This window comes from Pleurocapsa minor HA4230-MV1 (genome assembly GCA_019359095.1).
GTDB classification, from domain to species: Bacteria; Cyanobacteriota; Cyanobacteriia; order Cyanobacteriales; family Xenococcaceae; genus Waterburya; species Waterburya minor.
Genome location: JAHHHZ010000011.1, coordinates 1 through 57,671, shown reverse-complemented (window position 1 = coordinate 57,671; position 57,671 = coordinate 1). Strand labels below are relative to the sequence as shown.

General features: G+C 38.7%; 46 protein-coding genes and 1 tRNA gene (1 of these 47 running past the window's edge). 26 read left to right on the top strand and 21 right to left on the bottom strand.

The window, feature by feature from the left end; translation table 11 throughout:
- The 6 genes from KME09_02675 to KME09_02650 form a co-directional block, all read right to left on the bottom strand.
- Window positions 1-1,025, bottom strand: partial view of a glutathione S-transferase gene (locus KME09_02675; protein ID MBW4532817.1) — the 5' portion only. The gene continues 181 nt to the left of window position 1, outside the view; only the first 1,025 of its 1,206 coding nucleotides appear in the window; it begins with the start codon at window positions 1,023-1,025; the stop codon falls past the left edge of the window.
- 251 nt (window positions 1,026-1,276) lie between these two features.
- Window positions 1,277-1,348: transfer RNA gene (locus KME09_02670), tRNA-Asn, on the bottom strand.
- Window positions 1,349-1,520: 172 nt separating this feature from the next.
- Window positions 1,521-1,853: a hypothetical protein gene (locus KME09_02665; GenBank protein ID MBW4532816.1), complete on the bottom strand. Its 333-nt coding sequence runs from the start codon at window positions 1,851-1,853 to the stop codon at window positions 1,521-1,523.
- A gap of 208 nt (window positions 1,854-2,061) precedes the next feature.
- Window positions 2,062-3,273, bottom strand: a complete 1,212-nt coding sequence (gene hemW, locus KME09_02660; protein ID MBW4532815.1) for a radical SAM family heme chaperone HemW — start codon at window positions 3,271-3,273, stop codon at window positions 2,062-2,064.
- 155 nt (window positions 3,274-3,428) lie between these two features.
- On the bottom strand, window positions 3,429-4,829 hold the full coding sequence (locus KME09_02655; GenBank protein ID MBW4532814.1) for an ABC transporter substrate-binding protein: 1,401 nt from the start codon (window positions 4,827-4,829) through the stop codon (window positions 3,429-3,431).
- Window positions 4,830-5,009: 180 nt separating this feature from the next.
- On the bottom strand, window positions 5,010-5,189 hold the full coding sequence (locus KME09_02650; GenBank protein ID MBW4532813.1) for a hypothetical protein: 180 nt from the start codon (window positions 5,187-5,189) through the stop codon (window positions 5,010-5,012).
- Window positions 5,190-5,471: 282 nt separating this feature from the next.
- Here KME09_02650 and KME09_02645 point away from each other — a divergent pair, with 282 nt between their 5' ends.
- Together KME09_02645 and KME09_02640 are read left to right on the top strand one after the other, a co-directional pair.
- Window positions 5,472-8,042, top strand: a complete 2,571-nt coding sequence (locus KME09_02645; protein MBW4532812.1) for a tetratricopeptide repeat protein — start codon at window positions 5,472-5,474, stop codon at window positions 8,040-8,042.
- 10 nt (window positions 8,043-8,052) lie between these two features.
- Window positions 8,053-8,970: a flippase-like domain-containing protein gene (locus KME09_02640; protein MBW4532811.1), complete on the top strand. Its 918-nt coding sequence runs from the start codon at window positions 8,053-8,055 to the stop codon at window positions 8,968-8,970.
- A gap of 162 nt (window positions 8,971-9,132) precedes the next feature.
- Here the strand turns inward: KME09_02640 and KME09_02635 are convergent, their stop codons facing one another.
- Window positions 9,133-9,474 (bottom strand): hypothetical protein, encoded by a 342-nt coding sequence (locus KME09_02635; GenBank protein ID MBW4532810.1) that lies wholly within the window; start codon window positions 9,472-9,474, stop codon window positions 9,133-9,135.
- Window positions 9,475-10,221: 747 nt separating this feature from the next.
- On the opposite strand from KME09_02635, the gene ltrA reads away from it, so the two are divergent.
- Window positions 10,222-12,045, top strand: coding sequence for a group II intron reverse transcriptase/maturase (gene ltrA / locus KME09_02630; GenBank protein ID MBW4532809.1), 1,824 nt, complete (start codon window positions 10,222-10,224; stop codon window positions 12,043-12,045).
- Window positions 12,046-12,385: 340 nt separating this feature from the next.
- Here ltrA and KME09_02625 read toward each other — a convergent pair whose 3' ends face one another.
- The 3 genes from KME09_02625 to KME09_02615 form a co-directional block, all read right to left on the bottom strand.
- Complete coding sequence (locus tag KME09_02625) at window positions 12,386-13,084, bottom strand: sugar transferase (protein ID MBW4532808.1); 699 nt, start codon at window positions 13,082-13,084, stop codon at window positions 12,386-12,388.
- Between the two features lie 79 nt (window positions 13,085-13,163).
- Window positions 13,164-14,366: a glycosyltransferase family 4 protein gene (locus tag KME09_02620; protein ID MBW4532807.1), complete on the bottom strand. Its 1,203-nt coding sequence runs from the start codon at window positions 14,364-14,366 to the stop codon at window positions 13,164-13,166.
- 47 nt (window positions 14,367-14,413) lie between these two features.
- The gene (locus KME09_02615) at window positions 14,414-15,661 is read right to left on the bottom strand and encodes a glycosyltransferase family 4 protein (protein MBW4532806.1); all 1,248 of its coding nucleotides are present in this window, start codon (window positions 15,659-15,661) and stop codon (window positions 14,414-14,416) included.
- 627 nt (window positions 15,662-16,288) lie between these two features.
- On the opposite strand from KME09_02615, the gene KME09_02610 reads away from it, so the two are divergent.
- The 8 genes from KME09_02610 to KME09_02575 are packed head-to-tail and all read left to right on the top strand — an operon-like array spanning window position 16,289 to window position 25,826.
- Window positions 16,289-18,247 carry a response regulator gene (locus tag KME09_02610; GenBank protein ID MBW4532805.1) on the top strand — a complete coding sequence of 653 codons (1,959 nt, stop codon included), beginning with the start codon at window positions 16,289-16,291 and terminating at the stop codon, window positions 18,245-18,247.
- Entirely contained in the window at window positions 18,244-19,545 is a 1,302-nt protein-coding gene (locus tag KME09_02605; protein ID MBW4532804.1) for an O-antigen ligase domain-containing protein, read from the top strand. Before KME09_02610 ends, KME09_02605 begins: the two co-directional genes overlap by 4 nt.
- A 33-nt stretch (window positions 19,546-19,578) precedes the next feature.
- Complete coding sequence (locus KME09_02600) at window positions 19,579-20,556, top strand: glycosyltransferase family 2 protein (GenBank protein ID MBW4532803.1); 978 nt, start codon at window positions 19,579-19,581, stop codon at window positions 20,554-20,556.
- A 24-nt stretch (window positions 20,557-20,580) separates the two neighbouring features.
- On the top strand, window positions 20,581-21,795 hold the full coding sequence (locus tag KME09_02595; GenBank protein MBW4532802.1) for a glycosyltransferase family 4 protein: 1,215 nt from the start codon (window positions 20,581-20,583) through the stop codon (window positions 21,793-21,795).
- A gap of 9 nt (window positions 21,796-21,804) precedes the next feature.
- Window positions 21,805-22,764: a glycosyltransferase family 2 protein gene (locus KME09_02590; GenBank protein MBW4532801.1), complete on the top strand. Its 960-nt coding sequence runs from the start codon at window positions 21,805-21,807 to the stop codon at window positions 22,762-22,764.
- 20 nt (window positions 22,765-22,784) lie between these two features.
- On the top strand, window positions 22,785-23,603 hold the full coding sequence (locus tag KME09_02585; GenBank protein ID MBW4532800.1) for a hypothetical protein: 819 nt from the start codon (window positions 22,785-22,787) through the stop codon (window positions 23,601-23,603).
- Between the two features lie 52 nt (window positions 23,604-23,655).
- Entirely contained in the window at window positions 23,656-24,573 is a 918-nt protein-coding gene (locus KME09_02580) for a glycosyltransferase (GenBank protein ID MBW4532799.1), read from the top strand.
- Window positions 24,573-25,826 (top strand): lipopolysaccharide biosynthesis protein, encoded by a 1,254-nt coding sequence (locus tag KME09_02575; protein MBW4532798.1) that lies wholly within the window; start codon window positions 24,573-24,575, stop codon window positions 25,824-25,826. Before KME09_02580 ends, KME09_02575 begins: the two co-directional genes overlap by 1 nt.
- 77 nt (window positions 25,827-25,903) lie before the next feature.
- On the opposite strand, the gene KME09_02570 is transcribed toward KME09_02575, so the two are convergent.
- Window positions 25,904-27,088 (bottom strand): DegT/DnrJ/EryC1/StrS family aminotransferase, encoded by a 1,185-nt coding sequence (locus tag KME09_02570; GenBank protein ID MBW4532797.1) that lies wholly within the window; start codon window positions 27,086-27,088, stop codon window positions 25,904-25,906.
- 163 nt (window positions 27,089-27,251) lie between these two features.
- Window positions 27,252-28,043 (bottom strand): phytanoyl-CoA dioxygenase family protein, encoded by a 792-nt coding sequence (locus KME09_02565; GenBank protein MBW4532796.1) that lies wholly within the window; start codon window positions 28,041-28,043, stop codon window positions 27,252-27,254.
- 211 nt (window positions 28,044-28,254) lie between these two features.
- Here KME09_02565 and KME09_02560 point away from each other — a divergent pair, with 211 nt between their 5' ends.
- The 5 genes from KME09_02560 (at window position 28,255) to KME09_02540 (ending at window position 34,518) form a co-directional block, all read left to right on the top strand.
- A complete protein-coding gene (locus KME09_02560) occupies window positions 28,255-28,737 on the top strand; it encodes an ureidoglycolate lyase (protein ID MBW4532795.1) in 483 nt (160 codons plus the stop codon).
- A gap of 46 nt (window positions 28,738-28,783) precedes the next feature.
- Complete coding sequence (locus KME09_02555) at window positions 28,784-29,728, top strand: ABC transporter ATP-binding protein (GenBank protein ID MBW4532794.1); 945 nt, start codon at window positions 28,784-28,786, stop codon at window positions 29,726-29,728.
- 13 nt (window positions 29,729-29,741) lie between these two features.
- Complete coding sequence (locus tag KME09_02550) at window positions 29,742-31,487, top strand: hypothetical protein (GenBank protein ID MBW4532793.1); 1,746 nt, start codon at window positions 29,742-29,744, stop codon at window positions 31,485-31,487.
- Window positions 31,488-31,723: 236 nt separating this feature from the next.
- Window positions 31,724-32,524 (top strand): MgtC/SapB family protein, encoded by an 801-nt coding sequence (locus tag KME09_02545; GenBank protein MBW4532792.1) that lies wholly within the window; start codon window positions 31,724-31,726, stop codon window positions 32,522-32,524.
- 533 nt (window positions 32,525-33,057) lie between these two features.
- Window positions 33,058-34,518, top strand: a complete 1,461-nt coding sequence (locus KME09_02540; protein ID MBW4532791.1) for an ABC transporter substrate-binding protein — start codon at window positions 33,058-33,060, stop codon at window positions 34,516-34,518.
- Here KME09_02540 and KME09_02535 read toward each other — a convergent pair.
- Genes KME09_02535 through KME09_02525 form a run of 3 tightly spaced genes read right to left on the bottom strand, consistent with a single transcriptional unit; the run spans window position 34,466 to window position 38,507 of the window.
- Window positions 34,466-36,055, bottom strand: coding sequence for an anion permease (locus KME09_02535; protein MBW4532790.1), 1,590 nt, complete (start codon window positions 36,053-36,055; stop codon window positions 34,466-34,468). The two genes, KME09_02540 and KME09_02535, sit on opposite strands and share 53 nt — an antisense overlap.
- A gap of 49 nt (window positions 36,056-36,104) precedes the next feature.
- Window positions 36,105-37,328: an NAD(P)-binding domain-containing protein gene (locus tag KME09_02530; protein ID MBW4532789.1), complete on the bottom strand. Its 1,224-nt coding sequence runs from the start codon at window positions 37,326-37,328 to the stop codon at window positions 36,105-36,107.
- 3 nt (window positions 37,329-37,331) lie between these two features.
- Window positions 37,332-38,507: a hypothetical protein gene (locus tag KME09_02525; GenBank protein MBW4532788.1), complete on the bottom strand. Its 1,176-nt coding sequence runs from the start codon at window positions 38,505-38,507 to the stop codon at window positions 37,332-37,334.
- Between the two features lie 391 nt (window positions 38,508-38,898).
- Here KME09_02525 and dmeF point away from each other — a divergent pair, with 391 nt between their 5' ends.
- The 3 genes from dmeF (at window position 38,899) to KME09_02510 (ending at window position 41,799) form a co-directional block, all read left to right on the top strand.
- Entirely contained in the window at window positions 38,899-39,849 is a 951-nt protein-coding gene (dmeF, locus tag KME09_02520; protein MBW4532787.1) for a CDF family Co(II)/Ni(II) efflux transporter DmeF, read from the top strand.
- Between the two features lie 96 nt (window positions 39,850-39,945).
- Window positions 39,946-40,761, top strand: a complete 816-nt coding sequence (locus KME09_02515) for a class I SAM-dependent methyltransferase (GenBank protein MBW4532786.1) — start codon at window positions 39,946-39,948, stop codon at window positions 40,759-40,761.
- 162 nt (window positions 40,762-40,923) lie between these two features.
- On the top strand, window positions 40,924-41,799 hold the full coding sequence (locus KME09_02510; protein MBW4532785.1) for a metallophosphoesterase: 876 nt from the start codon (window positions 40,924-40,926) through the stop codon (window positions 41,797-41,799).
- A gap of 78 nt (window positions 41,800-41,877) precedes the next feature.
- Here KME09_02510 and KME09_02505 read toward each other — a convergent pair whose 3' ends face one another.
- Window positions 41,878-42,450, bottom strand: coding sequence for a Uma2 family endonuclease (locus tag KME09_02505; GenBank protein MBW4532784.1), 573 nt, complete (start codon window positions 42,448-42,450; stop codon window positions 41,878-41,880).
- A gap of 63 nt (window positions 42,451-42,513) precedes the next feature.
- Window positions 42,514-46,371 carry a cobaltochelatase subunit CobN gene (cobN, locus tag KME09_02500; protein ID MBW4532783.1) on the bottom strand — a complete coding sequence of 1,286 codons (3,858 nt, stop codon included), beginning with the start codon at window positions 46,369-46,371 and terminating at the stop codon, window positions 42,514-42,516.
- 110 nt (window positions 46,372-46,481) lie between these two features.
- Here cobN and KME09_02495 point away from each other — a divergent pair, with 110 nt between their 5' ends.
- A complete protein-coding gene (locus KME09_02495; GenBank protein MBW4532782.1) occupies window positions 46,482-48,797 on the top strand; it encodes a GAF domain-containing protein in 2,316 nt (771 codons plus the stop codon).
- 96 nt (window positions 48,798-48,893) lie between these two features.
- On the opposite strand, the gene KME09_02490 is transcribed toward KME09_02495, so the two are convergent.
- On the bottom strand, window positions 48,894-49,625 hold the full coding sequence (locus KME09_02490) for a photosystem II biogenesis protein Psp29 (GenBank protein ID MBW4532781.1): 732 nt from the start codon (window positions 49,623-49,625) through the stop codon (window positions 48,894-48,896).
- 296 nt (window positions 49,626-49,921) lie between these two features.
- On the opposite strand from KME09_02490, the gene KME09_02485 reads away from it, so the two are divergent.
- Complete coding sequence (locus KME09_02485; GenBank protein MBW4532780.1) at window positions 49,922-50,251, top strand: hypothetical protein; 330 nt, start codon at window positions 49,922-49,924, stop codon at window positions 50,249-50,251.
- A gap of 122 nt (window positions 50,252-50,373) precedes the next feature.
- Window positions 50,374-51,282 carry a class I SAM-dependent methyltransferase gene (locus KME09_02480; protein MBW4532779.1) on the top strand — a complete coding sequence of 303 codons (909 nt, stop codon included), beginning with the start codon at window positions 50,374-50,376 and terminating at the stop codon, window positions 51,280-51,282.
- A gap of 167 nt (window positions 51,283-51,449) precedes the next feature.
- Here the strand turns inward: KME09_02480 and KME09_02475 are convergent, their stop codons facing one another.
- Entirely contained in the window at window positions 51,450-52,001 is a 552-nt protein-coding gene (locus KME09_02475; GenBank protein ID MBW4532778.1) for a phycobiliprotein lyase, read from the bottom strand.
- 167 nt (window positions 52,002-52,168) lie between these two features.
- On the opposite strand from KME09_02475, the gene ruvB reads away from it, so the two are divergent.
- From ruvB to KME09_02455, 4 genes are all read left to right on the top strand, one after another.
- On the top strand, window positions 52,169-53,272 hold the full coding sequence (gene ruvB, locus KME09_02470) for a Holliday junction branch migration DNA helicase RuvB (protein ID MBW4532777.1): 1,104 nt from the start codon (window positions 52,169-52,171) through the stop codon (window positions 53,270-53,272).
- 196 nt (window positions 53,273-53,468) lie between these two features.
- On the top strand, window positions 53,469-53,720 hold the full coding sequence (locus KME09_02465) for a DUF4926 domain-containing protein (protein MBW4532776.1): 252 nt from the start codon (window positions 53,469-53,471) through the stop codon (window positions 53,718-53,720).
- Between the two features lie 209 nt (window positions 53,721-53,929).
- Window positions 53,930-54,115 carry a hypothetical protein gene (locus KME09_02460; protein ID MBW4532775.1) on the top strand — a complete coding sequence of 62 codons (186 nt, stop codon included), beginning with the start codon at window positions 53,930-53,932 and terminating at the stop codon, window positions 54,113-54,115.
- A complete protein-coding gene (locus KME09_02455; protein MBW4532774.1) occupies window positions 54,112-54,273 on the top strand; it encodes a hypothetical protein in 162 nt (53 codons plus the stop codon). The genes KME09_02460 and KME09_02455 overlap by 4 nt, the downstream gene beginning before the upstream one ends.
- Before the next feature lie 7 nt (window positions 54,274-54,280).
- On the opposite strand, the gene clpB is transcribed toward KME09_02455, so the two are convergent.
- Together clpB and KME09_02445 are read right to left on the bottom strand one after the other, a co-directional pair.
- Window positions 54,281-57,040 (bottom strand): ATP-dependent chaperone ClpB, encoded by a 2,760-nt coding sequence (gene clpB, locus KME09_02450; GenBank protein ID MBW4532773.1) that lies wholly within the window; start codon window positions 57,038-57,040, stop codon window positions 54,281-54,283.
- A 258-nt stretch (window positions 57,041-57,298) separates the two neighbouring features.
- On the bottom strand, window positions 57,299-57,529 hold the full coding sequence (locus KME09_02445) for a hypothetical protein (GenBank protein ID MBW4532772.1): 231 nt from the start codon (window positions 57,527-57,529) through the stop codon (window positions 57,299-57,301).
- Between the last annotated feature and the right edge of the window lie 142 nt (window positions 57,530-57,671).

Here is a 57,671-nt window from a genome sequence, read left to right as displayed (position 1 = left end):
TCTGAACCTAATGGTGGAGTGATGATTTCTCCCGTCATCATGTTAGTCAAAGCACAGCGTAAAGCTCGATCGAACAATTGCTCATCAGCAGGATTGGCTTTTAGGATATTGGTTTTATGTTTAATTACCCGTTGCAAAGCTTCCTCGCGTGAGTTGGCGGGTTCGGGATAACTGACATCAGGTAATTCAAACCAATCACCGCGATCGACTTTCTCTTGATTAATTAAGGCTTGAGGCTCACCGTTGCCATAACATCCGCCCATTTGTGGGGGTAAGTCATGAACATGGGTGTGGAAATCGCTTTGAGTACCGCGATAGGTTGCTCGTGTTTCCATAGCGTCAAACCATGCTGCTAAACCAGAATTTTCTGACCTTAAAGAATAACCTTTGTAGTAGTAGAGACTGGCGTTCATCCGCTCGACATAGGGAGTAAAGATGACATCAGCAGTACTAAATTCCTCTAAGAAATATGCTCCAGGAGTAGCCGCTAAGGCTTCTTCTACCATCGCTACAACTTCAATAAATTGCTGGCGGTTTTTCTGCTCTTGTCCAGGAAAAAATGCCCGCTCGCACAACCAACCACACCAAGCTCTAAATAATAGTCGTTCTAACCTTCTGCGGGTTAACACCTGCTCGTCTTGCATTCCCCGATACAGAACACCGAAAACCTTTTCTAAAGCCAGAAGAATATCATCGCTCTCGGTAATAATTTGCCCATCCAACTCCACCGCTGGTAGCATTCCCGAAGGAACTTTTTGCTTATACCAGCTCTCTTTTTTGCCATAGCAAAACATGGTTACCTTCTCGATGCGGTAAGGAACTTGCTTTTCTTCTAGCCAGAGCCAAATCTTCTGACAGTAAGGACACCAGGCATGATTATCCCGAAACAGAGTTACCCGCACATCTGCTTCAGTTTGACCAAATAAACGGAGGGTAGCTTGAGAGTTAGTCTTGCCGTTCACAGGATCGATCGCAAAGTTAGTCAGTTCTGCTAATTTTTGCCAAGAAAGGGGTTCAGTTGTCATAAAAATTTTTAATTTTTAATTAATTTATGATCGAGAAAGTAAGTATTTATATTTATATCAAGTTTGTAATGATAGCTTAAAATAAAATTCTCCCTAAATCCCTACAATCCCTAATATCCAAACTATTCAACCGATTAAATATGTTTAGAGTAGATCGATCTGGTCATGGCAAATAGAAGCTAACAGGTTATCTAAGGTAGCAATAATAGCCAGCCTGTACTGTCTGTATTTTATTTACCACTTATTTAAAACTCCCCAGGTAGGATTTGAACCTACGACCAATCGATTAACAGTCGACCGCTCTGCCACTGAGCTACTGAGGATTGCTGCATTAGCACTAAATAATAATAGCGAATGCCTCTGCACTTGGCAAGTATTTCTCGAAAACTAATTTTAACGAGATTTAATTAAGGGAGCGATATCTTAAACTAGCAAGCGCGATCGCCCCTTCCCCAATCGCTGCTATAAGTCATACAGCAACGCGATCGCTGGTAATTATTCCCCCAGTTCGATTACAGTTTTAGAGATCGGCTTTAGTTTTGCTTGGGCATATAAAGAGTAAGAGCCTTGATTAGATTGAGACGGGGAATACTCTTGAGGCAGCTTAATTTTAGGCAATTTGACATCTTGTTGTAGCCATTTTATTTCCCGTTCGATCAGCTCATTTCCTGACTCAAAGAATTGGCGAGACTGATTTAATTCATTAAAATTTAATTCCTTAAAATTGAGAGTAGGTTCGGCGGAAGCTGAATTTGAGGTAATAGTAATAGACATAGCTAGCGCGCTTAAACCAGTTAAAGCTGTTGCCACCATATAGCGATACATCATCTTTGCTCCTACGTCTGACTGATTAAATCCATACTATCGAAATAAAATTCAAAAAAGCTAAGAAGCTCACAGCTATAGTCGTACAAAGTTAGATTAGGACAATTAGGGTGATCGGCTCGAAGGTAGTGGTTAGTAGGTAGTAGGTAGTAGGTAGTAGGTAGTAGGTAAAAAACGTCCTAATATTGTCTAGTATGGCTATAACTAATTTTTAGGCAAATTTTTCAAACAAAGTAGCGAGAATTGTATTAGAAAACAGAAATCCTTCAGGATCGCTAAGGCGTAATTTAGCCGATCGATCATCCCTCGCCGTAATTTCGATCCACCCTTGCTTCAAATAAGGCTTAACGACGGACAAAATTGCCTTTTGAACCTGTGGGCTAAACTGATCTAAATCAACCCCTGACGCTAGACGTAAACCCAACATCAAAGTCTCTAATAAATAGTCTGTAGACGATATTTCTGGCGCGTCAATCACTGCCCCTGCCTCTAACCAAGCATAATATTCTCTACGGGTGCGTGGACGACTGAATCTTTGCCCTGCAACATAGCTAGCTGCACCCATACCAAAACCGTAATAGGGTTTATTCTCCCAATAAACTCGGTTATGGCGACATTGATAATTAGACTGAGCATAATTAGAGATTTCATAATGTTCATATCCCGCAGCAGTAAGGGTTTGCTGGGTTAATCGATACATCTCGGCAGTATCATCATCATTCGGTAAGGGAGTTTCTCCTGGTTGATACTGTTTGCCAAAGGCGGTAACTGATTCTAGGACTAAATCGTAGCAAGATAAATGCTGTGGCGCGATCGCGATCGCCTGTTCTAAAGATGTCTGACAATGTTTTAGAGTTTGTTGAGGTAAACCTGAAATCAGATCTAAACTAAAATTCTTGATACCCAATTGTTGAATTATCTCTACCGCCTGCATCACGTCAGCTAAGGTGTGAGATCTTCCACAGAGTTTTAATAACTCCTCATCAAAGGTTTGGACTCCTAAACTAAAACGATTTACTCCAGCAGCCAAATATCCGAGTAAGCGATCGCGATCGAATGTACCTGGATCGATTTCCATCGAGATTTCAGCATCACTATCAATCCCAAAGCGTAAAGCGATCGCCAAAATTATTTGCTCAAGCTGCGCTGGAGAGAGTAAAGAGGGTGTCCCACCACCAAAAAAGACTGTTTTTACGGGTTGTCGAGCGGTAAAAGTTAACTGAATATCTTTAATTAATGCAGCAAGATAATCTTCAATCATCGCACTAGCAGATCTTCCTTTGTCTCCCACTACCGAAATGGGAAAATCGCAGTAATAACAACGACGACGACAAAAAGGAATATGAATATAGGCAGCAGTGGGCATTGTTTTCGACCAAGTACCCGCCGAATCACCGTTCTTGGAAGATATGGTATTAATCATTACTTAATCAGACAATCAATACCCCAATCTTAACTAACTGATCGGAAACTAACTTTTGATGTATGAATATAAAAAAGTCCTGAGTTTAAAGCGAATTTTAGTTGGATAGAACCCATTACCCATTACCCATTACCCATTACTTTGATCAATTGCAACTATGGCTTCAAAGGTACAAAATCATAACCATAAGAAGAGCGAGCGCCTGGTTGTACTTCCACTAACTGTACCCCCGCATTGCGATCGCCTGATTTGAGAAATTTGATGCTTCCTGATGCTCCTGATGCATTAAAGCCTGACTCTGAAAGAGTTGCTTGGATGCCCGAACGGCTGGGATTTTTAGCTAAAGCCTCTATTAAAGCTTGGGTGGCATCATAAGCCATGGCAGTACGCCAGTTGACATCTCCTCCCCAAAGACTCCGCGCAGCAGCAGAAAATTGAGGATTAGCGCTACCTAAAGCGTGCCAAGGTACGCCTAGAACTAAGCCTTGAGCTTTCTCCCCCACAATCTCTAAAGTTTGGGGTTTATAAAGGCTGTCTCCTCCCAGTAGTGGCAAGTTGCGGTTATTTAACTGCATCAACAAGTAAGCTTTGTCTACAATTGTCGAATCATTAAGCAAAACTAGTGCATCTGCCTTGCGATCTTGGGCTGTTTTGAGAGTTTGGGCTGGATTAAAATTGTTCTCTGAAAGATCTACCTCCATCACCACTTCTCCCCCATTACTAACAATATCCGTCGTAAAAGTTTCCTGGAGAGATCTGCTGTAGGCACTTTGAGAATTATAAATAATGACCGCCTCACGCAGCTTCAGCCGATCTAAAAAATATTTAGCTAAAGCACTACTGGTAAAGCGATCGCTCGGTACGGTACGAAAAATATACTCCCCTGCATCAGAGATAGCGATCGAGGTGCTACTGGGGGAAATTGCTACTAATTTATTTTGCTCATAGATTGGTGCCGTAGCTAAAGTCACCCCACTGGAAAAATGCCCCACTACTCCTAAGATATCCTTGTTCTTAACTAATTCCTGGGCTACTTGCTCGGCAGTTTGAGGATCGTTATTATCATTGACAATTAACACCTTGAGGGGAATATTATTAATCCCTCCTTGCTGATTGATTTCTGATTGTGCTTGAGCCACACCCCGCAGAATTTCCTTAGCGGATGTCTCTTCAGTGCCGATAGGTACGGGGACAGCAATACTATAGGCTTGACTATTGCCAATCCGAGCATTGTTTAGATAAATTAAAGCTTCAGGATCGTTTTGCTGCTTATTTAACGACTGCTGGAATAAAGATTCAGCTTCTGGATAATTCTCTTCGGCGATCGCTTTAGCCGCAGCTTGTTTTTCTGGATTAAGCTCTCGCTGAAACAGAATTTTACCTCCCGTGCTGGGTTCATTAGCAACAGCATTAGTCTCAGCAATTTTTGCTGGATTGCCGTCGGCAATATTTGGAGTCTGTCTTTGGCTAAATAACCACCACAAACCCGCAGAGATTACGCCAGTTGTAATCAAAAGCGACAACAGTAAAATTATATTTTCTTTTTTTTGGCTCATTACAGCAATAAAAATTAGTCAGAGTAATTAAATTAATTTTTGTAAAAGATAACTTACAATTTTTAAGACATCTTCAACCAAATTTACTTGACACATTGCTGTTCGATGATTTGATGCTATCTTTTATTTGCACTGACGTAGGTTAATCAGTTTGCAGTCTGAATAGTCTGATTGATAGTGCTAAGTCCAGAAGTTATCTACAGCGTTTTGAGCAGTGTTCAGCTGCAAATCCAGCTGAGAAATTGGCGCAGGAGCAGCCATATCTGAAGGCAGAAAAATGCGGATACTTACAGCAAATAAAGCTATTAAGAAAATTAAAAGCACCATCAAGGGGGCTACGTATTGTCGAAGAAAGCTCATAAAATAAAGTGTTAAAGCAGAATTTAGCTCTGATTAAAGTTAAAGTTAATTTTTATTTTGGTTCAAAATAAGATTTTAGCGTGAATTAGAATCTTCTGAGATACAATTTTAGTCTGAAGCTTGCTCGTAGTTATATATAAATATTTGTCTTTAAAAACTACAAAACTCTTAGACTAATCAAGAGATTTTCTTTATTTATGCTACCGTTAGCAGTAATTGAAATTCGTTTAATCTTTTAACCAATGTTCGCTAAAATTTAGAAATCTTGCGTCCAGATATGTCATGTCAGACTCAGACTTTACTATTCCTATTTCCCAGTCCCAAAACTCTTCTGCTGAATATTCTACTGAGTATGGCTACAAGGCACTCAAGACAGGAGATTTATTAAATCAAAGATTTGATATTATTCGAGAACTTGGTAGCGGTGGGTTTGCGACAACTTATTTAGCATCAGATCGGCAGTCTGGACAGGCAAAATGTGCCGTTAAACAATTACAGCCAAAATTTAATAGTCCTTCAGTTTGGGCTAGTGCGAAAGAACGCTTGGCAACAGAAGCAATGGTGCTGCAATGGCTAGGTAAACATCCGCAAATTCCTGAATTTATCGGTCATTTTGAAGAAAACCAGCAATTTTATCTAGTTTTGGAGTTTATTGAAGGAGAAGAGTTTGAGCAAGAAGTTCATCGCCAAATGCTCAATGAAACTCAAGCAATTGATTTTTTAGTAGATATTTTAGGCATTCTTAAATCGGTTCATCAACAGGGTATTATTCACCGTGATATTAAGCCATCAAATTTGATTCGACGCCAGTCAGATGGCAGGATGATCCTCATCGACTTTGGGGCAGTTAAAGAAATCGGCACGATGGCTTTCGATTCTAGTAAACAGCAAGTGCAAACTCAAATTATTGGCACTCCTGGATACATGCCTCCCGAACAAAATAATGGTAAACCAATCTACAGCAGCGATATTTATGCTTTAGGCAAAACTGTCATTTTTGGTATGACGGCTAAGTCTCCTACTGAATGGGAAATGGCTGAACCCGATGGGACAGTCTCTTGGAATCAAAAGATCGCCATCAGTGAGGCTTTTCTCAAAATTATCAATCGGATGACGGCAGAGAGTGCTTCCCAACGTTATCACAACGCCAGCGAAATACTACAAGATCTAGAACCGTTGCAAATGATCGGTAAAACCATTGGTGGCAAATACCAAATGGTTAAATACTTAGGAGGTAGTCAATACGTAAATTCCTATGTGGCGAAAAGTTTGGCTCAAAATAGCGATCGCTACTATCTGGAAATCTTAAAAGCACAAAATTCTCAACAAGTTGCCTCCTTGTCAACTATTACCCAAGAAATTATGACTGGGTTCGATAATCTTTCGGCAGTAGATAAAGAACAAAGAACTCCAGCGATAATTGAATATTTTGTCGATGAATCACAAATTTTTATCGTTCAAGAATATATCGAGGGCAAGAATCTAGCACAAACTGTAGAAGATCAGTTGATCCTCTCAGAAGCCGAAGTAATTGAGATTCTAATTAGTACTGCCACCGCTCTAAATCCATTTCATCGACGGCAGATTATTCACGGGAATATCCAACCTTCTAGCCTGATTAAGCGCAGCGATAACGGTAAAATAACTTTAGTTGATTTTAGTCTGGTTAACAAAGCAGTTAATTTAATTCCTAATACTAAGGCGGGATATATTCCCCCAGAACAAATTGTCGATAGAGCAACCAGTGCTAGTGATATCTATGCCTTGGGCATGACGGCAATTTATGTTTTAACTGGAACTGCACCGCAAAAATTAGAGAAAAACCCCCGTACTGGTGAAGTTTTATGGCATCGTAAAGCTAGAATTAGTCCTAACTTTGCCAAAATTCTCGATAAAATGATTTGTCTCGATCAAAGTCAGCGATATCAATCTGTCAATCGAGTTGCCAAAGATCTCCAAAAAATCAAGCACAAGTCTAAGTTTAAAGGTTTCTACAAATATCTTTTAATTGCGCCAGTTCTCATCTTTGGTCTTATGATTGGCGCGGCTCAATGGGCGCAGCGGGTGGCAATTCTCGAATTTTACAAGGCAGATCTTAAATTAGAGTCGAACCAGTACCAAGAAGCCATTAATTACTATGAAAATGGACTAAAAAAATTAGCCAATACCAGAGGACAGGTGAGAAACTTTGAGCAGGTATGGCTGAAGAAAGCGAAGGCTCAAAGACAACTAAATGACTATCAAGGAGCTTTGCAAACCTGTAGCACCGCTTTAAAACGCTATCAAAGTCCTCAGCTTTGGAACTGTAAAGCGTTAACCCTCTATAGCCTGAAAAAATATGATGAAGCGATCGCTGCTTACGACCAATCAATTAAAATTGCTCCAGAAAATATCTGGCTGTGGAATAATCGCGGTGAGGCTTACACTGGAATGAAGGAGTACGATCGTGCCATCGCCGATTTTAACAAGGCGATCGAGCTCGATCCTAATCGCAGTTTTGTACCTTGGAATAACTTGGGGAAAGTATACTATCAACAAAAAAGATATCAACAGGCGATCGAGGCTTACAATGAAGCTTTGGCAATTAAACCCGAATACTTACCTGCTTTAATTGGGTTGGGTAATACGCAAAAAGCGAGTGGATTATACGATCAAGCAGCAAATTCTTATAATCAAGCAATAGAAATTAACCCCGACTACTACGAAGCCTGGTATGGCAAGGGTTCTGTTGCTGAATATCTCATGCAGTATGAAGTTGCCAGAGAATACTATCAAAAAGCAGTAGAGTTAAAGCCAGATTGGGAAGCAGCAACTAGTTCTTTGGCCAGAATTGAGTCTAAGTTGGGTATTTAGTTAACAGTGAATGAAAGAAACACTTGCTCAGATTAAGCCTTATCTACGGTGGTTTATTTTGGGAGGAGTTTTATTCTTTCTGGTTGCAACCGTAAAAGATCGCCTGGTTGAAGTCGCCGCAATTCGGATTGATGCCCATGATTGGTTAATTTTGGCGATCGCCACTCTCACAACGATCATTGCTCATGTTTGGTCTGGTTGGGTCTGGACTTGGATTCTAGCCATCTTTAAGCAACCATTAGGAGTAAAAGAAGGGATCAGAATTTATCTGGTCACCAATATCGCTAAATACTCTCCTGGCAACATTTGGCACTTTTACGGCAGAATTAGCGCCGTAGGCAAAAAAGGTGGCTCTAGAGGTGCAGCAACTCTTAGTGTGTTGTTAGAGCCATTATTAATGGCAGCAGCAGCGTTACTGATTGGCTTAGTTAGCAGTACTTTGGTTGAGACAATTAGCTTTGAGGGTTACTGGCTACAGCTAGCTGGTTTAGTGGCAATCTTGATTGGCATCCAGCCTCGGATTCTCAATTTTCTCTTACATCGTTTAAGTCACCGCAAAAATCAAGCTGATGCTACCGCAGCTGAGGCAATTAAATTAACTAAATATCCCCTAGCACCTTTTTTGGGAGAAATGGGATTTGTGATTTTGCGCGCCATCGGCTTTATTCTGACTTTTGTGGCATTGCAAACTGTCACCTGGCAGCAGATTCCTCAATTATTCACCTCTTTTAGCTTTGCCTGGCTGCTGGGTTTAATCGTTCCAGGCGCACCAGGAGGACTAGGAATATTTGAAGTTACTGCCTTTGGACTGCTAGATGATACTCAATTTCCCAGCGAAATCGCTGCCGTGGCACTTTATCGTCTAATTAGTATTTTGGCAGAAGCGATCGCGGCTTTAGTTTGTTTTCGAGGAAAGACTGGGAAGTAAGAAATAGGAAGTAGCAGGTACGAGGTACGAGGTAGGAGGTAGGAGGTAGGAGGTAGGAAATAGGAAGATAATTATTGTCCTATTTCCCTGATTCCCCAAGTTTCAAATGACAGTTCTTAACAAAACAACATTGGCTTGAGATCATGGTCACCTCATAACCAATTATTTCAAACCTAAAAAATTTTTCAGCCATTCTAAAAAGTTTCCCACATCATTAGTAGAAACTTTAAGCAAGGAAAGTATCCCAACGACGATTAAGATTGTACCAATCAGAAAATTATTTTCATAAAGAGCCAAACCAACGATCGCAATAAAGTAAGGTGAGACAATCCGACTAATTTTTTCTACTGTGGAAACAAGTTCTTTGTCTTCGGTAATTTCTTCCGTCTGCAACAAAGTATCTTGAGGAGAAGTTAAATTAACTGTAGTAGGCGGTGACAGTTTAATGTCTTTTAAATCAGACATAGTAGGCTTTTGAGGTTCACGGGGCGACTTTCCAAACATAAGTGCGATTCGTTTCTCAGAAACTATATTGGTGAATATCAATATGGAGGATTGAGAGCAATTCTAAGAGTAACCCATATTGGGTTGAGGTAGCACTTTAATCCTCTTAGAAGTGACAACTACATAACCATGTTGGTGAGTTAACCCTGCCGAGCTAATCCAGCAAAGACAGTAGGGGTAATAAGAATATCTTATTCTTTTACTTAAATTATACAAGCCCAACCATTTAGACGCAAAATGAAAGCAAAACCCTTACGGTAGCGACTGGTCATCAATCTGTAAAGCAGGGGGACGACGGATTTAAACTACTAGCCTAATGTGGTTTAACGTCTGCAAGCTCTCAAGGTGAACAAGGTCTAAGGAATCGACTGAATTGTCCTAATGGGAAACCAGCGAAAAGGCTTAATGCGCTGGGAGTCCTAAAAAGGCATAAAGAACCGCTATATGCGTTTTTTAACAGGTAAGCTCCTGTTTATGATGAGAGCTTTGCGTTACCTATAACGGGCAAATAGATTCCCACCTAAAAGAGCAAACCAATGGTATGTGGAACGAAATAAATCAATCATTCTTCTCAAGTAAAAGGTCGAAAGCTTGAGTAATCAACCAAGATGTAACATCTAGTCCATGGACTAGGGAATGATTGATAAAGATAGAGTCAGAAGCCAATGACCCTATGTAATATAGGGTATATGCAGACAGACTCACGGTAAAACAGAAGATAGAGACTCAAGTAAAAGTACAAAAGTCATGGACAACGTTGAATATATTCAGCAAGAGTATGAATGGGCAGACCTCCCCTGGAAGAAATTCGAGAAGGTACTGTACAAGCTTCAAAAGCGTATCTATCAAGCGTCAAAACGTGGTGATGTCAAGAATGTTAGACGACTCCAAAAACTACTACTAAAATCCAGATGTGCAAAACTCATCTCGGTACGAAAGGTAACACAAGATAACCAAGGTTCCAAAACGGCAGGTGTGGACGGGGTTAAAAACCTATCCCCAAAAGACCGATTTAAACTGGTTGATAAAATCACCTTGAGAACCAAAGCGTCTCCTGTAAGGAGGGTACTCATACCCAAACCAGGGAAGGACGAGAAAAGACCTTTGGGAATACCTATAATGTACGACCGAGCAGTGCAATGCCTCACAAAAATGGCATTAGAACCAGAATGGGAGGCAAAGTTTGAACCAAACTCATATGGTTTCAGACCTGGACGGTCATGTCAAGATGCTATCAGAGCAATTTTTCTCGCAATCAAGCAAAAATCAAAATTTGTTTTAGATGCGGATATTAGCCAATGCTTTGATAAAATCGACCATCAGAAATTGTTACAAAAACTAAATACCTACCCTTCCTTACGTAGACAAATACGAGCTTGGCTAAAAGCTGGAATATGGCAGGACTTCAAATTTTCTGAAACAACTGAAGGTACACCGCAAGGTGGAGTTATTAGCCCACTTTTAGCTAATATTGCCTTACATGGAATGGAAGAGCGCATAAAGAAATATGCCGAAACTCTAGATATAAAAGATTATCGGGGAAAACAAGTAGGTAAAAGGGACAAAAGATCTTCTTTATCCCTAATTCGCTATGCGGATGACTTCGTAATCCTTCACGAAGACCATTCTGTTGTTCAAAGTTGCAGAGAAATTATCTCTGAATGGTTAAAAGACATAGGACTAGAACTAAAGCCTAGCAAAACTAGGTTAACTCACACCCTACATAATGTAGGTAAAGAAAAAGCTGGTTTTGATTTTCTCGGATTTAACGTTCGACAGTACAAAGTCGGTAAGTATCTAAGTGGAAAAAATCCAAATGGTAAATTGCTAGGATTTAAAACTCTTATTAAACCCAGCAAAAAGAGTATAAAAACACATTACGAAAAACTTGCAGATATTATCAATTCTGGTAAATCACTTAAGCAAGAAAGACTAATAGGAATACTCAACCCCATAATTAGGGGGTGGTGCAACTATTATTCAAAAGTCGTGAGTAGTATAACGTTTGAGAAATTAGACGCATTGACTATATTTAAACTCTGGAAATGGGCTGTAAAGAGACATAGAAACAAAGGAAAGAAATGGCTTAAAAGCAAATATTTCCAAAGCGAGTCTATTTACAACAATAAAGAGAACATATTTAGTAATAAAGACTGGATATTCGCCACGACAAAAGACGGAATAATTAACGATAGGCTTCGTTTTCACAAGGATACGAAGATTACCCGTCACATAATTGTCAAGGGTGAAGCTAGCCCATTTGACGGAAATCTAGTTTATTGGAGTTCTCGCATGGGAAGAAACCCACTCATGCCACTAAGCAAAGCCAAATTACTTAAAATCCAAAAAGGAAAATGTAATTGGTGCGGTTTAACATTCCTAAACGAAGATGTAATTGAAAAAGACCATATAATCCCAAAATCGAAGGGTGGAACGGATTATTACAACAATCTTCAATTGCTACATCGACATTGCCATGATAAAAAGTCAAAAATAGACGGCTCAAACGAAAGACAACCTTCAAAACATCTATCCTCATTGAAGGATGGTATTGGGGTGAAGGAATGTTAATCACGTAAGCCTGAGACGTACTGATGACAACAGCTGTTTTATTGAGGAGCGGTATGAATTGAAAGGTTCACGTACCGTTTTGTAGAGCAGTAGATGGGGCGACCCATCTACTGACTTTAATTTCAACTTAAATCAGCGATAAGTACAATTGCTATTTTAAGATAGCCTGATCTTAAGAGAGTTAATCTGCTATTTATTTAAAGTCATGATCCGTAACTAATAGACAGCAATACTAGACAATGTAAAGACGTTTTTTTACTAACTACACTACCTACTACCCACTACTCCTACCTCCTAGCCGATCACCCTAATTGTCTATCGCTAATATCGAATAATTAATTTAATATGCACCTTCACCACTAATAACTACCGCGACAGTTTTAAGTAAAATTAAAAAATCAAGAGACAAAGACCATTTTTTTACATAAAAGCAATCACACTCACCTAAATGTTCTGAACTAGTTTCCGAGCGACCAGAAACTTGCCAAAAACCAGTGATGCCAGGTAAAACTTCTGTACGGACAAATTGCTTTTCTGGTAATTTAGCCGAATCTCTCAGGGTTAAAGGTCGTGGCCCTACTAAACTCATTTCACCTTTAAGAACGTTGATTAATTGAGGTATTTCATCAATACTATAGCGTCGGAGAAATTTACCAATTCTGGTTATGCGTGGATCTTGCTTAATTTTGAATAACACTCCCCCTTCTATTTCATTATCGTTTTCTAACGATAGTTGAATCTTGGCAGCATTTGCTACCATAGTGCGTAATTTTAGTAATTTAAACGGCTTGCCTCTTAAGCCAATTCTAGTCTGACTAAAAAAAGCCGATCCAGGTGAATCTATTTTGATTAGTATCATCACAATAATCATCGGTATGGCGACAATCAACAAAATTAGACCAGACCAGAAAATATCAAAAGTACGCTTGAGTAAAAAAGTCATGACTTTAGCAGATCGAACGTCATCTTGAGGAATCATAAATTGAATAACCTTTTTGATACTCAAATCAAATCGACCTTTTTTGAGATGATTAAACATTTTTCCTAAGTATTGTCGGCTCAATAATCTGTCGGAATACCTTAATTAACAGTACTTCTCTGATTTTTAGAGATAGTGTTTAACTTTTTAAAGATTGAGCAACTTTTGTTTCGGAGTATTCTGCAGGGGAATCATTAGTTGAGTTTTCCACTTGCCCAATCTCAAATTCTTGAGAATATACCGAAAGATTATCAGCAGTAATTTTTTCCCAGGTATAATTGTGCTGGATATATTTTTGCGCTTTTTGTGCCATTGAGGCCAACTGTTTTGGCTGATTTATCGCTTTTTTGAGAGCAGTAACACAGGAAATAAGACTTCCAGCTTTAAATAAAGTTCCGCGATCGCTGCCGATTAATTGTTTGTGTGGGGGAATGTCACTGGCTACTACGGGAACTCTCTCTCTCATTGCCTCTAACATTGCTAAAGGTAATCCTTCTAAATCAGATGGTAGTACAAAGACTCCTGCACCCCGAACCATTTCTGCTAAACGACTACCCCTTAGTTCTCCTGCAAAAATTATATTTGGGTTATCCTTAGCTAAATCAACTAGTTCTGAAATGTACTCTGTTGTATCACTGTCTCCACCTGCTAAAACAAGTTTCCAGTCTGATTGATTTAATTGCCTAAAGGCTTGTAAAAGTAAATCAGGTCTTTTTTCTGGTACTAGTCGACCCAAAAATAAAAAGTATTTGCTGGGCTTTAAATCACGTGATTTAACAAACTCAAAATCTGGATTGGACTTTGCATATATGCCTGGAGCATTTGGTATGTAAACAGAATCTAGATCGTAGGTTTGTTTAAAATAATCTTGTAATGCTCTGGAAACTACTATGATATTGTGAGCATATTTAGCTGCCATTTTCTCACCCAAGCGAATGACACTACTAGAAGATTTTCCCCACTTTCCTCTTTGCCAATCTAATCCCTGACAGGTAGCAACTATCTTTGCTGAAGATAAAAGTCGCGGGATAAAACTAAATAAAGATGGGCCCAAAGCATGAAAATGAACGACATCATAACCGCGAAATGCACATACTAAAGCTGCTAGACCAGAACTAGTAAAAGCATCTAATCCTCTGATCGGTAGAGAAGGTAAACAAATTACTCTAACTCCTTGATGCTGATAAGTAGAAAGCCAAGACTGCTTAATGTAGCTAGCACGAGCATATAAATCAACAGTATGTCCACGTTCAACTATTTTAGGGTATAGTGCCTGACAATAATGTTCTATCCCACCTTGTTTAGCAGGAAGTCCTTTGACCCCGATGACGGCGATTTTCATGTATTTAAATCAGTAAGTTGTATGTTGACTTTTTGAAAATTACTCAGCTATGAACTGACTAAAGAAAGATGTTGATTAGCGTCCATCCCAACCGAGTTGTTTAACTCCCAACGCTTGAGCATATCTTGGTAGACTTTTCCCACAACTGTCTTGGCACTATATGGTTTAGCTGTCCGTACACAAGCTGCGGATAAATACTGTTCTGGGTTTTGCAGCACTTGTCTTAAAGCATCGGCGATCGCTTTTGGCGTTCTTTCATCACAAACAATGCCACTATCAGCAGTCAAAAAATTCGGTGTCTCTCCTGAATTTGTTGTCACCACTGGCGTTCCACTAGAAAGTGCTTCTAGTACCGTTAAAGGTAAACCTTCATAAACACTGGAAAGAACAAAAACACTACTAACTCTGTGCAGACTAGCAAGTTTTGCTTGAGGCACTGCGCCAAGCAAAGTTATTTTTTTGCCTAAACCAGCATCAGCTATCCTAAAGCGAATCTCTGTTTCCAACTCTCCTGCACCTGCTATCAAGAGATGAGTGTCAGGCTCATTTAAACTAGCAAACGCTTCGATTAGTAGCAGCGGATCTTTCTGAGGATGTAAACGACCTGCAAAAAGTAGGAAGCGGGTATTGTCTACTAGTCCCATTTCCCTAGCCAAGTTGCGACTTTGAACTTGCTTGTCAACTTCAGAATCCAGAGGATAAAAGACTTCTTCATCTACTGTATTTTCCAGATAGCTAATCGATTGAGCTAAGTCTGGATATTTTTGCTGATAAAACTCTGCTGTATCTGTATGACAAGAATAAATATGGTCAAACCGTCTCATCAAATAGCTTTCCAAAGCGAAATACAGGGCGGGAAACTTTTGCCAGAGGATAGCATTGTTACCATCAGTAGAATTCATCTGCTTCTGAATATCGTTGTGGACAAAAAGAATTTTTTCTCCCCGCCATTTGCGACTAGCCAATGCCGTCTCTATCCGATTAAAATGCATAAAATCAGAGCTAAAGTCATGCTTTGATAACGCATATGTGTATTTTAGGGTTGTAGGAACCAGATGTCGGACATCATCGTTCTCGACACGAACTACAGGCATAAATTTTATAGATCTACCTGCAAAATCCTTTTCAGACCATTGCCCAATATCTGAGTTCTTGCCTCCAGTACCAACTAGCCTCACTTCAAACTCTGCTGGAGCATATTTCAAAAAGGAGCAAATAAAAGTCTGAATACCGCCAATACTACTACTCCAAGGATCGAATTGATAAAAAATTGTGAGTGTGGGATTGTTCTTCATATTCAGCTGGGGATCCAAGCTTATGTGTAATCTATAAACATCTCGAAACATTTTGGTTAAGACTTTGCAAGCAGCCTCAGATTTGATGCTTCAAAATATATCTAGAAATTAAATTGACTTTACTAAGTATTTACACTTAGATGTTAATATCTAGCAAATTAGCACATATTAGATTTAATTTACAAGAAAAAATTTGATAAATTTTTTACTTTTTAAAAGTTAATTTTGTTTTTTTAAGGATGATAAAAAGTTATCTGTTCACAGTACTATAAAATAAGTCGATTATTATTAATAGTATTACTCGTTACAGATGGTCTGTTTATACTAATGCTATTTTTCATCTCTAGCAAAATTATTTTTGCTGTAAAGCAGTTGAGCGCAGTTTATCTTGGTAAGATTGAGTAACAAGGCCTTAAATGTCTAGTTTACACTGGTCACGTGCGCTACGTTAATACGGTAGTTCACAAAAGTATGCTTAAAATGTATGTTATTAGGTGAGAAAAAATTATGAATTAAACTATGGTTTTTTGTACTTAAAATAAAATTTGCTGCTTAGATTTTTTAGTAATTGCCTCGAATAAATATCGCTCAAAATGAGATTATATACAGATAAAATAATTATGAATTATGATTCGAATTTTACTAGTAGATGATCAAAAAACTGTTAGAGAATCTATTCGAGCTTGGCTAGAGCCAGTAGAAAACTTTAAGATTGTTGGTACCGCTAGTGATGGTCATAGTGCTATAGAGCAAGTAGAAATATTAAAGCCCGATGTAGTACTAATCGATCTGGAAATGCCTGGACTTGATGGGATTCAAACAACTTCGATAATTTGCCAAAAGTTTATCGAGGTCAAGGTCATTATTTTAAGTATGTATAACGACGACAAATATGTTTCTCGTTCTCTACAAGCAGGGGCAACTGGATATTTATTGAAAAATACTCCAAAAGAAGAATTGATCAAAGCGATATCCTTTGTCAATCTTGGTTACTCGCAATTTGCCCCTGGGCTAATCAACAAAATTGTCAAATCAATTCCACAATCTCAGACTTTAGAAATTCAGCCAAAAAAAGAGAATGGTCACAATTTAGAATATTCTTCTTTAGTAAATTTAGTTAAACCCGATCTTAGCCATTATCAAGATCAGCCCCGAAATAAGCCTAGAGGAAAGAACTTTTATCTTAAAATTTGGCTACTGTGTAATTTAATAATTTGGGGTGGTAGTATAGCCTATTTACAATTTAAAAAACCAACTTACACCAGTAAGTGGGCGATCGCTCTTCCCAGTAGCAATTTATCCACAAGCATCAATCTGCCAGAAGTTGGGCAAGCCTCATCTGAAAGTGGGTCTCCCTTCAATAGCGATTTTGCCGATCCACGAGAAAACTATAAATATTTAGTGGAAACTGATGAGGTTTTAAAAGCCTCAGCTAGCAAAATCAAGGTGCCAAGCAAAAAATTTGGCAATCCCAAAGTCCAGATTATTGAAAACACAACTTTGATTCAACTTCAGATTGAAGGCAATACACCACGAATAGCTCAAGCAAAAGCATTGGCATTGCAAAGCGCTCTTGAGGAAAATTTAAACCGATTGAGGGAAGATGAAAGCGGTAATCAAAGTCAAAATTTAGAAAAAACTCTCAAACAAACGAGACAAAAATTAGAGGCAGCGCGAAAGAAATTAGCCGATTTTCAAACTAGAACTCGACTAAGTTCGGGGGAACAGCCCAATATTTTAGTTAATAACATTGAACAATTACGACTACAAAGCTCGGAAATAACCGCCGAAAAGCAAAAGGTAACAGCTCGTTCCAATGAACTATCGAGTAATTTAGGTTTATCTACCCGCGAAGCTGCTGACGCTTTGATTCTAAATTCAGATCCTCAATTTAAAGAGTATTTAAACAACTATAGCCAGGTCAGTACAGAATTAATCAAGCTAAAAGCGAAATATTTAGACAATTATCCATCGGTTGTGGCTCAACAGGCAGAAAAAAATGACATTGAGGCAGAACTCTATCAGCGAGGTGAGTCACTTTTAGGCAGACCTTTTACTCAAGCTACCCTGAAAACTCTTAATACCAATAGCAACAATTCATCTGAATCTCAGCGAGCTGACTTATTTCAAGAATTGATTTCTTCGCAAGCCGAGGAGAAGGGATTAGAAAATCAAGCTACGGAATTAAACAAACAAATTACTTCTTTAGAAACTAAGCTGGCAACCCTAACTCGATATGGTTCCGAGCTAGAAAAATTGCGTCGGGACGTACAACTCTCAGAGGCTGTATTTTCTTCTACTGCCACCAGAGCAGATCTAAATAAATCGCAGACCTCCGCTGCTTACCCTCCCATGTCCCTCATATCTCAGCCAAGCTTGCCCAAAGAATTAACTTCACCCAATTACAAATATGTACTTTTAGGTTCATTCTTTTCTTCTTTACTGCTAACTACTGGCATTTGCTCGCTTTGGTGGCGCGATCGCCGATTTTATGCTCCTTTGTTTTGGGAGAACAACTCTAACCACAACAACCATAAATCTTTATCTAATTCCCGCAATATTGTTCAAGAGATTCTCAAAAAATGAAAACTATCGCGACCATCGCGCCTCAAAACCTGCCAGAAAAACTGATTTGGTATTACATAATTGGAACATACTTGATCTATTATTTAGGAGGACAATACTTACTCGCGCCTTTGCTTGGATATTTTCTAGTTCTATATCTTTTTTGGCAATGGTGGAATCAGACGACAGCAACTCTTCCAGAAGACAAAATAACGATCCCTTTTACTGTATGGTTGTGGGTTATCGGGATGGTGATGATTCAAATAGCTCTAATTGTCGGACATTTCGATTTTGATCTAGGTTTAGCCAAAATGATCAACTCTTCAGTTAATCGATGCTTCAGAACCTGGCTGCTTTTTCCTTTGTTTATGCTTGTCGGCAGTCTTAAAATTCGCCCTCAGCTAATTTATCGAGCTATTTGTATTTTTTGTGTTCAAGGTCTAGTCATGGTCATGATAGCCAGTCTTGTAAGAATTCCCGATCTAGCTTTCAATTCTCCCCTTCATGTTTTTGGCGGGAGTGAAAATTTTTATCAAGTATATGTTTTTGGCAGCATGATGGATAACGGTACTGAATTTCGTTTGCAATTATTTGCTCCGTGGCCTCCTGCCTTGGGTTTAGTTGCCAATATCTATTTTTTTCTGGCGCTTCAAGAACCAGACCGCAAATGGAGATTGCTAGGGATGAGCGGCGCCGTTGCCATGATAGTGGGTTCTGCTTCCAGGCTGGCAATTGTTTGTTTGCCCATAGCTTGGTTTTTAAGTTGGTTGTTAGCGAATATATCTCGTCCTTTAATTCAGTTGCTGACTGGATTAGTTGCTTTTGGCAGCGGTTTTTTAGCACCAACAATTATTAATGTGATGCAAGCTGCTCAAGATAAGTTTACCAGCAGTAGAGCTGGTTCTTCTGAAGTCCGAGCTGCCTTAGCAAAAATCGCCCTCTATCGTTGGAAGAATGAAGCTTTGATCTGGGGACATGGCACAGTTGGCGATGGCGGACCAACAATAACAGCAAATATAGCAATTGGAACTCATCACACTTGGTTTAGTGTACTTTACAATCATGGATTAGTGGGTTGTTTGGGTTTAGCAATACCTTTAGTTTGGAGTTTAGTAAAGCTAGTTGTCAAAGCCCAAAAGTCTCAAATAGCCCAAGTGGGCTTAAAGATTATTTTGGTTTTGCTCATTTTTACTTCAGGAGAAAATCTTGAAAGTCTCGCTCATCTTTATTGGCCAGGTTTAGTCATTTTAGGAATTGCCTTTCAAGAAAGTTTTTCTTGGCTTCCTTTGTCTAGTAATCGGTTTAGCACATTAAATTAATTAATCTAAAAATTAATATTTAAGGAGTTATTAATGCCTAAAGTTTCAGTTGTTATCCCAGCCTATAATGCAATGGCTTATTTGCCAGAGACGATAGCGAATGTTCTCAAACAAACATATACAGATTTTGAGGTAGTGGTGATTAACGATGGCAGTACTGACAAGATCGAAGAATGGATAACTCAGGAAGTTAGCGATCGCCAAGTCAAATTAATTTCTCAAGCTAATCTGGGGGCTACAGCAGCGCGAAACACTGGAATTAGCGAATCTCAAGGAGAATATCTGGCTTTTCTCGATGCAGACGATCTGTGGGAGTCTACGAAACTAGCCAAACAAGTAGAAGTCTTAGATAGTCATCCTGAAGTAGGGTTGGTTTATACCTGGGTTACTTATATCAATGAGCAAGGAAATAGTACTGGTCGAGTAGTAAATCATCAGCAAGAAGGAGACGTGTGGCAAGAACTGACTAAAGGTAATTTAATTGAATGTGGCAGTGTGCCAATGGTTCGCCGAGAGTGTTTTGAAAAATGTGGAGTATTTGACTGTAATTTAGGTTCTTTTGTGGAAGACTGGGACATATGGCTCAGAATTGCCAATTACTATCAGTTTAAAGTAGTCAAAGAATCTCTAGTTTACTATCGACAAGTCCCTAACAGTGGCTCTAGGAACTGGCAAGCAATGGCTAAAGGCTATCAATTAGTCATTGAAAAAGCTTTTGCCACTGCTGCTTGGGAAGATTTGTTCTTAAGAAACAAAAGCTATGGCACTGCTAATTTAGTCGTGGGATGGAAAGCTTTGCAATGTCAGACAAAAGATTACCAGCAAGCTAGTTACTTCCGTTCACAAGCCCTCAGACATGATCCTTGGTTGTTCTTTTCTAAAGAATATTTTCGTTTAAGTATAGCGATAGCTTTAATGAGTTGGTTTGGTGCTAATGGTTACCAACGATTCTTATCTTTTTTCTATGCTTTACGTCGAGGTACTCGTAACGTATTTTCAGTTTCTCGATAAAATTTCGCCCTCTTAAAGTTAGCAATGACAAATCCTAAAGTTACTATTGTAGTCGGCGGTCGCTGGCACGCGATTGATTTAGCCAGAGAATTGTATCAAGCCGGTTGGTTACACCGCGTGATCACCAACTATCCGAAATTTAAAACCCGTCAATGGGGAGTCCCTGATGACAAGGTGGTGAGTTTGCCTTTAACACTAATACTTAACCGAGCTATCCCCAAAATTGGCGGTGAAAAGGTGATGAAGAAATTTCTCCCCCAAAGCTATCGTTGGTTCGCTCAGGCAGCAGTACTTTATCTAGAGGGAAGTACTTTGATTCATGTCTGGTCTTCTATGGCTGAACCGACCATTAATTGGGCAAAACAAAATGGTATTCCTGTAATTTTGGAGCGTAGTTCGGCTCATATTACAGTACAATCTCAAATTTTGGAAGAAGAATATAAGCAATTAGGATTAAAATTCGTATCAAGTGAAGTTTATCCTGAAATTGTTGCTCAAGAGTTACAAGAATATCAGTTAGCAGACCGCATTGCTGTTCCGAGCCTGTTTGCCAAACGAACTTTTTTGCAGCAGGGTTTTAATAAGACACAACTAATTCACAATCCTTTGGCAACAAGTTTAGAGACTTTTTCGCCAGGAGCAAAAGAAGATGATGTGTTTCGGGCAGTTTACGCCGGCTCGCTAGGAGTACGCAAGGGAATTCATTACCTAGTTAGGGCTTTTATTCAGGCAAATCTTCCTAACAGCGAATTGGTATTACTAGGAAAGGCAATGCCAGAAACTCCCTACTTGTTAAAAGATGCAGACGAGCGAGTCAAATGTCCTGGTCATGTTTCCGAAACGGAATTGGCTCAATATTATCGCAACAGTAGCGTCTTTGTGATGTCTAGTTTAGAAGATGGTTTTGGTATGGTACTAGCACAAGCTTTAGCCTGTGGTTTGCCGATTATCAGTACTAGTAATACAGGAGCAGAAGACCTGTTGAGAATGCAAAGTACAAACCCAATTGATTTAGGCGACCAAATTGCCGAATATCCTAGTGGTTATCTTGTACCACCAAAAGAGTATCAGGCGATCGCGTCTATCTTACGACTACTCGCAACTAATCTTGAAATTCTCAAGCAAAAACAAGAAGCTGCTTTAAATTTCGACTCTGAAGCTTTGAGTTGGTCAGCCTATGCTCAACGCAGTATGACTGCTTATCAACATTTAATAAATAGCCAAACACAATCTAAATAAAAATAAATTATGACTAAAGTTTCCGCGATCATTCCTGCATACAATGCTATGAAGTATTTGCCTGAAAGTCTCGATAGCATTTTGGCACAAACTTATCCAGATTTTGAGGTGATTATTGTTAATGATGGTAGCACCGATAACCTGTGCGAGTGGGCATCACAACTAACAGATCCTAGAGTCAAATTGATTTCTCAGGAAAATCGAGGTCTGGCAGGAGCGCGAAATACAGGCTTAAATCATGCCCAAGGACAATATATTGCCTATCTAGATGCTGATGATCTATGGGATGCTACTAAGCTTGCTAAGCAAGTAGAGGTTTTGGAGCAAAATTCTGAAGTGGGACTAGTTTATACTTGGGTAGAGCGTATCGATCAAAACGGCAAATCTCTTGGAAAACCTTTTAAAATCAATTTACAAGGTGACATTTGGGAAAAACTTACGGAGAAAAATGTAATTGCTCCTAGTAATGCCATGATTCGCCGTTCCTGTTTTGAAAAAGTGGGGATGTTCGATGCAAGTTTGCAAGCCTATGGCGAAGATTGGGATATGTGGTTGAGAATTGCAGCTTCCTATTCTGTTCGAGTCATACCAGAAACTCTCTGTTCTTATCGAGAGTGTCATACGAGTGCCTCTAAAAATTTGCAAGCATTGGCTGAAGGACAAGCAGTAGTAATAGAAAGAACCTTTGCTTCTGTTTCATCGAAATTAATTCCTCTTAAAGGAAAAAGTTATGGTTTTGCTTATCTTCATTTAGCCAGTCAATCACTACAAAGTTATCAGCCCAATTATGCGATCGCATCTAATTATCTCCAACAAGCAGTTACTTATTATCCTCAACTGAAGTTTTCTAAAGAATATTTGCGTCTCAACTTAACAGTTTGGTTAATGAATCGGTTTGGTATTAATGCTTATCACAAATTGCATTATGGATTTCGCGCTTTGCGACGTTATTTAGTCTCTATAGTTTAAATAGTTGTTTTCACCATAAAATGAAAAAAATTATACGTATAAAAAAGTTTCCTGTATTTTTCTCAATCTCGGTCATATTATTATTATGCTGCTATAGCTACAAAACTAATTATCCAGCACAAGCGAGCAACTGCATCTCAACGCTCATTTACGATATGACTCCTCCCCACGAGGGAATGCCACGTGGTGTTCCAACAGATTATGACTGGGCATCTAGTCCTCTGGTAGATACTGAAATGAACACACAAGGCTTTAAAGCTATGACCGCATGGGGACAGCTGTATGAAGATTCCACAGGGAATCCTGCCACTAACAGCCGAGTACAAATTAAAAATATTAAAGCATATATGCTCAGCAAACGAGATGGCAAATGGCATCTTTTGCAAAGCTCAAAAAAGGTTGAGGGTGCTGCATATAGAGAAGATTTTGCAGGTGATGTGAATAAACCTGCGGACATCCGTTATGAACAGGATGGTAGCGTCTCGGTCAAAACAGGTCAGGGATATAACTTCCATTTCTGGCCTCCAAATCATCGAGTGTCAATCAATCGCAAGGATATAGTTGCTATTTTTACCACTGTGCAAGCACGTCTTATAACTGGCAATCCTCAACAACCAGACGATAGATCAAAAGCTCGTTATTTACTTGGTATGGGTGGGGATTACTGGCTAAGCATGAATGCTAAGTGGGATAACTGGACTACAAATGGCGGTATAGGCGTTGGTAAATTGAAGTATGTTACGACTAATTGGCGAAATTTCAATTTAATTACGCTATCCTCCTCTGAAATTCGTCGAAATCCGCCCCCGTTGTGTGATGAAGTCATGAGTTCTGATTAAGAGTGAGTTGTGCGAAAAACATCAATTACTTTTTAGATTTTTTCCATATATTATGCCGATAATTTCTGTTATTATCCCTGCATACAATTCCGAACTTACTATTAAAGAAACAATTGAATCAGTACAAAAGCAAACTTTTACTGATTTTGAGATAATTGTCATTGATGACGGTTCTCAAGATGGTACGATCGAATTGGTTAAAAGTCTTGTCAAATTAGAACCTCGTCTGAAAATTTTCTGCTACGAAAACGCAGGAGTCGCAGTTGCTCGTAATAGAGGAATTGAGCTTGCTCAAGGAGAGTTTATATCTCTATTAGATGCCGACGATCTCTGGACTCCAAATAAGTTAGAATTGCAGCTAAAAGCTTTAAAAGATTATCCTAAAGCAGGAGTTGCCTATAGTTGGACTAACCCTATAGACGAGCAAGGCAAAATTTTGTTTTTAGGCACTCGTCCTGTTTGGGAGGGAAATGTTTATGGAGAACTATTGCAAACCAACTTCTTATCAAACGGCTCGAACATCTTAGTTCGTCGAGAGGCAATAAAATCAATTCATGGCTTTCCCACCGACTTTCCTGTAGCCTCAGATTGGGATTTTTATCTCAAATTAGCCTTTAAATGGTCTTTTGCGGTCGTACCTCAATACCAAATTTTGTATCGTCAACGTTTAAACAGTATGTCTTCTAATATTGAAGCTTTGATGCAAGAAAACTGTGCCGTACTAGAAAGAGCATATCAAATAGCACCCACAGAATTGCAATCTTATCGCAACAAAAGTTTAAAAAATTTATATTTGTATTCTGCTGAATTATATTTGAAACAAAGAAAAGATGTCAAAAGTATAAATCAAGTAGGACGAAATTTATGGATAGCAATTCGTTTTTATCCGTTCACTTTATTTAATAAAAATACTCAAAGAACTTTAATTAAATTTTGCTGGAAAAAATTACTATCAATTAAAAATTACTAATGCTAATTAACAAGCTAAAAAATTCGCTATCAAATCGATTTTTACGTAATGTTGGCTGGTTAGGTGCATCAGAACTAGTCAATCGAGTTTTTAGATTAGGTACAACAGTTACTTTAGCTCGTGTATTTAGTCCTCAAGACTATGGGTTGATGGCTGTAATTTATACTATTTTTGATTTAGTAACTGTATTTATCTTCAAAGGTGGTATTGGAGCTAAAGTTATACAAGCAGAAGAAGAGCAAGTTGCCACTATTGCTAATACTTCTTACTGGCTTAATTGGATAGTATGTATTGCTCTTTTTTTGGTTCAAAGTCTGGCAGCTTGGCCTATAGCTCAATTTTATGATAACAATCAGCTAATTTTGCCTATTTGTGTCATAGCAATTATGTATTTGGCTTATCCTTTCTTTCTAACTAACTGTGCCTTAATTGAGCGAGAAAATAGATTAAAAGTAATTGCTATGTGTACAGCAAGTCAGTCAATTGTCATTAATATTTTTACCATTATTTTCGCCCTTGTAGGCATGAAAATTTGGTCTATTGTCATACCAATGCTAATGGTAGTTCCAGTCTGGTTTATTTTTAGCTGGAAAAATCATAAGTGGCGACCGCCAAAATCTTTTAGTTTAGAAAATTGGCGAATGATAGTTAATTACGGTAAAAATTTAATTGGAGTTGAATTATTAACCAAATTACGCCTTAATTTAGATTATTTAATAGTCGGTAAATTTCTGGGAGTAGAACAACTAGGATTATATTATTTTGCTTTTAATGCAGGTTCAGGAATTACCAATAATATTGTTAATTCTTTGATGACAGCTTTATTTCCTCATCTTTGTAATGCCAGAGGTGATGGCCAAGACTTGAAGGAACGTTATTTTAAAAGCTTAAAGACTATTTCCTTAACTGTGATTCCAATTGTTATTCTTCAATCAGCTTTATCGCCGTTCTATGTACCAATCATCTTTGGTGAAAAATGGGTTAAAGCCATTCCCATTTTAATTTTAATTTGTCTTTCTGTTATACCCATGACTTTTAAGCATGCAGGTTCTTTATTATTAAATTCTATTGATCAAACTCACATATCCCTTTATTTTGACTTAATTTATACAATTATTTTTGCTCTGGCAATTTTTATTTCTGTGCAACAAGGAATATTAACCGTTGCGATTACTGTACTGGCAATTAATCTTTTATTTTCTTTAATTTTTAGTATTTATTCTAGCCAAATGACATTTACTAAAAAAGTTTAAATATTAATTAATAATAAAATTATCTAGATTAACTTTGTATATTGCCTGATCTGTCACAAGTTTTATAGATGCTTTATTTACCCTAATATTTGTTTTACCGCCAAGATAACATCCTCTACATCTTGATCTGTCAACTTAGGTGACAGTGGTAAGCTCACCGTTTGCCTTCCTATACGCATTGCATTTGGATAATCTTCTGGTTTCCAACCAAAGGTTGTTTGATAATAAGGATGTTCAGGAATACTCAAGTAATGTACTCCCAAACCAATATTTTCTGCGGTCATTGCATCGAGAAAGTTGTCGCGGCTAATTCCTGTTTTTGCTTCATCAACAAGAATAGTGAACAAATGGTAACCATGCTTAGTATTTTCTGCTGGAGTTGCGGGCAAACATAGAGGCAAATCACTGAAAGCTTGAATATATCGTTGCCAAATTGCTTCTCGTCTGTGCCAATATTTTTCTACTCTAGCTAGCTGATGAATTCCAATCGCGGCTTGAAGATCCATCATATTGTATTTGTAGCCACACTCTTCTACATAATAGTGTTTGTAGCCATCATCGCCAAATCGCTTCCAGGCATCTTTGCTCATGCCATGTAATGCTAATGTTTTGATCCGAGCAGCAGCAGATTTTTCGCGAGCTAAAATCATTCCGCCTTCCCCTGTGGTAATGTTTTTAGTCACATAAAAACTAAAAGAACCAAAATCACCAAACGTTCCCACTTTGTGGCCTTTATATTCAGTCTCAATAGCATGAGCGCAGTCTTCAATCATTTTAAGATTGTGATCTCTAACTAAAGAACACAGAGCGTCCATGTCGCAAGGTCGACCAGCAAAATGGACAGGAAGTATTACTTTTGTTCGCTCAGTTATTTTAGCTGCCACCTGTTGAGAGTCGATGTTCATGGTGAGTGGATCGACATCAGCTAATACAGGCGTACCTCCAGCATGGAGAATAGCATTGACGGTGGCGCAGAATGTTAAAGGAGTAGTAATAATTTCATCTCCAGGTTTTATTCCCGCAGCTAAAATACTCAAATGTATGGCTGCTGTACAAGAATTAACCGCAACGGCATAATCTGCTTTTTTATAATTTTGAAAATCTTGTTCAAATCTTGCTACTTTTGGGCCTGTACCCAGCCAGCCAGATGTCATACTAGCAACAACTTCTTGAATTTCTGACATTTCAATAGCAGGGGAACCAAAAACTAAAAAGTTTTCTTGAGAGCGAATTGGAGATTTACCTGGAGTGATAGATATCATATATCTTGAGCTAACAAAAATTCTACAAATAAAATACAATACAAATTGTATTTTATAATATTAATTTAACTTAAACTACAAAAAGTAATAATTTATACTTATTTAAAAATATTTAGCCTAAATAACTAAATTATTTAATTATTTAAGCTTTAGTTTTAAAAATTTATTTCTGGCGATTTATTAGTTTAGTTATTATTTTCTGAGGGTTTTGAAAATCGGCAAGATAATATTTCCAACGCGATCTCAAATTATTGCTTCCGCGATAGGAATTAACAAACTCAGGATGAGATTTGCCATTTTGAGCAACTAGAAAATAAGGCGGCTTGATATAAGGATCGTAATGCTCGATAGACATATATTCGACTACATACGCCCATCGATGATCCTGAGTAATGTTAGGAGTTGTGCTGTGGAGTGTAAAAGAGGAAAAAATTACTACATCTCCAGGTTCCGCCGTCACTAAGACAGGGTTTTGAGGTACTTCATCAGAAACAACTTCATATCCCTGGTATTGATAGGAGTAAATCTGCTTGTGTGAACCTGGCTGAAGAAGCAGCCCGCCGTTATTGGCGTTTGATTCGGTTAAAGCAATCCATAATTGATAGTGAGGGTCTTTTAATTTACTATAGTTATTGTCCTGATGCCAAGGAAAAGTAGCTGAACCTGGCCCTTTGGCCACAGCTTGATCCCAGCGAACCCAGATATCTGGGCCAATTATAATTTTTAGAAGGTCGATAATTTTTTGTTGACTAATAAATTGCTGAATTTTCTGGCTCTGAAAAAAAACACTACTTTTAAAAGTCATTGAGCCTTTAGTTAGATCATCATTTTGATATCTTCTTTGAGCATCTTTGATATCTTGGAGTAAAATCTGCATTTCTTCAGCAGAAAAAAGACCTTTACAGACAAAAAAACCGTCTTGGTTAAATGCTGTTTTTATTTCTTTTTCATTCATAGATATAAAATATTGTTTAAAATTTTGAGTTTTACTAAATATGGTCTCTCAAAAATTTTTTGCTTACAAGCTAACTAATTAACTATACTTAAGTTAAATTTAATTATTACAAATAATGACATTATTTATAATAGGATAAAACTTATTACAATTGATAAATTTATCAAATATTTTACTTTTGCTGCTTTCTAACACCTAAATATCATTATTTATGATTAAACAGCTTGCCGCGATCGCTATTAGTAAATCTAACTTTAAACCCTATGGTGAGTTGATTACTCCCGATCCTGATGGCAAGGTTTTCGATCAAAATGACGCAGTCTTAAAGCTACAAAACGGCATTCCTCGCTTTTATATTATGCATTTAAAGCGCAGAGGAAGAACTTTTGCTCAAATCACTCGCCATCATAGCTGTACCCAGTGTTTAGGTTCGTTAAACGGCAAAGATTGGTTTATGGCAGTATGTCCGCCATCAGATGCAGCTGAGCCAGATCTTAATCTTTTAAAGGCGTTTCATATTTCAGGAGATTGTTTTATTAAGCTAGAGGTAGGCACCTGGCACGCGGGCCCATATTTTGATCATGAAGCAATAAACTTTTATAATTTAGAATTGAGTGATACCAACATAGTCGATCACTTCACCTATGATTTTGCCACCAGACAAAACATCGAGTTTGAAATCATTGATACTTAACAGACAATAGCTAACAAACTCGAACAAAGCTAATAAGCCCTAACAGATGAAAGAATTAGCGATCGCCACCTACGGTTTGACTAAAAGATTTGAAGGTTATATTGCAGTTAACGAAATCGATCTACAAATTAAAGCTGGCGAGGTATATGGTTTAATTGGGCCTAATGGTGCAGGCAAGACAACGTTAATGAGAATGCTGGCAACGGCAGAAGAACCCACCAAAGGCGAAATTTATCTCCATGGCGATCGCCTCTTGCGGGATGATTCTAACCCTGTCTTAAAGCAGCGTATTGGTTACCTTCCCGACGATTTCCCTCTCTACGACGATCTAACCGTTTGGGATTATCTAGATTATTTTGCTCGACTATATTTATTAAAACAGCCAAAACGCGATCTTCGTATTTACGAGGTATTGGAATTAGTCCAGTTGGAAAATAAGCGTCAAAGTATTATTTCCACTCTCTCACGAGGTATGAAGCAGCGTTTAAGTCTGGCTAGAACGATTATTCACGAACCAATCTTGTTGCTTTTAGATGAACCCGTTTCTGGTTTAGACCCCATCGCCAGACAGCAGTTTCGGCAGATTATCAAAGTTTTACAGGAAGCGGGAATGACTATTCTGATTTCGTCCCATGTTTTGAGTGATTTAGCCGAACTCTGTACTTCAGTGGGGATAATGGAGTTGGGCTTTTTAGTCGAAAGTACTTCTTTAGCCGAACTATATCAAAGGTTATCTCGTCAACAAATTACTCTAGCTACTTTGGGTAAGATGGAGATATTGCAACAGAAACTGAATCAAAATCCTTTAATCAATACTTGGGAGATGATCGCGGATAATCGTCTTAAGATTGATTTTAAGGGAGGAGAATCAGACTGTGCAGAACTATTGCGATCGCTTGTCCTGGCGGATATTCCCCTAACCGAATTTCATCAAAGCCAAGAAGATCTCGAGTCGATCTTTCTCAAACTAGGACATCAACAGACTTCTTAGATAAACCAAGATTATGAAACAAAACATCAGACTGTTTAGCACCCCAAGTTTTCTCTGGTCAAAGCTTTTAGACAGTAATCCACAGTTGTTTCGCGAGATTCAAGGCAAGCTCAAAACCAGAAATGTAGTAATGGCTGCGGCGATCGCTGTAATCGCTCAGTTCATGGCAGTTGTTTTTCTCTTAGGGCAACTGCCAGATCTGAAACTAGAATGGACTCAATGTGGTCGCTATGGCATGGCTATAGTCTATCAGGAGTATAGCAATCAAGTTTGTTATGCTCAAAATGAGGCTGGCAATTGGGTCATTAATTGGCAGCTATGGTGGCTAGATTTATTTATTATTCTCAGTATTACTAGTATTTTCGCTTTACTGGTAGTTGGTACTTATTTACTGATTGCAGACACGGTTCAGGAAGAATCAAGAGGCACGCTTAACTTTATTCGTCTCACCCCTCAATCGGCTGGCAGTGTTTTACTCGGCAAAATTTTGGGTGTACCAATCTTAGTTTATACGGCGATCGCTCTATTATTACCTTTACATCTAGTGGCAGGATTACAGTCACACATTCCCTTAACTTTAATTCTGGCTTTCGATCTGACAGTCGTGGCTAGCTGTGCTTTTTTTTATTGCCTGGGGTTGCTGTGGAGTTTACTTGATTTTGGCTTATCTGGCTTCAAACCCTGGTTTGCTAGTGGTTTACTCGGATTTTTGCTCATGTTCTCAACCGCAATACTGTTTGGCGAAGACGTGAGATTAGACCATTTTTTAGCCTGGACTTTAATGTTTCATCCAGGCATAGTTTTAACCTATTTAATCGATGCTAGTCATTTGCGCTTCGGCACCATCAATTTCCTGTCTACGGACAATTTAGCAGAATTATCATTTTATGGACAAGCTTTATGGACAAAGACTGCTGTGGGGATCGGCTTGATTTTGGCGAACTTTAGTTTGTGGACATATTGGTGTTGGGCAGTCTTAAAACGTCGCTTTCATAATCCTGAGAAGACTATCCTCAGTAAAGTTCATAGTTATTGGCTGACTGCTTGGTTTGCCCTGATATCTCTGGGTTTTACACTTCAAACCGAGGCTTCTAATCTGACTGGCGATCTGTCTGACGATACCTATCTCATCAGTAACAACTTTATTTTCCTCCAGGTTTGTTTAAGCTTGTTTGGGTTGGGATTAATTTTTGCCTTAAGTCCTCACCGTCAAACTTTATACGATTGGGCGAGGTATCGTCATCAAAATCAAGGTAATTCCCTCTGGAAAGAACTAGTGCTGGGGGAAAACAGCCCTTCAACAATTGCCATGGCAATTAATTTAGCGATCGCCATTACCTTTATTTCCCCTTCAATTTTTCTGCTGCTGCCTCAAAGCCATCAGTATGTTTTTTGGGGATTGGTTCTGAGCGCGACAAATATTTTACTTTATGCTGTCATTGCTCAATTTCTCCTAACCATCAAAACCCGTAAAAGAGCCGTCTGGTCAATAGTTACCGTGGTATCAATGATCATCTTACCGCCAGTATGTTTAGGAATTGCCCAGCTGACAATCACAACAATTCCTCAAGTTTGGCTATTGAGCTTTGTTCCTCTTGCTGCTACAAAATATGTTTCTTTCGGGGGTATAACCTTGGCTATTTTGGGGCAATGGTTAGCTATTTCGGTAATAGGTTTACAGATGACTCGTAAATTAAAGCAAGCAGGAGCATCATCAACCAAAATCCTCATGAGTCGAGTTAATGCCTTGAGTGATTAATTGTTAGTGAATACTCTTATTCGATCAGATCTAGAGCGATCGCTTTTCTAAAAGGCGATCGCTTTTATTTTAATTTTTGATTATTTTTCAATTTTAATCTTCTCTTAAACCACATATGCTTTGATCGATTGGTCTATGTCAGCTAGATCAACTTCAACCAATGACTCTGATTTGAATTGCTTACCAGCTTAGTCCATAGATAATCTCAGATTAGAAATCATTCGTAGCATCTCAATATGACTTTAACTTGGACGACCTTTGCATTTCGTCTGCTGATAGGATTTTTCTTGGCGGTAGGTATTGGAATTGAAAGACAGTGGCTTAAAAAAAGAGCTGTATTAAAAACAAATGTGCTGGTAACTTTGGGTTCGGCAATGTTTACCATGCTCTCGATTATGACTCCTGGTGATGCCAGCCCTACCAGAATTGCAGCCCAAATAGTGTCTGGAGTTGGTTTTTTAGGTGGTGGCGTGATTTTGCGCGATGGAGGAACTGTCAAAGGACTTAATACCGCAGCAACTATCTGGTGTGCTGCGGCAATAGGCGCTTTGGTAGGTTCGGGTTTTTTAGTGCCGGCATATTTATCTACTGTTGCAATAATCGGCGCTAATTTACTCTCAAAACCATTAGAAGAAGTTTTTAAACAGCAGCGAAATAACAATCCTCAATCTTTGTCTCCAGATAACGTAAAACTGATCAATGGAGAAGTGACGATAAATAAAGCTGATTTAGCCCTTAAGCACAATAATCAGCATAATTATGAATATTGCTGTTACCTAATTTGCTTGTCGGCAACTGAAGCCGAAGTTTTTGAGATAATTGGCCAATTTGCCCGAAAACACAATTTAACTTTAATTGGAATACAAAGCAAAAATGCCCTCAATAAAACTCAATCAGGGGAAGTAGAAGTTGAAATTAAATTTAATTTTACAACTCAAGGTAATGAGTTAGGTTTATCTGACTCTCAAGAAATTATTAGACTGCTGAAAACTGAAGCTAAAGTTAATTCAGTTATTTGGGAATTATTATCAATATAAATTTTAAGTTAAGAAATTCTCGACTGTTTAAAGCTATTGTGCTATTATGACGCTTATATTGAGCTTTTATTTTGAGCATTATGCTCTCGATCTTAATAAACTTATGATTTATTTTATAATTTATTACAATTTTAAAATTAGCTCAGTAATTTTAAGTAGGTACTAACAACTTATTAAAATCGAGAAAATTAGGTAAATCAAGCTCGATCATTAATCTTTCAATAGAAATAGTATCTACGTAAAATTACAAAAACAAAATAAACTTAATAAAAATTGCTTTAGGGGAAATTGCGGTTGTTTCTTAAGTACATTTAGGGGTAAATTTAAAAAATTAATCTAGCTGTAATAAACTTTAGATAGTTTCTTAACTAAAAGTAGTGAAGTTAATAAAGTTTACGGTTTAAATTTGTCAACACAAGTTGCATATTATCCTTATCAGACAGCATTTTTAAGCTTAAAAAATAAAGTGTCTATGTAATTGTTTTAAATTTAAAATAGTTGCTTTTTAATGTTCTTCTTGCCATTATCTTATGATGTTTAATCAACCAATAAATATTAATCAACGATACTTTTTGCTTATTTTATATGCTGTTATTTTATGCGTTTTTGGGCCTACAGTTTATTGGATTACCCATCGAGAATCTCCGACTACCGTGCCAGGAGGCAAAAATGCCATTGAGAAAAGAGTTAGTTTAGGCGATAAAATATTAGTTACTGCCCATAGTAATTCAGCAAAGCAAGAAGGAGTTATTGCATTTGATCGAGGAGATTATGTTGCTGCTCAAGAAGATTTTAGCTCGGCTTTAAAAAGCGATCGCAATGATCCCGAAACTCGAATTTATTTGAGTAACACCATAGCAGCAAAAACTAAAAATCCTTATCGAATTGGGGTAAGTGTTCCCATCGGCGGAGATTTGGGAGTAGCCGAAGAGATTTTGCGGGGTGTAGCTCAAAATCAAACGGAAATTAACAATAATGGTGGGATCAACGGTAAACTATTGATGTTGGAGATTGCCAACGATGACAATAGTCCTGAGCTTGCTCGCGAAATTGCCAATGTCTTTGTTAAGGATAAAAAAATCTCAGCTGTGGTCGGACATGTAGGCAGTGATGCTTCCATTGCTGCTGCTCCCATCTACGAAACAGCGGGGGTAGTTATGGTTACCCCAAGCAGTTCGGCAGAGGCTTTATCGACAATCGGCAATCATATTTTCCGTACTATTCCTAGTACCAGAGATTTGGCTGATAGCCTAGCTAATTATGCAGTAAATACGGCGGGTAAGACCAATATTGCTATTTGTGTCGATTCTGATGCAGAGGCTAGTGTTTCGTTTAAAGAGAATTTTACCTGGGCCGTATACGATTACGGTGCGAAGGTCAATTCTGTCAACTGCGATCTTTCTGCTGCCAATTTCAACCCCACTGACATTCCTTCCCAAGCTATTAGTAGTGGTGCAGATGCTTTATTACTGGCACCTTCGGTACGCAAGGTAGACAAGGCACTAGACATAGCAGCAGCCAATGACGATCGTTTAACTCTGTTGGGTAATCATTCTTTGAATACCTATCCAACTCTTAAACAAGGACAAAATGATGTCAATGGTATGGTGTTAACTGTACCTTGGTATCCCCCCCAAGCAAAAAATAGCTTTACCGAAAATGCCGAAAAACTATGGGGAGGTTCCGTTAATTGGCGTACGGCAATGGCTTATGATGCTACCAAAACGATCTCGACGGGGATGGCTTCCAGTCAAAAAAGAGAGCAATTGCAGCAAGTGTTAGCTAATCCCGAATTTACTGCTCAAGGAGCAACTACAGATATTAGCTTTTTACCTTCAGGCGATCGCAATTTAAAAGGAACTATGATTAAAATTCAGCCAGGAAACAAGTCGGGAACAGGTTATGACTTTGTCCCTTTGGACGAAAACGATCTTCTTTCGACTAAATCAAACCCGTCAACTGCCACCACCAGCCCCCAATCACAGTCCAAATAAATAAATAAGCCAGGCTGAGAATAAATCCCAGTCTGCACCAAGTACCAGCATCAACATATCCTGCGCCAAAATAAATTGGCGCAACCGCAGTTCCATAATGAGTTAAGCAACCCGATAGGCTAACTAAAAAAGCCAAAACCAAGGCAGAATAGGTCGGTGACACCCCTAAAGAAATCGCCACAGATAAGAAGGCAGGATAAGTCGTATTAGCAAGGGCTGCTTTACTGGCAAAAAAGTAGCCGCTGTAAAAATAAACTATGATTAAGCAGGCAAAAGCTGCTTGCCACCATAAGTGTTTAATGGCACTGCCAACTTCATTGGTTGCCCAATCAAACAAACCAAACTCGCTTAAGAAAGTCGCCATCATTAACAAAATAGAAAACCAAATAAATATATCCCAGGTTTTTTGTTCCTGGATAATATCTTTCCAAGTTAATACTCCAGCAACTAACAGCAAAACAATTCCCAACAAACCCGTAGTAACGCTTTCTATGCCCCAAAGTTGCTTACCACATCCCCAAAGTAACAGCACCACTAAAAATATTCCCACCATTGACCATTCTTGCTGATTGAGTTTGCCCATGGCACGTAGCTTTGCTTGGGCTAGTTTCGGAGCTTCTGGAGTAGATTTAAGTTCTGGAGGATAAAACCAAAAAACTATCAAAGGCATAACTAACAAGCTAAGGAATCCAGGTACTGAAGCAGCCCAAGCCCAAGTTAGCCAATCTAATTCTACACCTGCAATTTTTTCTGCTAATTCTGCCATTAATGGGTTGGCTACCATCGCTGTTAAAAACAACGAAGTCGTAATTTGAGTTCCTTGAAAAGAAGTTGTCATTAAGAAAGCACCGATTTTACGTTCAGTACCATCTCGAGGATCGCTATCATAAGATGTCGATAAAGATTTTACAATCGGAAAAATCACCCCACCACCTCGAGAATTTCCGCTAGGCATTGCAGTAGATAGGATTACATCCGTCATTAATAGACCGTAACTTACTAGCAAAGTATTTTTGCCAAATAGAGTGATAAATATATAGGCAATGCGTGTGCCTAAACCAGTTTTAATAATTGCTCTGGCAACAAGATAAGAACTAACAGTCAACCATACAGTTTTATCACTAAAGCCACTTAATCCTTGCTCAAGAGTTAAAGTATTGCTAAGAACGCAGAGGGTTAAAGCAATCATTGATACAGCGCCGATAGGCATCGGTTTAGTGATAAAGCTGATGACAGTTGCCAAAAAAATAGCCAACAAATGCCATGCTTGTCGATCTACTCCCGTAGGAGCGGGTAGATACCAAATAATACTGCCAACCAGCAACGGCAAAAACCAAGATTTATTAATCCTTTGTGCAATCTTCGTTAATCCTAGTCGGCGACAAGTCAACCAGATCAGACTAGGTAAAATAAAGATTAAATATTTAACTGGAGAATGCTGCTTAAGTTGGAATGAATAATTGACAACAGACGATTGATGACTACTTATGTTTTTTTTGTTTTTTAAACTCGTTACAATTTTTGTCACTACTTCAATTTTTCAACTCTCTATTTACCTTAGCTGCTCAAATCTGTTAGCTACCATATCATTGACTAAGAGCTAATGGATTAACTTGAAGTAGCTGATTCAATAATGAATTAGGCATTTGATTAGGCATCTGATTTTTCTTAATAATTACACTTTCACGAAGAACTTCTTCTGTTAAGCTACAGCTGCTAGAATCGCTATCTAAGGTAAGAATGTGAGATTTTCCTTTAGAGTTCAAACTATAGATTTGAGCTAACTGCAATAGCCCACTCAAACTTTTAAGAATCGGTGTTTCCAAGTTAGCGATTTCTGCCATTTCGACTGGAGCCGTAATTAAACTGACTTCCCCTAGTTTATGCTGAGCAAAATCTTGAGCCAGAGAAGGAAGATGACTCTGGCTACCTGGAGTTTTAATATAAGCATAAATTTTTGCTTCTGTTGGTAATTCTGCTAAAGGGATGCCATAACAACTAAAAATATGACGCATCTCAGCAATCACAGTCTTAATTAAACTATTGATCGAAGAATTAGCAGTCAACTCAGCAATAACTTTACCTGTCAACGCCGAAAAAACATTGGTAGTCAGATTAATAGCCAATTTATTGCATACCGCAATGCGTATTTCATTAGTGTAGCTAGCTTTGATTCCCGATTGGGAAAATAGATTGCACAGATATTGAATTATTTCTTGCTGTTGATAATTACCATCTTTTTTAGTTGAACCTAAGATTAACTGAGGTATTTTTCTGACAATTATTTTTCCTTCTAAAGTTCTTTGGCAGGGTGCTTTAACTACACAGCCAATAGATCTAAATTGATTTAGGTTTTGATACAATTTGCCATTGGGATCGACAGTATTTAAGTGACGAGAATTTAAGTCATTAAATATATTTTTACTCAGAGAAGTTAGATAGCGATCGCAATTAAACCACCAGTAGGGTATCCCATTTTGAGCATGAATTAATATTGTTTCTGGAGTAGAGTGTGCATGAATATAAGAGATAACTTCGGTTAAGTAATTGCTTTTAAGAGCAACAATAATTATGTCGAACTTTTGCTTTAGATCCGTTGACGTATCGACAAATCTGACTTGAGGATGCAGAGCAGAAATCCACAAACTTTCTCCGTTAGCATAGTATAGGTGCAAACCTTGTTTTTTGATTGTTTGAGTGTAACTACTATTTGGTTTGCCCGCAAAGGTAATTTTCAACCCAGCTTTAACTAAAGCAGCACCCATCAAAGCACCAATAGATCCAACACCAATGATTAAAATATTCTTCATGAGTTAAATTTTTGAAGCTTGTTCCCAATAATTGTTGGCGATCGCCAATGAACCTTGAAAATTGTCAATCTTGATTGACTTATTTTTAGCAATGGTTTGAAACCAATTATTAACTTGTACTTGATTTTTTAAATGGAATAAGGCGATCGCATAAGCAAGAAAAGGATTTACTACCATCAATTCTGTTGTTTCTAGTTCTGCTAAACTTGGTAGATAGGCTTGCTCTGGAGCCGATAATAACTCTAAATATAAAGGAATTAGTTCTTTGATATGCTGCTGAGATTTAATTGGGAAAATATTTAAGCTAACTGCTTCTCCTATAGTTAAAGGATTTATGGCGTTACTATTATTTGCCTTACGTACCATCGGACGATTTTTGTCTCTAAGATCCCAAATCTTTGACTCTATTTTTGACAAGCCAGTTAAATTTATTTTTGATTCTAGACCCAATTTTTTCAGAGTATTCTCAAGCGCGATTTCTGGTTTGTATCTGAGCAATACCAAGTCTAAAATAGCTATTTTTTTGCTATTATTAGATATCCTAGATATTTTAGATATTTCTTTTTTGACTTGATAAAAATTACTAACTAATGCCTTCCAAGCGACCTGATTACAGCTGATAGTTGTTCCTTCCCACTCAGCAGACAAAACAGAAGTTTCAGTAATTTGCGCCTTACTCATGACAAAATCTCGGTTTTCTTGGAATTTCCCTTCTCCTTGAAAAACTTTATCAGTCATAGCTGATAACCAAGACATATATTGAATATGCGGTTCTCGAATGGTAAATAAAAACTTGTCAGGAATCTCTAACCATCTTTGCCAAATGCAAGGTTGAAAAAAACCAGCTAATTCTTTAATAATTACTGTGATTTTTTGTTTAGTTTGCAAGTATTGATTAATTTGTTTAACAATCAAACCACAAGCTGAATCGTAAATATCAGCATCAAAATCTAGCTTTGTAGCTCGAAACCGTCCTCCAGCTTTTTGCAATATTCCACGAAAAGGTTGATGGATAGTTAAATCAGCTAATTGACTCAAAACAATCTCAGCGATTGTTGAACCACTTCTAGCCGTACCATGAATATAAATAATTGAAACCCGATTACTTGTAATAAGTTTCCTTAATTCCAATTCCCGTGACAAACTACTACAGTTCTCAAATGGTCGTGTAGATAACATGTTAATAATTTAATTGGTTAATACTTCTGTAAGCAGCCAAAACTCTTAGCAGACTAATCAAAAGTTTTGCTAATAAGCGAATAGAGATGAGTCTATAGAACCTAGATTAAAATTTGATTAAGCGGTTTAAATCAGATCTTAATCATGGTTTATGAAAACACAATTGAAAAAATATTGCAATAGCCAAAAACTTCAGCAGAAAAATACTTGCTCGGTTTATTTGGAGGCGGTGAAGTAAAAGGATAAGGAAATGGATCAACATCTCCAGCGATCGCCCTAGCAAAATTTAAGTTACTATTAACCGATTTTTTGGCACGAGAAGTTTATATATTAATTCTATAACCTTAATTTTTTTTAAAATTATTTAAGGCAATTAAACAGGAGCGTTCTTATGCACAAGGATACATTGGAACAGTGGCAGCATGACCATGATTTTTCAGTCAATCACGATCGCGCTGAAAAAAATACCACGACAGTAATGTGGCTGACAGCCGTAACGATGGTGTTGGAAATTGGCGCGGGAAGTTTCTTCGGTTCAATGGCTTTGCTTGCTGACGGTTGGCACATGGCAACTCATGTAGCAGCGTTTGGGATTGCCGTGTTTGCTTACCGCTATGCTCGTCGTCATGCTCATAACCCTAGGTATACCTTTGGTACAGGAAAAGTCACTATTCTTGGTGGTTATACCAGTGCTGTTGTTTTAGGGGTAACGGCTTTGACTATTGCCATTGAATCAATAACTCGCTTTGTTCAACCTGTTACTATTCAATTTAATCAAGCGATCGTCATCGCTATTTTAGGTTTACTGGTAAATTTGGTCAGTGCTTGGTTGTTGCAAGACGATCATCACCATGACCATCATCATCATGACCATCATCATGACCACGATCGCAACCTCAAAGCTGCTTATATTCATGTGGTTACAGATGCATTAACTTCTATTTTGGCAATTATTGCTCTATTTGCTGGCAAGTATTTAGGCTGGATTTGGTTAGATGCAGCTATGGGATTAGTCGGTGCGGGAGTTATCTTTAAATGGGCTTACGATTTAGTTAGAGATAGTGGTGCTATTTTGCTCGATGGGTCGATTGATAAGCAGACGAAGTTAGATATCATGACGGCGATCGAAGCTGATGCTGATAATCGAATTACCGATCTGCACGTTTGGTATATCGGGGAAAATCGTTGGTCTGCGACTATTTCTCTAATTACCCATTTTCCGCGATCGCCCGAATATTATAAAAATTTGCTTCAGGGTATACCTTTTCTTACTCATATATTGGTAGAAGTTAATCAATGTCATGGGGAACCTTGTGCCACTTCAAAATCGAATCAGTTATAAACTAATTATAATTATCAAATTTAAAGTGGGAACACTTGGTTAAAGTTATGACACAGTTTCTGATAGTTATTGTTTCAGCTGATATATCCCCTAAAAATGGAAATACCTATGAGTTATGATCCAAATGTTGCAGGCTTAAAAGGAGTATCTGAAACTCTCTTGACAACACTTTATTTAAGAAGTCTAGAAACCAAAAGGCAAGACGGAATTATTAAAGATGATCATTCAGTTGAAATAGTAAAAAGAATTAATTATAATTTTGCCGAAAATAATTCTCAGTTTAGCCAAGCTCTTATTGCAATTAGAACTGAGATTATAGACGAGCTAGTCAAAAATTTTATCAATCAAAATCCTGATGCCACAATTGTCAATCTGGGAACAGGCTTATGTACTAGATTTTTTCGCGTAGATAATGGCTCAATTAATTGGTTTTGTATTGATTTACCAGAAGTCAAACTTGTTTGGGATAATTTAATTAATAAATCCGAACGACTTCACTATTTAAGTTATTCTGCTTTAGACTTTAACTGGATCCAAAATGTCAAAGAAATAGCCTCAGATAAAATACTAATTATTGCTGAAGGGTTGTTGATGTATTTTTCAGAACTGGAAGTAAAACAATTATTTAACGCTATTAAACATAACTTCGTTCAATCAGAAATAATATTTGATTCATTAGGCATATTTTTAGCCCAAAACAGCAGACTTAACTCAGGAAAACTAAACATAGATGCCTCCTACAGGTGGGGTATAAAAAATTTAAAGGAAATAGAAACCTGGGAGGAGGGAATTAAACTGCTCGATCAATGGCATTATCTTGACAAACATAAAAATCGCTTGGGATTAATGGGTTGGCTAAGTTATATTCCCACGATCAGACGTCAAGTAAAAATAGGTCACTTTCAATTGTAAGTCTCGCGCCAAGACACAAAGACGCAAAGAAGCAAAGACGTAAGCAAATTGGACAAGTTTGCTAGCTCTTTCAAAGTTCTTGACGATTTTTCTTTATACTGGCACTTGCAATGATAAAAATATAAATAGCAAAAAAGTGATTTTGGAGGAGCAATAAAAATTTTGAAACGTCGTGACATATTGCGGTTAGCAGGTTTGGGAGGATTAGGTTTAGTTTTAAGCAGTCATAACCTACCTGTTTGGGGAAATACATCTAAGGATGTCCCTCAAGTATCTGATTCTTCATTTCGCTTTGTCGCTTTAGCAGATGTGGGAACGGGAAACCTTGGACAATTAGCGATCGCTGATGTGATGAATAACTATTATCAAAAACATCCTTTCAAGCTAGTATTACTGGCTGGAGATAATATTTACGACAAGGGAGAAATAGAAAGGGTTGGGGCAACCTTCGGTAGACCATATCGTTATCTTCGGCAACAAGAAGTTCCTTTCTATGCTGTTTTAGGCAACCACGACATAATAACTAACAATGGTGTAGATCAAGTCAATTATTCAGCATTTAATATGCAGGGTCGTTACTACACATTTACCCAAGGTATTGTGCAATTTTTTGCTCTTGATACCAATGAAAATGCTGACTGGTCAAATCAGCTTAGTTGGCTTGACCAAGAACTAGCCAAATCGAAGGCTACCTGGAAAATCGTTTTTGGACATCATCCCCTCTATTCCTCTGGTATGCATGGCAGTAGTCCTGAACTAATTGAGCTGCTATCACCTATGTTTGCCAAATATAGCGTTCGACTGTATATCAATGGTCATGACCACAACTATGAGCGTACCGAGCCGATTGAAGGAACAACATATTTAACCTGCGGTGCTGGGGCAACAATCCGTCCTGTAGGAGAGTCTGATTGGACTGCTCATTCAGCAGCAAGATTGAGTTTTGCCACCATCGATGTTAAGCCAAACCATTTAGGAATTCAAGGGATTGGTAAAGATGGAGAAGTATTTGATTTCGGTAAGATAATTAACGCCTAGATTTCTTCTCGAAGACTTGGGGACTTAGGGAATTGGGGACTTAGGGAATTGGGGAATTGGAGACTTAGAGATTTTAATCTAATCCAAATCGACGCGATCGTAGAGTTCATCTAAACTAATCTCAAACTCAAAGGAATTAAAGACAATCTTGGCATTCTGTCCTGCATATTCCGACAATACCCATTGATTAGCATTATTCTTGGTAAATTTCTCCACCTGCATCGCTGTCTGACTGATTAAAATATATTCTTTAAAACTGGGAATAGTGCGATACATCCTAAATTTATCACCGCGATCGTATTTTTCCGTAGAATCTGAGAGAATTTCGGCGATCGCAATAGGATTAGTAATCGTGTCCTGTCTATTTTCAGCAAATATTAAAGGAGTTTCAGCTACCATTACATCGGGATAAGTATACAAAGAGCGATCGGGAATGATCAAACGCAAATCGCTCATAAAAACTCGATATGGCTTCTTGCGTAAATTGTAATTTATGGCGCTAGTTAAATTAATTGCCAGTTGATTATGATTTGGTTTGCCGCCTGCCATTGGTATTATTTGACCATCAAGGTATTCGCTTCTGTATTCAGCAGTAGTTTCTAGTTCTAAATATTCTTCTGGGGAATAATAGGTTTTAGTAGGAACTTGCATGATCTTTGCTTGTTAATTATGGATTTATTATAGACAGGGTAATGTAAGTTTCATTTTTAATAACTAGATTTCTTCAATAACTGCTTCTGATTGATTGGCGATCGCTTTTAGATCATCAATCATTTGTGGATCGACATTTTGCCAGAGTCCTCGTTGATGGGCTTCTAGGAGTCTTTCGGACATATCTCGTAATGCCCAGGGGTTTTTGGTTTGCATAAATTCCTGTACTTGGCGATCAAAGATATAGGCTTGGGCTACTCCTTCATACATATGATCGGCAACGCAATTAGCCGTGGCATCATAGGCAAATAAATAATCTACAGTAGCTGCAATTTCAAATGCGCCTTTGTAACCATGACGCATAACTCCCTTAATCCATTTGGGATTAATTACACGCGATCGATATACTCTAGCGATTTCTTCTGTTAGCTTACGTACTCTGGGATTACTGGGCTGGGAATTATCACCAAAATAGACTTCGGGGTTTTTACCCGTTAAACTACGCACCGCAGCAGTCATACCTCCCTGAAACTGATAGTAATCATCAGAGTCGAGCAAATCATGTTCGCGGTTATCTTGGTTGTGTAAGACGATCTGTAGCTGCTTGAGGCGACTTTTAAACGATTCAGGTGCAGCATGACCTGTTCCAGTACCGTCATAAGCATAGGAACTCCAGTTAAGATAAGCCCTCGCCAGATCTTCATCACTCTGCCAGTTTTGCGCTTCAATTAAACCTTGCATTCCCGCGCCATAAGCCCCTGGTTTGGAACCAAAGATGCGATAGCTAGCCTTTTCTTTTGCTGTCGCCTCGTCTATTCCCTCTGCTTGTAGTTGCTGTTGCTCTAGGCGTACATGGTTGCCCAAAGGATTAATATCTTCCGTTTCGGGTAAATCGGCAACTGCTTGAGTTACTTTATTTAATAGGTCAATCATATTGGGGAAAGAATCACGGAAGAAGCCTGATATTCTAACCGTTACATCCACACGGGGGCGCTGCAAAATTGAGCTAGGTAATATCTCAAAATCCACTACCCGACGAGAGATTCCATCCCAAACTGGTCTAACTCCCATCAACGCCATCACTTGAGCAATATCATCCCCGCCAGTACGCATCGTGGAAGTTCCCCAGATCGAGATCGCTAAAGATTGGGGATATTCGCCATTTTCCTGGGTATAGCGCTCAATTAACACTTCTGCTGCTTTGCTTCCCACTTCCCAGGCAGTTTCCGTCGGAATTCCTCGAATATCTACCGAATAAAAATTGCGTCCTGTGGGTAATACCTCTGGTCTGCCCCTAGTAGGCGCGCCCGATGCCCCACTGGGTATATATTTTCCGTCTAAAGCTCTAAGTAAATTAATAATTTCGCGATCGCTTTTAATTAAATTCGGTAACAGGGTTTGTTGAATCCACTGGAGTTGAATTGAGGTGATAGGTAATGGGTAATAGGTAATGGGTTCACCCTGGATTAAGCGATCAACTAGTTCCATGGCAATTTCTTCGAGAATAGCGATCGCATCTCCCTGATTACGGCATTGTTGGAATTGTTTGAGGTAATCAATCTGCCAATCATTCATCCTCTGTAGGGGCGAACGGCCGTTCGCCCCTACGCCAATATTTGCCCCTACCCATGTTTGATCGGCGATGTTGATTAACGGATCGAAATCCAAACCAAAATCCTGGGCTAAAGCCTGAGTCAGACCAAGACGACCATAACTAGGAGAACGCGCGATCGCAATAATTAAATCCCGTAGTTGTTCCCCATCAGGACATTGACCAAAGATATGTAAACCATCCCGTATTTGAGCTTCTTTTAGTTCACAGAGATAGCCATCGGCAACGGTCAGAAATTGTGCCAGAGTCTTAGTATCAGTAGGCTTAATGCCAAGATCTTCGTCTAGTTTTTCCTGCTGCACTAGTTGCGTAATGCGATCGCTAATGATCTTCAGCCTCGTAGGATCTAAGCTTTGAGCTTCATAATATTCATCAATTAAAGCTTCTAACTTTTCTAAACCACCATAAAGTTCAGCGCGGGTGAGGGGTGGGGTCAGGTGGTCGATAATTACCGCTTGCGATCGCCTTTTTGCCTGGGAACCTTCACCTGGATCGTTAACAATAAAAGGATAGATATTAGGAATCGTTTGCAAAGCGACCTCTGGATAGCAGTTAGCCGAAAGCGCCAAGCTTTTCCCTGGTAGCCATTCTAAATTGCCATGTTTTCCCACATGAACGATCGCCTGTACCCCAAAACTACTACGTAACCAATGATAATAGGCTAAATACTCGTGAGTAGGCTCAAGATCTGGCGCATGATAATTTAAACTCGGATCGCGATCGTAACCTCTTGACGGTTGGATACCGATAAACACATTACCCAATTGAATCCCAGGAATATCAATTTGCAAGGGCGATTCTTGTAAGGGCGAATGGCCATTCGCCCCTACGTTACCCCATCGGTTGGAGATACCTTGCTGCACTGCTTCAGGTAATGTTTCCCAGTACTGTTGATATTCCTCTAGAGATAAACTTTGATAACAAGCTCGATTAATACGGCTTTCTGGATCGTTGGTAATCCCCTTGGTCAGGCGTTGAATCAATTCATCTCCCGTAATGGGTAGATCTATAACGGTATAACCCTCTTGTTGTAAGGCTTCCAGGATTTTAATACAGCTTGCAGGGGTATCTAAACCGACTCCGTTGGCAATTCTCCCGTCTTTATTGGGATAATTAGCGAGAATTAAAGCTACTTTACGCTCTTGTACTGGGGTATTCGCCAGCTTAATCCAATTAGCTGCGGATTCGGCGACAAAATCCAGGCGATCGCTTTTGGGTTGATAGACAACTACATTCGTTTCCAGGCGCTCGTTCCACGTTTGTACCGATTTAAAAGAAATTGCCCTAGTAATAATCCTGCCATCCACTTCAGGTAGTGCTACATTCATCGCTACATCCCTGGGCATTAATCCTTGAGGACTAGTTGACCATTGTGATTCGGTACTGCTACTCAAAATCACCTGAAGCACAGGAACATTTAACTGCTGCCAAAATTCTAACTGAGCCGACTCGCCAATTTTTGCTAAGGAAAAACTAGTAGTATTTAATAATAATTTAACTTTTGTTTCTTTAAGTAAAGCTAACAGTTGTTGCTGTAATTCTACATTTCTTAACGAATCAATAAATATCGGCAGCGGATCTAAATTACGAGTGGCTAAAGATTTACATAAATGATCTATTGGTGTAGTATTTCCTGCTAAATAATGCGATCGATAAAATAATATTCCGCAACAGTTTTGCGCTGATATTTTATTAAGCTCCAAGTTTATTTCTGGACGTAGTTGATGACTAAATGCAACTGAATTACTCAGATAACTTTGCCATTTATATTTACCTAATTCGGGAACAGATTTGGGAGCATTAGGATAGTAATTTGTTTGTAAGCAAATATCACTAATATATTGCAAAGCATTAAGATAGTTTTCTGTTCCTCCTTCAATGAAATACCGCCATAATTGATTGACAACAGTTAGAGAAACGGTAGAATGGCTAATTAAATCTAGATCTGGAGCATTATCTCCAGGTAAAATAAATAAAGCTAGATTGTTTTGTTGGGCAACCTCTTTAATCCTTTCAAATCCATAAGACCAATAAGTACTTCCACCTAGTAAACGCAGGATGACAATCTTTGCTTGGGAAACTACAGTTTCTAGATAGACATCTATACTCAGCTGCTGTTGTAAATTCAATAAGTTAGCAACTCTCAGGTGAGGAAAATTATCATCTAAAAGAGTTTGTGCAGCGGCAAGAGTTTGAATATCTGTATCAGCATAAGTCAAAAAAATAATTGGTGCAGGTGACTGTTCGATAAAAATTACTCCTTCGGTGGTAGGATTCCAGCCTCCAGGAAGGGCAGCGATTTTATGCATAATTTGAGTGGATTTCTAATCTTGAGAAATAATTACAGTTCAGTCAAAACTCATTAAAATGAGCCAAGCTGTATAGAGAAGAAAACTGTCTTGGTTATTAGATTTTAATTGTGTCGAGTTCCCCATCTTCATTAGTCTTTAAAAGAAATGTCGATTGTCATGTTTGGCAACAGCTTGCTGAACTTTGGTTAGATATGGCATCTAAAGAAGAAACTCAATTATTTAAAGAAGATACATTAACCAATCTATTAAAAAATGAAACAAAAAAATATGTTTTAGAACAATCAGAAACAGAGCGATTCTTTCTGTTAATAACACCAAGTTTTAATGCTTTTTTGCATCAAGAAAAAAAATTAGCTGCCACAACATATCAGGTTAGCTTAATTTTCGATCCTACAGTAATAATCGATAAATTAATTCAATTTGCCTACAAACAAAAGTGGAATATTAATGTTATTGAGAGGTTACGTTTAAATCTCATGGCTAAATTAACCCAAAATAGAGATAACTCCGCAGATTTTATCTTGAAAGCAGTTAAATTGCTAACGAACAGTGCAGAACAAACAGAGCGCAATCATAATCAGTACTCTAGTCCGCAAATGGAAAACTTACTTCATTACCAGGTAGAGCAAGAAAAAATCTTTGAACAGATTAAGATTCAAATCGCTCAAAACCTTAATTTACCAGAAATTATCCAAACTGCAATTAATCGTAGCTGCAATTTCTTAAAATCGGATCGGCTTTTAGTCTATCAGCTGGGTGTAACCCTAAAATCCGATCAAACGAACATTAAGCCAATTAAAACAGTAGATACAATTACTTATGAAGCTCGAAGTAGCGAAGACATTATCTCTACCCTGTATTTGCAGGAAGAAGGTTACTGGGGGCAAAACTCAGGCTGTAGAAAGAAATACCGTCAAGGATTTGGCTTGGTGATTAATGATCTTACAGCAGGTTCTAATCTAGATCCTTGTCTTCAGTCTTTGATGACCAAGTTACAGGTAAGAGCCAAAATAGTCACGCCGATTAACGTCAGAGGTAAATTGTGGGGGTTAATTATTGCCCATCAATGTGAGCCTAGAGTGTGGCAACATCAAGATGTACAGTTTCTGCGTCAGACGGCAGAATATTTAGCGCTCGCTATTTTTAACCATCAATCCTATCAACAGCTACAGCAGCAAAAGAAACTGCTGGAAAAACAGGTGGCAACTCAGTCTCAACAGCTAAAGGATGCCTTAATTGCCGCCGAAGCAGCTAGCAAATCGAAACATGATTTTTTGGGTAGCATGAGTCATGAATTACGGACTCCTCTAACCTGTGTGATTGGTTTATCTAGTACCCTGCTGCAATGGTCATCTACCAAACAAAAGATACACCTGTCGCCAGAAAAACAGCAAGAATATCTACATCTGATTCAGCAAAGTGGGAAACATCTGCTTTCTCTCATTAACAATATTTTGGAGTTTTCTGATGTGGAATCGGGTAAACATCTGCTAGAAATCAAGCAGGTATCGCTGCCTGAAGTAGTCAAACATACTCTACATTTATTACAAGAAAGTGCTGAGGCAAAAAATATTAAACTGAGGTCGGAAATTGAGATCGAGCCAGAAAAAACAAGTTTTTTGGCTGATGAAATTAGATTGAAAGAAATCCTCTTCCATATCCTGAGTAATGGGATTAAGTTTACTCCCGAGGGGGGCGAAGTAATACTTAGGGTGTGGCGGGAACAGCACCAGGTGATTTTTCAAATTGAAGATACGGGAATTGGCATTGCTCCAGACGAAATCCCGTTGCTATTCGAGAAATTTAAACAAATTGAAAACGTGCGCCAGCGAGTTCATGGCGGTACAGGTTTGGGACTTGCTTTAAGCAAAAAACTGGTGGAGCTACATGGCGGAACCATTGAGATCGAGTCAGCTTTGGGAGAGGGTTCAGTATTTACGGTTTATCTGCCTGAAAAAGAGCATCCTAGCCATAATTTACATTCTTTAGCAGCAACCACATCTACTCCTAATCATATGGAGGCAGGTTCACAAACAATTGTGCTGGTTACAGAGGATGAGGCTAGCGCGACTTTTATTTGTCAACTGCTAAACACTATCGATTATCAGGTGGTGTGGTTAACGGATTCGGCGATGGCGGTTAGTCAAATTGAATTGCTTCAACCCAGAATTGTCATTATCGATCAAGACTGTTCCATGATGGATGTCGGAAATATTGTCAATGCGATCGCCCATGCCGATCTTGCCGACTATACTAGGGTATCTCTACTTTGCGATCGCTTTGAACATGATGAATGGCAAAAATTTACCAAATGTGGGGTAGATGAATACCTACTCAAATCAATGAATCCGACTCAAATCATCAATAAAATTAATAGCCTGAGCCAAAAAGAGGAGCGTTATAACCAACTCCAAGATGGTTAAGTCCAAAAGTCAATCATCAAGCATTATTAACCCTTAATTCTTAACCACAATCAGAGTATTAACCACTGTTTAACAACCGCAATGTTTGTGATTGGGCTATTCTGCGGTTGCTGATTCAGTTTCAGGATTTTCGGCTTTCGGCTCGGTTTTATCTAGCTTGGCGAGTTTTTCCTGTTCTCTTTTCTCTCTCTGCTTACGACTAGCCTCTAGAACGTCTTCAATCACTTTAAGTAGCTGCTCCATTTTCTCTAGGCTGCCACGATAGATATCGAGATCCTTCTTCATTTTCTCGCTGGATATATGAAGATTTTCAGCGATTTTATCTACAGTCGCGTTACATTTCTCCTGATCTTGGGCTACTGAGCGATCGCATTCTTCTAATAAAGTATAAATACCAATGGCAAATAGGCGACTATACTTAAAATTATCATTACTGGCGATCGCCCTAATTGGTTCAATAATATAACCAGCATCATTTTCGGCGGTGGGGTTGCCAAACCACTCCACTAGATCATCTATTGATTTATCCTTGGTTAAAGATAACAGAGTCCCCGCTTGAGACTTATAATTCTGAGGATCGCCATTGGTAGAAATACAAAGAGCATCAAAAATTTTTACCCGATCTGACTCTGGCTGATAACCCTCCATTAAACGCTCAAAAGAAGTGACAATTCCCAAGTAATAAATCGGATCGGGTTTAAAATCAGAGTTTACTGACAGCAAATGCATCTCTACTAGCAATTCTTCGATCACTCGACGGTAGATAGAGTTGATTGGTCGAGGATAAGCACTATGGAATGCCCTTTTACTATCGGAAACAGTTTTCATAATTTGTTATTAATTTTTCTATCTAACAATATTTTTGATCCTACGAGTCCTGAATGGGTGCAAGCTTAAATTCGCGATCGATTCAGAAAAAACTCTTAGCATATCTTTATATTATGCAATGATTATGTCCCAGAATCCGAGATTGATGATCCCGAAGCTCGGTGTAAAGTGAGAAAATTAAGTGAACGGTACTCTGCCTTGAAAAGGCAGAGCCTGCGTTCACCGCTTTCCGCGGTCAAGAGTAGAGAGTTAAGAGTTTAGGATTTAAACATTAGAGCTTAAAATTAAAATTACTTATGCAGTCATCAACTACAAATCAAAAAACTAGACGGCAGCTTACATCAGATCGCTTACCCTTGGCTGTGTATCGAGAAGTAGCGGCTCATCTGCGCCAGGTAGAGGGAGTAGATACCAGTCTAATTATGCGATCGATTGAGCATGATCCAAAAGCAAAGTTTGACTACTATCAAAGCCAAGTGGCAGCTATAGAAATTAGCTATCTTGAAGAAATTACAGAAACCGACAAGCAAAGAATCTCAGAAATTTTAGACTATTATGCCCAACGTTATTCGTCCTGGGAAAATATTGCAGTTGAGGAAGTTGAAAATTTTGCTCGCCCCAGCTAATAAAATTTTCCTATTTTTCAGGAGGTTAAGTGTATGTACTAAATATTTATTTTATGGTAAATCAGCAGTAACACATATTATCATCCTTAACAAAACAGTTTAAATATACTGAGTTAATTGTGATGAACCTCAAAAAGTGGATCAAAAATAATATTCCTTTCAAATCTATCAAAGAGATTATGCCTTGGTGGTTGAAAGTTGGCTCAAAAATTGTGATTTATAGATTACCTATTGGAGATAAGTTTTGGAAATCAATTGGGTTTTTTCAGCACGACCAAATGGAAGTTCCAGAGTATGCCTATCAATCTTTTCAACAGCATTTTCAGCGAGTTTCTCAGATAAAACATCTTAAACCAGGATTTACGAGCTTAGAATTAGGGCCAGGAAATTCCCTTTTTTCTGCTCTCATTTGCCGTAGTCTTGGTGGAGAGAAAACATATATGGTTGATGTTGATAATTTTGCCATTGAAGATCCTCAATCTTATCAAGAAATGGCTAGCTATTTGAAACAACAAAATTCCCCAATTACCAATATTGAAAGTTCACAATCTTTTTCAGAAATAATGAAAAATTGCGGGGGTGTTTATTTAACATCAGGATTAGAATCGTTAAAAAAAATTGAAGATAATTCCGTAGATTTTATTTGGTCTCATGCAGTTTTAGAGCATATTCGACGTGATGAGTTTCTAAAGATTATGCAAGAAACTCGTCGAGTTATCAATGATGATGGTGTTTGTTCTCATACAGTTGATTTAAAAGATCATTTAGATGGATCGTTAAATAATCTAAGATTTCAAGCTAACTTTTGGGAATCCAATTTTGTTGATAATTCGGGATTCTATACCAACAGAATTAGGTGTGTTGAAATGCTAGATATTTTTAAAGAGGCAGGATTTGAAGTTAGGGCGACTGAGCTAGAAAAATGGCCTAATTTACCCATCCCCCGAACTTCATTAGCAAAGCAATTCCAAAACTTCTCTGACGATGAACTATGTATTTCTGAATTTTCCGTATTACTGATTCCAGTTTAATTAAATTGGTGCTGGCAAAAAATATACAGGAAAAACACAATCCAAATGGAATTATAAATTATAGAGTTAGTTGGTGTTGGTGAATGCTTATAGCTTATAGCTTATAGCTTACAGCTGCGAGCAGTAATCATTTGTATAGCATTACTTAATCAGCAACGCCAGTTAGTTTAATGGGAGTGACTTAACGCCATCTTCTTGACATCTTCTGGAGATACACAACGACGTTCGGAACAGTAAGCCATTAAACTTACGCCATTAAGCATTTGAATCGTGCTGACTCTGACTCGAAAGTCATCCGTCAAAAACCAACAGCGCTCTTGACCCTGATTATTATCGTAGTCGGTGTTAATCGTGAGGATACCATCTTCACCAAACCAATAGCGACTAATTACGGGCAAGCCATTAACATAACCTTTATCACGAATCAGTTTACCACTGCGCCCTGTCTCGTCGTCAGGAACATCAATCAACACCGCAGCGTAGTTGGGATTTGGCTCTTTTTCCTCTAGATTATCTTGCCAGCTAAAGCTGCCACCTCCTTTAGCTTTGAGCGGATCTATGCCCTGCAAATCACAGGCTTGTTTAACTCTAGGGTCATCAAATTCAATCACCTTAACAATTAAATTCGATTCCCCAGATTCATCTGCTACCACATCAAAATGATGTACACTTCTTTCGGTGTACCATTTGCCCTCACTTTTACGAAAGAACTCCATCATGTTGGTCGGTACAGTTAACCGCATCAAATTACTCCTAAAAATGTTTATTATCTAAAATTAGTTTAGTACTAGGACGATTATTTTTATGCCTTTTGGGCTAACTTAACGACATCCTGCAATCGAGCTAGCAGCATATAACTGAAGCAGTATCAAAGCAATATAATTCAATGGCAATTAAAAGATCTTCTGACTCTCCAGATCCCGATCGAGCTTACAAAACCAATAGATCAAAGCAATCAAGTTACGAAGTTACTTTACTCTCTCCCCAGGCAAATACTCAGGAGACAGAAAACAACGAAGCCAAAATTCGCCCTCAGAAGCTAGCCGATTATATTGGACAAAAAAAACTTAAAGGTATTTTAAATATGGCGATCGCTGCTGCTAAAGATCGAGCAGATCCTCTAGATCACCTGCTATTATACGGCCCGCCAGGCTTGGGTAAAACTACTATGTCCTTGATTCTGGCAGCAGAAATGGGTGTGGACTGCAAAATCACCTCCGCCCCTGCTTTAGAGCGTCCTAGAGACATTACAGGGCTGCTGGTTAGTCTTAAACCTGGGGATATTATCTTTATTGATGAAATCCACCGTCTCAACCGCATGACAGAAGAATTACTCTATCCTGCCATGGAAGATTTTCGTCTGGATGTCACCATTGGTAAAGGACAAACGGCTAAAACCCGTAGCATACCCCTACCGCCTTTTACTCTGGTGGGGGCAACGACAAAGGCTGGGGCGCTGTCTTCCCCGTTACGCGATCGCTTTGGCATTATTCAACGACTGCGTTTCTATGAACTCGATGAACTAACCTTGATTGTTAAACGAACCGCAGAAATTCTTCAGGCTTCAATTACCGAAGCTGGGGCGATTGAAATTGCTCGTCGTTCTCGTGGCACTCCTCGGATCGCCAACCGCTTGCTCAGAAGGGTTCGAGATTATGTCCAGGTAGAAAAAGTGGCGACAATTACAGAAGAATTAGCAGCGATCGCCATGAACTTATTTGATGTTGATGCCCAGGGTTTGGACTGGACAGATCGCTTAGTACTTAACACTATTATTAAACAGTTTAATGGAGGGCCCGTTGGCTTAGAGGCGATCGCCGCAGCGACAGGAGAAGACGGTAAAACCATCGAAGAAGTATACGAACCATATTTACTCCAAAATGGCTACCTCAGCCGTACCCATCGGGGTAGAACGGTCACAGCTAAGACCTATCGCCACTTGGGTTATCAACCCCAAGAAAGCGAACCTCAGCAAACTGAATTGCTTTAAAACTAAAATCAAATTTCTAATCTTGTCCTGGTAAATCTAAAGCGATCGCTAATGCTCGATCTAATTGTGCGATCGCCTAAACGAAAATACAAACACTAGGCGTATCTCCTCGACAGACGAATAATATTAAACTTCGCACTATTTGGGAAATTTCTAATATAAATTGTAATCCTCGTTTAATTTCTGCATTTATAAAATGAATCAACCAAAACTTTTAGACACAGTTACTAATCTTCAATCAATTCCTCAAGAAAAGTTAACTCTTTTGGAAAGAGAAATCGCTTATTTACCTAAAGGTCAAGTAGGAACTATTGTTGAAGTTTATCATCGAGAGAATAAAAACCATTATTTAATAGAATTTGCCGACCTTGAAGGATGTGAGTATGCTATGGCAACTTTAACAGCAGAGGAAATCTTAGTTCTTAATTACGAATTGAGTGTTGTTTAAATTGCTTTTTCCCAACTGTTTTAGCATTATTTCCCAACTTACCACTTATAGTTTGAGATCGCTATGAAAATTAGCAGCGAAGACCGAAAAAACCTCGAACGTCAAGAAGAAGAGCTGTGGTGTGAAGAGACTCGCTTTGACACGCAGCGTATGAACGAACTTATCGCAAATGACTTCTTTGAGTTTGGGAGATCTGGGCGTGTCTATTTTTGGGCTTTGAAGAAGGTGATACCTTGATTGCTCGTTCAGAAGAAGGGCGATTGATTTTGGAAAAACAGGAAACGATTAAACGGCGACTAAAAGCGCGGTTTTCACAATTACCAAAAGAAACTAGTTTAGCCAATGAATTGATCGCCGAACGGCATGAGGAAGCCAAACGGGAAGTGAAGGAATGACTGTGGTTTTGGATGCTTCGGCGTTGCTTGCCTACCTTCAAATTGAATATTCGCGTTTTGACTTGCGATCGCATCTGGACAACCATCGGTTTGGCTTTGGATATACAGGTGATTCGTTGATTAGTTATGAGTGCGATCGCTATTTCTGTGACAAATAACGAGCGACTATTTTTCTGAGGAGACTACCTCGGGTTTTTCTTCAGATTTTGGTTTTGCTGCTTGCTTATTTTCAGCAGACTTTTTGGTTTTCAGTTTGGCTGGTTCTGAAGATTTTGCCTGCTCAAGTTCAAGAGGCTGGGAAGTAGATTCTTTGCTAAAGATCAGCTTGTCATCTACACAGTCAACAATAATTTTATCCCCTGCGGTAAAGGTACTATCAAGGATCATTGTGGCAATGGGGTTTTGTAATTCTCGTCTAATCGCTCGTTTGAGAGGACGCGCACCATAAGCAGGATCGTAACCGATAGTCACAATTCGATCTTGAGCTGCGGGAGATAGTTCGATATTGATTTTCTGGTCGTTTAATAAGCGTTGAATACCTTTGATTTGAATCGTGACAATTTCTTTGAGTTCTTCTTTCTTTAAGCCGTGGAAAATAATTAAATCGTCGATCCGATTGAGAAATTCTGGGCGAAAATGACCTCTCAAAGCTTGGGTTACCTGATTCTGAATTTGGTCGTAATCTTGATCGTTTCCTTTGACGTTAAGGATATGTTCACTACCAATATTGCTGGTCATGACAATGATGGCATTGCGAAAATCTACTACTCGTCCTTGAGAATCGGTAATTCTACCGTCATCAAGCACCTGAAGCAAGATATTAAAGACATCCTTATGCGCTTTTTCCACTTCATCTAATAGCACCACGCAATAAGGACGACGACGTACTGCTTCGGTTAACTGTCCTCCTTCCTCAAAACCAACATATCCAGGAGGCGCACCTACCAAACGAGATACGGCGTGTTTCTCCATATATTCAGACATATCAATCCGCACCATCGCGTCTTCACTATCGAATAAAAATGCTGCCAAGGCTCTGGCTAATTCCGTTTTACCGACTCCTGTTGGCCCCATAAAGAGAAATGAACCAATTGGTCTACTCGGATCGCTCATGCCCGCTCTTGCCATGCGAATTGCTGCGGATACAGCAGCTACTGGCTCTTGCTGTCCAATTACTCGTTGATGCAAATGTCCTTCGAGCTGGAGTAACTTTTGTTTTTCCGATTCTAAGAGACGATTAATCGGTACTCCTGTCCAGTTAGCCACAATTTCTGCAATGTCAGATTCTGATACCTGTTCTCTTAACAGGGTGGTTTCCTCTGATTGCAGATCGATGAGCTTGGTTTCCTTAGCCTCTAAATTTCTTTGTAAAGTTTCCAGTTTGCCATACTTTAATTGAGCTGCTTTTTCATGGTCAAACGCCCGTTCGGCTTTATCTAATTCCAGACGGGTTTTTTCTTCTTCCTCCTTGAGAGCATTAATCTCATCTAAAAGGCTCTTTTCTGATTGCCATTGAGCCGACAAGCTTTCTTGTTTAGTTTTTAAGGTTTCAATTTCTGCCGTAATTTTGCCTAATCTTTCCCTAGATGAGCGATCGATGATCACCACTCCTGAACGTTGGCTTTCACCACTTAAAGAGACCTTTTCCATCTCCAGCTGCATAATTCGGCGATCTATGTCTTCTAATTCACTGGGTTTAGAAGTAATCTCCATTTTTAGCTTGGCTGCTGCTTCGTCAATCAGATCGATCGCCTTATCGGGTAAAAAGCGATCGGTAATGTAACGTTGAGAAAGGGTGGCAGCAGCTACTAACGCTGAATCGGTGATGGTTACGCCGTGGTGTACCTCATATCTTTCTTTAAGTCCCCGCAGGATGGAAATTGTATCTTCCACGGAAGGTTGCTTGACGTACACCTGCTGAAAACGCCTTTCTAAAGCAGGATCTTTTTCAATATTCTTACGGTACTCATCGAGGGTAGTTGCTCCAATACAGCGCAATTCGCCCCGCGCTAGCATCGGCTTGAGTAAGTTGCCAGCATCCATAGAGCCTGAACCTTCTTTAGCTCCCGCACCAACTACAGTATGTACCTCATCAATAAATAAAACTATTTGCCCACTAGATTCGGTGACTTCTTTTAACACTGCCCGTAAACGTTCTTCAAATTCCCCGCGATATTTTGCCCCAGCAATTAAACTTCCCATATCTAGAGAAATCAACTGACGATCTTTAAGCGATTCTGGAACATCACCGTTGACGATGCGTTGGGCTAATCCTTCAGCGATCGCCGTTTTACCAACCCCAGGTTCACCAATCAAGACAGGGTTGTTTTTCTGCCGACGAGAAAGCACCTGAATTACGCGACGAACTTCTTCATCTCGACCAATGACAGGATCTAGTTTACCCGCCCTTGCCTGTTCGGTCAGATCTCGCCCATACTTTTCTAAAGCTTGATACTGTTCCTCTTGGTTTTGTTTGGTTACCTTCTGTGAACCCCGAATGGACTTAATAGTCAGTTCCAAACTTTGGGTATCAACATTAAAACTGCGCAAAGACTTCTTGCCAATACGCGCATCTTCGGCAAACCCAATCAGAATATGCTCAATCGAAATAAAATTATCACCCCAGCTAACGCGACAGTCTTCCGCCCGATCTAGCATTCGATCTAAACTTGGCCCTAAATAAAGTTGGGCTGAACCAATTCTTGGCTGACGCTTAGTAAACATCTCTAGCTGCTGCTTAAGCCTAAGCGAGTCAACATTTGCCTTATCTAAAATGGCGATCGCCAATCCTTCTTGTTCGATCGCTGCCAAAATTAAATGCTCTACCTCTAAGTTTTGATTCTGAAATAATTTGGCAACTTCTTGAGATTTTACGATCGCATCCCAGGCTTGTTCAGTAAACTTACTTTGGTCGGTAGGCTGCATATTTTAGCTAAATTAAGGTTGTTAAATTTGATAATTGATGATGCTCAGTGTAGCAAGGCTTCAATCACTTACATCCAGGCAGAGAATTATCTGTGGCAATATATTTCAGATAATATTATCTCTTAATAACAATTTTAGTCCCATCTCCCGATTAAAGACCATCAGTTCTCAAACTAGCAGAGCAAACATATTTAAATCTGGCAAGCCTTTTAGAGAAAATCTTAGATTAGAGAAAACTTATCTTCGCCTGCTTGAGCATCATTGCCATAACTCCTGTATCTTAGCCAATCTGCGAATACCTTCTGTTAGTTGCGGCTCAGTTAGACTAGAATAGCCAAAGATCAACTCTTTTGTATTGGTAGCCTGAAGATAATAAGGTTTAAGACTAATCATCCCGATTCCAAGCTTATTTGCAGATTTAATAATCTTCTCCTGACTAAGTTGGGTATGAAGTTGCACAATTGGATGAATTCCTGCTTTTTCTCCCATAATTGTGGCTTTCTCTTATAGAACCCATTTGAGATCTTAGGAAGAGGCTGCAAGCCTCTTAATCATCAATCTAATAAAACCCTAAAGGACTAGTCCTAAAGGATTAGCTCGCAAGCTCGCGTCCTTCGCGTCGCAGAGGTTG

Excerpts from the sequence above, each read along its gene's own strand:
- KME09_02665 (MBW4532816.1), bottom strand. The coding sequence starts at position 1,853 with ATGATGTATCGCTATATGGTGGCAACAGCTTTAACTGGTTTAAGCGCG.
- hemW (MBW4532815.1), bottom strand. The coding sequence starts at position 3,273 with ATGATTAATACCATATCTTCCAAGAACGGTGATTCGGCGGGTACTTGG.
- KME09_02655 (MBW4532814.1), bottom strand. The coding sequence starts at position 4,829 with ATGAGCCAAAAAAAAGAAAATATAATTTTACTGTTGTCGCTTTTGATT.
- KME09_02650 (MBW4532813.1), bottom strand. The coding sequence starts at position 5,189 with ATGAGCTTTCTTCGACAATACGTAGCCCCCTTGATGGTGCTTTTAATT.
- KME09_02645 (MBW4532812.1), top strand. The coding sequence starts at position 5,472 with ATGTCAGACTCAGACTTTACTATTCCTATTTCCCAGTCCCAAAACTCT.
- KME09_02640 (MBW4532811.1), top strand. The coding sequence starts at position 8,053 with ATGAAAGAAACACTTGCTCAGATTAAGCCTTATCTACGGTGGTTTATT.
- KME09_02635 (MBW4532810.1), bottom strand. The coding sequence starts at position 9,474 with ATGTTTGGAAAGTCGCCCCGTGAACCTCAAAAGCCTACTATGTCTGAT.
- ltrA (MBW4532809.1), top strand. The coding sequence starts at position 10,222 with ATGGACAACGTTGAATATATTCAGCAAGAGTATGAATGGGCAGACCTC.
- KME09_02625 (MBW4532808.1), bottom strand. The coding sequence starts at position 13,084 with ATGTTTAATCATCTCAAAAAAGGTCGATTTGATTTGAGTATCAAAAAG.
- KME09_02620 (MBW4532807.1), bottom strand. The coding sequence starts at position 14,366 with ATGAAAATCGCCGTCATCGGGGTCAAAGGACTTCCTGCTAAACAAGGT.
- KME09_02615 (MBW4532806.1), bottom strand. The coding sequence starts at position 15,661 with ATGAAGAACAATCCCACACTCACAATTTTTTATCAATTCGATCCTTGG.
- KME09_02610 (MBW4532805.1), top strand. The coding sequence starts at position 16,289 with ATGATTCGAATTTTACTAGTAGATGATCAAAAAACTGTTAGAGAATCT.
- KME09_02605 (MBW4532804.1), top strand. The coding sequence starts at position 18,244 with ATGAAAACTATCGCGACCATCGCGCCTCAAAACCTGCCAGAAAAACTG.
- KME09_02600 (MBW4532803.1), top strand. The coding sequence starts at position 19,579 with ATGCCTAAAGTTTCAGTTGTTATCCCAGCCTATAATGCAATGGCTTAT.
- KME09_02595 (MBW4532802.1), top strand. The coding sequence starts at position 20,581 with ATGACAAATCCTAAAGTTACTATTGTAGTCGGCGGTCGCTGGCACGCG.
- KME09_02590 (MBW4532801.1), top strand. The coding sequence starts at position 21,805 with ATGACTAAAGTTTCCGCGATCATTCCTGCATACAATGCTATGAAGTAT.
- KME09_02585 (MBW4532800.1), top strand. The coding sequence starts at position 22,785 with ATGAAAAAAATTATACGTATAAAAAAGTTTCCTGTATTTTTCTCAATC.
- KME09_02580 (MBW4532799.1), top strand. The coding sequence starts at position 23,656 with ATGCCGATAATTTCTGTTATTATCCCTGCATACAATTCCGAACTTACT.
- KME09_02575 (MBW4532798.1), top strand. The coding sequence starts at position 24,573 with ATGCTAATTAACAAGCTAAAAAATTCGCTATCAAATCGATTTTTACGT.
- KME09_02570 (MBW4532797.1), bottom strand. The coding sequence starts at position 27,088 with ATGATATCTATCACTCCAGGTAAATCTCCAATTCGCTCTCAAGAAAAC.
- KME09_02565 (MBW4532796.1), bottom strand. The coding sequence starts at position 28,043 with ATGAATGAAAAAGAAATAAAAACAGCATTTAACCAAGACGGTTTTTTT.
- KME09_02560 (MBW4532795.1), top strand. The coding sequence starts at position 28,255 with ATGATTAAACAGCTTGCCGCGATCGCTATTAGTAAATCTAACTTTAAA.
- KME09_02555 (MBW4532794.1), top strand. The coding sequence starts at position 28,784 with ATGAAAGAATTAGCGATCGCCACCTACGGTTTGACTAAAAGATTTGAA.
- KME09_02550 (MBW4532793.1), top strand. The coding sequence starts at position 29,742 with ATGAAACAAAACATCAGACTGTTTAGCACCCCAAGTTTTCTCTGGTCA.
- KME09_02545 (MBW4532792.1), top strand. The coding sequence starts at position 31,724 with ATGACTTTAACTTGGACGACCTTTGCATTTCGTCTGCTGATAGGATTT.
- KME09_02540 (MBW4532791.1), top strand. The coding sequence starts at position 33,058 with ATGTTTAATCAACCAATAAATATTAATCAACGATACTTTTTGCTTATT.
- KME09_02530 (MBW4532789.1), bottom strand. The coding sequence starts at position 37,328 with ATGAAGAATATTTTAATCATTGGTGTTGGATCTATTGGTGCTTTGATG.
- KME09_02525 (MBW4532788.1), bottom strand. The coding sequence starts at position 38,507 with ATGTTATCTACACGACCATTTGAGAACTGTAGTAGTTTGTCACGGGAA.
- dmeF (MBW4532787.1), top strand. The coding sequence starts at position 38,899 with ATGCACAAGGATACATTGGAACAGTGGCAGCATGACCATGATTTTTCA.
- KME09_02515 (MBW4532786.1), top strand. The coding sequence starts at position 39,946 with ATGGAAATACCTATGAGTTATGATCCAAATGTTGCAGGCTTAAAAGGA.
- KME09_02505 (MBW4532784.1), bottom strand. The coding sequence starts at position 42,450 with ATGCAAGTTCCTACTAAAACCTATTATTCCCCAGAAGAATATTTAGAA.
- cobN (MBW4532783.1), bottom strand. The coding sequence starts at position 46,371 with ATGCATAAAATCGCTGCCCTTCCTGGAGGCTGGAATCCTACCACCGAA.
- KME09_02490 (MBW4532781.1), bottom strand. The coding sequence starts at position 49,625 with ATGAAAACTGTTTCCGATAGTAAAAGGGCATTCCATAGTGCTTATCCT.
- KME09_02485 (MBW4532780.1), top strand. The coding sequence starts at position 49,922 with ATGCAGTCATCAACTACAAATCAAAAAACTAGACGGCAGCTTACATCA.
- KME09_02480 (MBW4532779.1), top strand. The coding sequence starts at position 50,374 with ATGAACCTCAAAAAGTGGATCAAAAATAATATTCCTTTCAAATCTATC.
- KME09_02475 (MBW4532778.1), bottom strand. The coding sequence starts at position 52,001 with ATGATGGAGTTCTTTCGTAAAAGTGAGGGCAAATGGTACACCGAAAGA.
- ruvB (MBW4532777.1), top strand. The coding sequence starts at position 52,169 with ATGGCAATTAAAAGATCTTCTGACTCTCCAGATCCCGATCGAGCTTAC.
- KME09_02465 (MBW4532776.1), top strand. The coding sequence starts at position 53,469 with ATGAATCAACCAAAACTTTTAGACACAGTTACTAATCTTCAATCAATT.
- KME09_02455 (MBW4532774.1), top strand. The coding sequence starts at position 54,112 with ATGACTGTGGTTTTGGATGCTTCGGCGTTGCTTGCCTACCTTCAAATT.
- clpB (MBW4532773.1), bottom strand. The coding sequence starts at position 57,040 with ATGCAGCCTACCGACCAAAGTAAGTTTACTGAACAAGCCTGGGATGCG.
- KME09_02445 (MBW4532772.1), bottom strand. The coding sequence starts at position 57,529 with ATGGGAGAAAAAGCAGGAATTCATCCAATTGTGCAACTTCATACCCAA.